General features: G+C 57.2%; 47 protein-coding genes, 4 tRNA genes, 3 pseudogenes and 1 riboswitch (1 of these 55 running past the window's edge). Of the genes and pseudogenes, 33 read left to right on the top strand and 21 right to left on the bottom strand.

The window, feature by feature from the left end; genetic code table 11:
* On the top strand, positions 1-892 hold the 3' portion of the coding sequence (locus QYH43_RS20785; protein ID WP_095152037.1) for an MBL fold metallo-hydrolase. The gene continues 167 nt to the left of window position 1, outside the view; the window shows 892 of its 1,059 coding nt (coding positions 168-1,059); its start codon lies off the left edge, out of view; the stop codon is at positions 890-892.
* 46 nt (positions 893-938) lie between these two features.
* Here QYH43_RS20785 and QYH43_RS20780 read toward each other — a convergent pair whose 3' ends face one another.
* On the bottom strand, positions 939-1,256 hold the full coding sequence (locus QYH43_RS20780) for a hypothetical protein (protein WP_095152038.1): 318 nt from the start codon (positions 1,254-1,256) through the stop codon (positions 939-941).
* Between the two features lie 120 nt (positions 1,257-1,376).
* Positions 1,377-2,339 carry a hypothetical protein gene (locus QYH43_RS20775; RefSeq protein WP_301157985.1) on the bottom strand — a complete coding sequence of 321 codons (963 nt, stop codon included), beginning with the start codon at positions 2,337-2,339 and terminating at the stop codon, positions 1,377-1,379.
* A gap of 126 nt (positions 2,340-2,465) precedes the next feature.
* Between QYH43_RS20775 and QYH43_RS20770 the strand changes: the two genes are divergently transcribed.
* From QYH43_RS20770 to QYH43_RS20760, 3 genes are all read left to right on the top strand, one after another.
* On the top strand, positions 2,466-4,244 hold the full coding sequence (locus QYH43_RS20770) for a SulP family inorganic anion transporter (RefSeq protein ID WP_095152040.1): 1,779 nt from the start codon (positions 2,466-2,468) through the stop codon (positions 4,242-4,244).
* A gap of 137 nt (positions 4,245-4,381) precedes the next feature.
* On the top strand, positions 4,382-4,627 hold the full coding sequence (locus QYH43_RS20765) for a type II toxin-antitoxin system Phd/YefM family antitoxin (protein ID WP_095058868.1): 246 nt from the start codon (positions 4,382-4,384) through the stop codon (positions 4,625-4,627).
* An 11-nt stretch (positions 4,628-4,638) separates the two neighbouring features.
* A complete protein-coding gene (locus tag QYH43_RS20760; RefSeq protein WP_256580349.1) occupies positions 4,639-5,010 on the top strand; it encodes a type II toxin-antitoxin system VapC family toxin in 372 nt (123 codons plus the stop codon).
* A 117-nt stretch (positions 5,011-5,127) separates the two neighbouring features.
* On the opposite strand, the pseudogene QYH43_RS20755 reads toward QYH43_RS20760, so the two are convergent.
* From QYH43_RS20755 to QYH43_RS20735, 5 genes and pseudogenes are all read right to left on the bottom strand, one after another.
* Positions 5,128-5,400, bottom strand: a pseudogene (locus tag QYH43_RS20755) (HNH endonuclease); the annotation flags it as partial.
* 279 nt (positions 5,401-5,679) lie between these two features.
* Entirely contained in the window at positions 5,680-6,927 is a 1,248-nt protein-coding gene (locus tag QYH43_RS20750; protein ID WP_095152042.1) for a ribonucleotide-diphosphate reductase subunit beta, read from the bottom strand.
* A 526-nt stretch (positions 6,928-7,453) separates the two neighbouring features.
* Entirely contained in the window at positions 7,454-7,729 is a 276-nt protein-coding gene (locus QYH43_RS20745; RefSeq protein ID WP_056725862.1) for a hypothetical protein, read from the bottom strand.
* Between the two features lie 190 nt (positions 7,730-7,919).
* On the bottom strand, positions 7,920-8,183 hold the full coding sequence (locus QYH43_RS20740) for a DUF2790 domain-containing protein (protein ID WP_053156077.1): 264 nt from the start codon (positions 8,181-8,183) through the stop codon (positions 7,920-7,922).
* Between the two features lie 233 nt (positions 8,184-8,416).
* Positions 8,417-8,494 (bottom strand): annotated as a pseudogene (locus QYH43_RS20735) (outer membrane lipoprotein carrier protein LolA); the annotation flags it as partial.
* A gap of 164 nt (positions 8,495-8,658) precedes the next feature.
* Here QYH43_RS20735 and acs point away from each other — a divergent pair.
* The 7 genes from acs (at position 8,659) to argR (ending at position 16,664) form a co-directional block, all read left to right on the top strand.
* Positions 8,659-10,614 (top strand): acetate--CoA ligase, encoded by a 1,956-nt coding sequence (acs, locus tag QYH43_RS20730; RefSeq protein ID WP_095058859.1) that lies wholly within the window; start codon positions 8,659-8,661, stop codon positions 10,612-10,614.
* A gap of 639 nt (positions 10,615-11,253) precedes the next feature.
* Positions 11,254-12,027: an ABC transporter substrate-binding protein gene (locus QYH43_RS20725; protein ID WP_095058858.1), complete on the top strand. Its 774-nt coding sequence runs from the start codon at positions 11,254-11,256 to the stop codon at positions 12,025-12,027.
* Positions 12,028-12,118: 91 nt separating this feature from the next.
* On the top strand, positions 12,119-12,808 hold the full coding sequence (locus QYH43_RS20720) for an ABC transporter permease (protein WP_046819608.1): 690 nt from the start codon (positions 12,119-12,121) through the stop codon (positions 12,806-12,808).
* Positions 12,805-13,503, top strand: a complete 699-nt coding sequence (locus QYH43_RS20715; protein WP_095058857.1) for an ABC transporter permease — start codon at positions 12,805-12,807, stop codon at positions 13,501-13,503. The genes QYH43_RS20720 and QYH43_RS20715 overlap by 4 nt, the downstream gene beginning before the upstream one ends.
* Position 13,504: 1 nt before the next feature.
* Positions 13,505-14,617, top strand: a complete 1,113-nt coding sequence (locus QYH43_RS20710) for a M14 family metallopeptidase (RefSeq protein WP_095152043.1) — start codon at positions 13,505-13,507, stop codon at positions 14,615-14,617.
* Positions 14,618-14,644: 27 nt separating this feature from the next.
* Positions 14,645-15,409, top strand: coding sequence for an ABC transporter ATP-binding protein (locus QYH43_RS20705; RefSeq protein WP_053156092.1), 765 nt, complete (start codon positions 14,645-14,647; stop codon positions 15,407-15,409).
* A 274-nt stretch (positions 15,410-15,683) separates the two neighbouring features.
* On the top strand, positions 15,684-16,664 hold the full coding sequence (gene argR / locus QYH43_RS20700) for a transcriptional regulator ArgR (RefSeq protein WP_301157984.1): 981 nt from the start codon (positions 15,684-15,686) through the stop codon (positions 16,662-16,664).
* Between the two features lie 6 nt (positions 16,665-16,670).
* On the opposite strand, the gene QYH43_RS20695 is transcribed toward argR, so the two are convergent.
* The gene (locus QYH43_RS20695) at positions 16,671-22,031 is read right to left on the bottom strand and encodes a DUF6543 domain-containing protein (protein WP_367316907.1); all 5,361 of its coding nucleotides are present in this window, start codon (positions 22,029-22,031) and stop codon (positions 16,671-16,673) included.
* Here QYH43_RS20695 and QYH43_RS20690 point away from each other — a divergent pair.
* The 7 genes from QYH43_RS20690 (at position 22,005) to astE (ending at position 29,898) form a co-directional block, all read left to right on the top strand.
* On the top strand, positions 22,005-23,225 hold the full coding sequence (locus QYH43_RS20690; RefSeq protein ID WP_095058853.1) for an aspartate aminotransferase family protein: 1,221 nt from the start codon (positions 22,005-22,007) through the stop codon (positions 23,223-23,225). The two genes, QYH43_RS20695 and QYH43_RS20690, sit on opposite strands and share 27 nt — an antisense overlap.
* Positions 23,226-23,447: 222 nt before the next feature.
* Entirely contained in the window at positions 23,448-24,467 is a 1,020-nt protein-coding gene (aruF, locus tag QYH43_RS20685) for an arginine/ornithine succinyltransferase subunit alpha (RefSeq protein WP_095058852.1), read from the top strand.
* 70 nt (positions 24,468-24,537) lie between these two features.
* On the top strand, positions 24,538-25,563 hold the full coding sequence (astA, locus tag QYH43_RS20680) for an arginine N-succinyltransferase (RefSeq protein WP_095058851.1): 1,026 nt from the start codon (positions 24,538-24,540) through the stop codon (positions 25,561-25,563).
* Positions 25,560-27,029, top strand: coding sequence for a succinylglutamate-semialdehyde dehydrogenase (astD, locus tag QYH43_RS20675; protein WP_177450564.1), 1,470 nt, complete (start codon positions 25,560-25,562; stop codon positions 27,027-27,029). Before astA ends, astD begins: the two co-directional genes overlap by 4 nt.
* A 151-nt stretch (positions 27,030-27,180) precedes the next feature.
* Positions 27,181-28,527 (top strand): N-succinylarginine dihydrolase, encoded by a 1,347-nt coding sequence (astB, locus tag QYH43_RS20670; RefSeq protein ID WP_095058849.1) that lies wholly within the window; start codon positions 27,181-27,183, stop codon positions 28,525-28,527.
* Between the two features lie 60 nt (positions 28,528-28,587).
* Positions 28,588-28,875, top strand: coding sequence for a topoisomerase II (locus QYH43_RS20665; protein WP_095152046.1), 288 nt, complete (start codon positions 28,588-28,590; stop codon positions 28,873-28,875).
* A gap of 12 nt (positions 28,876-28,887) precedes the next feature.
* Complete coding sequence (gene astE / locus QYH43_RS20660) at positions 28,888-29,898, top strand: succinylglutamate desuccinylase (protein ID WP_095152047.1); 1,011 nt, start codon at positions 28,888-28,890, stop codon at positions 29,896-29,898.
* 111 nt (positions 29,899-30,009) lie between these two features.
* Here the strand turns inward: astE and QYH43_RS20655 are convergent, their stop codons facing one another.
* Positions 30,010-30,522, bottom strand: a complete 513-nt coding sequence (locus QYH43_RS20655; protein WP_095058846.1) for a 6,7-dimethyl-8-ribityllumazine synthase — start codon at positions 30,520-30,522, stop codon at positions 30,010-30,012.
* A 101-nt stretch (positions 30,523-30,623) separates the two neighbouring features.
* A riboswitch (FMN riboswitch) is annotated at positions 30,624-30,794 on the bottom strand.
* A 197-nt stretch (positions 30,795-30,991) separates the two neighbouring features.
* On the opposite strand from QYH43_RS20655, the gene ltaE reads away from it, so the two are divergent.
* From ltaE to QYH43_RS20620, 7 genes are all read left to right on the top strand, one after another.
* Positions 30,992-31,996 carry a low-specificity L-threonine aldolase gene (gene ltaE, locus QYH43_RS20650; protein ID WP_095058845.1) on the top strand — a complete coding sequence of 335 codons (1,005 nt, stop codon included), beginning with the start codon at positions 30,992-30,994 and terminating at the stop codon, positions 31,994-31,996.
* 146 nt (positions 31,997-32,142) lie between these two features.
* The gene (alaS, locus tag QYH43_RS20645; RefSeq protein WP_095058844.1) at positions 32,143-34,761 is read left to right on the top strand and encodes an alanine--tRNA ligase; all 2,619 of its coding nucleotides are present in this window, start codon (positions 32,143-32,145) and stop codon (positions 34,759-34,761) included.
* A gap of 91 nt (positions 34,762-34,852) precedes the next feature.
* On the top strand, positions 34,853-36,094 hold the full coding sequence (locus QYH43_RS20640) for an aspartate kinase (protein ID WP_095058939.1): 1,242 nt from the start codon (positions 34,853-34,855) through the stop codon (positions 36,092-36,094).
* A gap of 186 nt (positions 36,095-36,280) precedes the next feature.
* The gene (csrA, locus tag QYH43_RS20635) at positions 36,281-36,469 is read left to right on the top strand and encodes a carbon storage regulator CsrA (protein ID WP_002554426.1); all 189 of its coding nucleotides are present in this window, start codon (positions 36,281-36,283) and stop codon (positions 36,467-36,469) included.
* A gap of 62 nt (positions 36,470-36,531) precedes the next feature.
* Positions 36,532-36,622: transfer RNA gene (locus tag QYH43_RS20630), tRNA-Ser, on the top strand.
* A 107-nt stretch (positions 36,623-36,729) separates the two neighbouring features.
* Positions 36,730-36,806 (top strand) — tRNA-Arg (locus QYH43_RS20625).
* Positions 36,807-36,878: 72 nt separating this feature from the next.
* Positions 36,879-36,955, top strand: a tRNA-Arg gene (locus QYH43_RS20620).
* 19 nt (positions 36,956-36,974) lie between these two features.
* Here QYH43_RS20620 and QYH43_RS20615 read toward each other — a convergent pair.
* Positions 36,975-37,493: a cell envelope protein SmpA gene (locus QYH43_RS20615; protein ID WP_095152048.1), complete on the bottom strand. Its 519-nt coding sequence runs from the start codon at positions 37,491-37,493 to the stop codon at positions 36,975-36,977.
* A gap of 320 nt (positions 37,494-37,813) precedes the next feature.
* Between QYH43_RS20615 and mgtE the strand changes: the two genes are divergently transcribed.
* Positions 37,814-39,256: a magnesium transporter gene (gene mgtE, locus QYH43_RS20610; protein WP_095152049.1), complete on the top strand. Its 1,443-nt coding sequence runs from the start codon at positions 37,814-37,816 to the stop codon at positions 39,254-39,256.
* A gap of 100 nt (positions 39,257-39,356) precedes the next feature.
* Here the strand turns inward: mgtE and QYH43_RS20605 are convergent, their stop codons facing one another.
* The gene (locus tag QYH43_RS20605) at positions 39,357-39,683 is read right to left on the bottom strand and encodes an Arc family DNA-binding protein (RefSeq protein ID WP_007992792.1); all 327 of its coding nucleotides are present in this window, start codon (positions 39,681-39,683) and stop codon (positions 39,357-39,359) included.
* A gap of 111 nt (positions 39,684-39,794) precedes the next feature.
* Here QYH43_RS20605 and QYH43_RS20600 point away from each other — a divergent pair, with 111 nt between their 5' ends.
* Positions 39,795-40,004: a hypothetical protein gene (locus QYH43_RS20600; RefSeq protein WP_095058841.1), complete on the top strand. Its 210-nt coding sequence runs from the start codon at positions 39,795-39,797 to the stop codon at positions 40,002-40,004.
* A 77-nt stretch (positions 40,005-40,081) separates the two neighbouring features.
* On the opposite strand, the gene QYH43_RS20595 is transcribed toward QYH43_RS20600, so the two are convergent.
* Both QYH43_RS20595 and QYH43_RS20590 read right to left on the bottom strand, forming a co-directional pair.
* The gene (locus QYH43_RS20595) at positions 40,082-40,261 is read right to left on the bottom strand and encodes a PA3371 family protein (RefSeq protein ID WP_095058840.1); all 180 of its coding nucleotides are present in this window, start codon (positions 40,259-40,261) and stop codon (positions 40,082-40,084) included.
* A gap of 24 nt (positions 40,262-40,285) precedes the next feature.
* Positions 40,286-40,519, bottom strand: coding sequence for a hypothetical protein (locus tag QYH43_RS20590; protein WP_095152050.1), 234 nt, complete (start codon positions 40,517-40,519; stop codon positions 40,286-40,288).
* 290 nt (positions 40,520-40,809) lie between these two features.
* Here QYH43_RS20590 and QYH43_RS20585 point away from each other — a divergent pair.
* Positions 40,810-40,886: transfer RNA gene (locus QYH43_RS20585), tRNA-Arg, on the top strand.
* A gap of 295 nt (positions 40,887-41,181) precedes the next feature.
* Here the strand turns inward: QYH43_RS20585 and QYH43_RS20580 are convergent.
* The 5 genes from QYH43_RS20580 to QYH43_RS20560 all read right to left on the bottom strand — a co-directional run bounded on the left by QYH43_RS20580 (position 41,182) and on the right by QYH43_RS20560 (position 46,919).
* Entirely contained in the window at positions 41,182-42,429 is a 1,248-nt protein-coding gene (locus tag QYH43_RS20580; protein WP_095058838.1) for an aspartate aminotransferase family protein, read from the bottom strand.
* 102 nt (positions 42,430-42,531) lie between these two features.
* Positions 42,532-43,356 carry an ABC transporter permease gene (locus tag QYH43_RS20575; protein ID WP_095058837.1) on the bottom strand — a complete coding sequence of 275 codons (825 nt, stop codon included), beginning with the start codon at positions 43,354-43,356 and terminating at the stop codon, positions 42,532-42,534.
* Positions 43,357-43,361: 5 nt separating this feature from the next.
* Positions 43,362-44,609: an ABC transporter permease gene (locus QYH43_RS20570; RefSeq protein ID WP_301157983.1), complete on the bottom strand. Its 1,248-nt coding sequence runs from the start codon at positions 44,607-44,609 to the stop codon at positions 43,362-43,364.
* Between the two features lie 10 nt (positions 44,610-44,619).
* Positions 44,620-45,699 (bottom strand): ABC transporter ATP-binding protein, encoded by a 1,080-nt coding sequence (locus QYH43_RS20565; RefSeq protein ID WP_301157982.1) that lies wholly within the window; start codon positions 45,697-45,699, stop codon positions 44,620-44,622.
* Positions 45,700-45,863: 164 nt separating this feature from the next.
* Positions 45,864-46,919, bottom strand: coding sequence for an ABC transporter substrate-binding protein (locus tag QYH43_RS20560; RefSeq protein ID WP_095058834.1), 1,056 nt, complete (start codon positions 46,917-46,919; stop codon positions 45,864-45,866).
* A gap of 387 nt (positions 46,920-47,306) precedes the next feature.
* Between QYH43_RS20560 and QYH43_RS20555 the strand changes: the two genes are divergently transcribed.
* Positions 47,307-47,942, top strand: coding sequence for a cupin domain-containing protein (locus QYH43_RS20555; protein WP_095058833.1), 636 nt, complete (start codon positions 47,307-47,309; stop codon positions 47,940-47,942).
* Between the two features lie 353 nt (positions 47,943-48,295).
* On the opposite strand, the gene QYH43_RS20550 is transcribed toward QYH43_RS20555, so the two are convergent.
* Complete coding sequence (locus QYH43_RS20550) at positions 48,296-49,057, bottom strand: carbon-nitrogen hydrolase family protein (protein ID WP_301157981.1); 762 nt, start codon at positions 49,055-49,057, stop codon at positions 48,296-48,298.
* A gap of 770 nt (positions 49,058-49,827) precedes the next feature.
* Between QYH43_RS20550 and QYH43_RS20545 the strand changes: the two genes are divergently transcribed.
* Genes QYH43_RS20545 through QYH43_RS20535 form a run of 3 tightly spaced genes read left to right on the top strand, consistent with a single transcriptional unit; the run spans position 49,828 to position 53,684 of the window.
* The gene (locus tag QYH43_RS20545) at positions 49,828-51,261 is read left to right on the top strand and encodes an aldehyde dehydrogenase family protein (protein ID WP_301157980.1); all 1,434 of its coding nucleotides are present in this window, start codon (positions 49,828-49,830) and stop codon (positions 51,259-51,261) included.
* Between the two features lie 4 nt (positions 51,262-51,265).
* On the top strand, positions 51,266-52,096 hold the full coding sequence (locus QYH43_RS20540; protein WP_095058831.1) for a shikimate dehydrogenase: 831 nt from the start codon (positions 51,266-51,268) through the stop codon (positions 52,094-52,096).
* Positions 52,083-53,684, top strand: coding sequence for a GMC family oxidoreductase (locus tag QYH43_RS20535; RefSeq protein ID WP_301157979.1), 1,602 nt, complete (start codon positions 52,083-52,085; stop codon positions 53,682-53,684). Before QYH43_RS20540 ends, QYH43_RS20535 begins: the two co-directional genes overlap by 14 nt.
* 291 nt (positions 53,685-53,975) lie before the next feature.
* Here the strand turns inward: QYH43_RS20535 and QYH43_RS20530 are convergent, their stop codons facing one another.
* Positions 53,976-54,878: a LysR family transcriptional regulator gene (locus tag QYH43_RS20530; protein ID WP_095058829.1), complete on the bottom strand. Its 903-nt coding sequence runs from the start codon at positions 54,876-54,878 to the stop codon at positions 53,976-53,978.
* Positions 54,879-54,981: 103 nt separating this feature from the next.
* A pseudogene (locus tag QYH43_RS20525) lies at positions 54,982-55,368 on the bottom strand (2,4'-dihydroxyacetophenone dioxygenase family protein); the annotation flags it as partial.
* A 200-nt stretch (positions 55,369-55,568) separates the two neighbouring features.
* On the opposite strand from QYH43_RS20525, the gene QYH43_RS20520 reads away from it, so the two are divergent.
* On the top strand, positions 55,569-57,671 hold a 2,103-nt coding region (locus tag QYH43_RS20520), incomplete at its 3' end, for a DUF5801 repeats-in-toxin domain-containing protein (RefSeq protein WP_301157978.1).

Raw genomic sequence — 57,671 nt, 5'->3', positions numbered from 1 at the left:
CGCGCCGGTGCCGGTACAACCCCTGACTCAAGCGGCACTGATCGCTGCGCCAAACCACAGCGTCTACCGACTCGGCCATTCCACGGTATTGCTCAAGCTGCGCGACAAGTTCTGGATCACCGACCCGGTCTTCGCTGAGCGCGCCTCACCGATTCAATGGGCCGGCCCCAAGCGTTTCCACCAGCCGCCCATCAGCCTGGAAGACTTACCACCGATCGAAGCGGTGATCCTGTCCCACGACCACTACGATCACCTGGATCATGCGGCCGTGTTGAAACTGGCGGACAAGACCCAACACTTCCTGACACCGCTGGGCGTGGGCGACACCTTGATCAAATGGGGCATCGACGCCAGCAAAGTCCGTCAATTCGATTGGTGGCAAGGCACAGAAATCGATGGCATCCAATTCATCGCCACGCCGTCACAACACTTTTCCGGCCGTGGCCTGTTCGATGGCAACAGCACCCTCTGGGCGTCGTGGGTAATGATCGACGACGACACGCGTATTTTCTTCAGCGGCGACAGCGGCTACTTCGATGGCTTCAAACGCATCGGTGAACAGTACGGCCCGTTCGACCTGACCCTGATGGAAACCGGCGCCTACAACGTCGACTGGCCGCACGTGCACATGCAACCCGAACAAACCCTGCAAGCCCACCTCGACCTCAAGGGCCGCTGGCTGTTTCCGATCCACAACGGCACGTTCGACCTGTCGACCCACGCCTGGTACGAACCCTTCGACCGCATCCTGGCTTTGGCCTGGGAACGCAACGTATCAATCACCACACCGCAGATGGGCGAGGCGTTCAACCTGATGCATCCAAAGCGTGGTGAGGCTTGGTGGTTAGCGATGGAAGAGGAGAGTGAACGGGTGGTGGTGCAGAACACGTGAGGTACTGCATCGGGCCGCTTGCTGTTTAGCGGCCCGCGCAACGCGCTCATTCCACCATCGCAAAATCCGCCCGCCCAACCGGGTTCGGCGTAGACCCTCTCACATTCATCCCGCGCCCCGGTGCAAACCCCGGGAAGAACACCAACCCCTCCGATTCAAACCGATAGGCCAGCGTCAACCGCGTGACATCCAGCACGTCCTGACGCGCCTCGAAACGCTCAATCGCATCCGCCGAAACCCCGGACTCCCGCGACAACGTTTCCACGCTCCAGCCCAGCATCGCTCGGGCCTGGGCGCAGTGGGCCGGGGTGAATTGGAAGAGGGCGATACGTTCCAGGGTGATTTTCATCGCTTGAGAGGCCATGGTGTTCTCCGGGCTCGAGAGTGTTGATTCAAAATATACTGTGTTTTTGTACAGTTGTTTTGAGCCCGAATCAAATGCAATTTTTGATTTGTCTTTTCAGCCAGACAAACGGCACGGCGCTTATTTGTCCGCCAACCCCTGCGCCTCCCGCACGATAAAGTGATCCAGATTCTCGATATTGGCGCTGAACACCCCGAACGTCTGCTCGGGGTTTTTCTTGCTCGGCACCTGCTTCAACTCCGGTGTTACCCCATAGAAAAAGCAATACAACGCCTGCCCGCTCTCGATCGCGTGCTTGATCTCCTCGAGGAACGCCTTGCGCTTGCGGTAGGTGTCGATCAGCTTCTTGCTCAGGTAAACATTGACCGAATAGGGCTTCTTCTCGAACCAGACCTTCTTCTCGAAATCGATGCGAAAGCTTTGGGTGTAGTCCTTGATCTGCTTGATCTTGCCCCAGTAAATCAGGCCCTTGTTGTCTTGCAGATACTCGATTTTCTTGAAGAACGAGGCATAGGGCGCTGTGTGCTCACCAATCTTCAGCGGCATGCGCTTGAGCAGTTCCTTGTCTTCGAAATTCGACACGAAGCATTCCACCGGGTGGGCGAAGACGCTGGTCTTGTCGGGGGCTGAGTCGCGGCTTGGCTGATCGGCGTTGCTGATCGCCGAAGGAACCACTGGCTTATCCCGTTGAGCTTCTGCACCTTCCACCGGACTGGACGGCTTACGTACATATTCACGCCGAGTCAGTAACAATTCCGACGGGAAATGTTCCTCGCGACTGTCATCCGTTTCCGCCTCCACACCCGACGCCGGCGCCTTCAGGCTGACATAAGGACAGCCCTCGACATGCCGCGTACTCGGCAGGTTCTTGAAGTGTGGCGTGCGCACGTAATTCACATTCTTGGCGTTGAACGTCCCCAACGTATTCGCCGCATCGAAGGCTGAGCGACAGGTATCATTGGGGCACTGGAAGTGTTCCTTGGCCGAGTCGAACGCCACCGTTTCGTCAAAATTCAGATCACGTACGTCATAGATCGACAGCTTGTCGTTGAGGCTGAGGCAGTAGGCGAGGTCGAGTTTCATGGTGGGGTTCTTTGTCCTTTAAGTGATCAGATATATGGCGCGCTCCGGGCAATAGCTACACTCAGGTCATTTCGCCGCCGCTGTGCACGGTTGCGGCATCACACACTGATTATTAAGGGCGAAACCATGAGCCAGACAGATGATTCGCCTCCACTCCCGGAACCGGGCCGGATAGCCCGCAGGGATGAACAGACCGGTTGGCGCCGTTGGCTGCCGGGGCTGATCATGCTGCGCGAATACCAATTGAGTTGGTTGCGTTACGACATCGTGGCCGGTCTGGTGCTGACCACGATGCTGGTGCCCGTCGGCATCGCCTATGCGGTAGCCTCGGGCGTGCCCGGCATTTATGGCCTGTACGCGACCATCGTTCCGCTGCTGGCCTACGCCTTGTTCGGCCCCAGCCGCATTCTGGTGATGGGGCCGGATTCCTCCCTCGTTGCGGTCATCCTGGCGGTCATCATTCCACTCTCCGGGGGCGACCCGCAGCGCGCCGTTGCCTTGGCGGGCATGATGGCGCTGGTCTCGGGAGCGGTGTGCATCCTGGCCGGTCTGGCGCGTCTGGGATTCATCACCGAGCTGCTCTCCAAACCGATCCGCTATGGCTACATGAACGGCATCGCGCTGACCGTATTGATCAGCCAAATGCCGAAAATGTTCGGTTTCTCGATTGAGTCCGACGGCCCATTGAGAAACATCTGGGCCATCGTGACAGCGGTGATGGACGGAAAAACCAACTGGACCACCTTTATTGTGGGCGCGCTCACCCTCGCGGTCATCCTGCTACTCAAACGCTGGCCGCGACTACCGGGCATCCTGATCGCCGTCGTTGGCGCCACCATCGCCGTGGGCGTCCTCGACCTGGCGACGCGCGCCGGTGTGTCGGTTCTCGGCTCACTTCCGCAAGGCTTGCCCGGGTTCGCCATCCCCTGGATCACCCGCGCCGACATCGTCCCGGTGTTGATCGGCGGTTGCGCCGTCGCCCTCGTCTCGTTCGCCGACACCAGCGTGCTCTCCCGCGTTTATGCGGCGCGGACCCGCACCTACGTCAACCCGAATCAGGAAATGGTGGGCCTCGGCGTCGCGAACCTCGCCGCCGGTTTGTTCCAGGGCTTCCCCATCAGCAGCAGCTCGTCCCGAACCCCCGTGGCCGAAGCCGCTGGCGCCAAAACCCAACTGACCGGCGTGGTCGGCGCACTGGCGGTTGCCTTGCTGTTGGTGGTCGCCCCGGACCTGCTGCAACATCTACCGTCCAGCGCACTGGCCGCCGTGGTGATCGCCTCGGCCATCGGCCTGATCGAGATCAGCGACCTGCGCCGGATCTACCGCATTCAGCGCTGGGAATGCTGGCTGTCGATCGTCTGCACCGTCGGCGTGGCCGTGTTCGGCGCCATCGAAGGCATCGGCCTGGCCATCGTGATCGCGATCATCGAATTCCTCTGGGACGCCTGGCGCCCGTACTCCGCCGTACTGGGCCGCGCCGATGGCGTAAAGGGCTACCACGACATCAAACGCTACCCCGACGCCCGCCGAATCCCCGGCCTGGTCCTGTTCCGCTGGGACGCCCCACTGTTTTTCGCCAACGCCGAACAATTCAACGACCGAGTCCTGGACGCCGTCGCCGCATCCCCCACACCCGTACGCTGGCTGGTAGTCGCCGCCGAACCGGTCACCAGCGTCGACGTCACCTCCGCCGACATGCTGGCTGAGCTGGACGACACGTTGCATGCGGCGGGTATTGAGTTGTGTATTGCCGAAATGAAAGACCCGGTGAAGGACAAGCTGAAGCGGTTCGGGTTGTTTGCACGGTTGGGGGAGACGGCGTTTTTTCCTACGATTGGGACGGCGGTGGATAGTTATGTGGCGAATTATGGGGTGGGTTATGAGGAGGGGGAGGAGGGGCGTTGAGGGATGGTTGTCTGGAGACCTACGAAATCACTTGTACCACTTTTGAAAGGCCATTTTTGACAGACGGTCATCTCGTTACCTTGCCTATCGAAAATCGCCAGCTTAGGCTAGCTTAGCTAATCTTTTGGAGGTGTCCTATGAATGAAGTGGTGCAGGTAAATATGCACGAGGCCAAGTCCCAGCTTTCGCAACTCGCCGAACGTGTATGGCGTGGTGACAAAGTGGTAATTGCCAAGGCAGGTAAACCTTATCTGGATCTTCTTCCTCATGTCGAAACGCCTCGGGCGCGCAAGCCTGGGCGTTTGAAAGGGAAAATCCGGATGTCAGCTGATTTCGACAAAACCCCTGAGGACATCATTGATGGATTCGAGGGCAGCCTATGAGGCGCTTGCTGTTGGATACCCATGCGTTTCTTTGGTGGTTGTCCGATGACCCAGCACTGGGTGCAGAAGCTCGACAGATTATGAGTGAGCCGCGTAATCAGGTACTGGTAAGCGCCGCTTCGATCTGGGAGATATCGATCAAACAGGCTAAAGGAATGCTGGAGGCTCCAGCGGATCTTGAAGTGCTCGTTGAGGACGAAGGTTTTACCAAACTGCCGATTTCGCTGTTTCATGGACAGCAGGCGGGCAAGTTACCAGAGATTCATCGCGACCCGTTTGATCGGATGTTGATTGCCCAAGCCCAGGCGGAAGGGCTGGAGCTGGTCACAGCGGACGGGATTATTCCGCAGTATGGGGTTCGGGTGGTTTCGGCAAAGTTGTGAGGGCACTGAGGTTTTTCAAACCCACCGCTACCCCCTGTAGGAGCGAGCCTGCTAGCGATGGCGCCAGCCTTGGCTCCAACGATCTCAACGAACGGAGTTACGCCTAGCAACAGACTGCTATTTCTCACGTTCCAGCCGTTTCACCTTCTCATACAAAAACACGGTGAACGCATCTTTATCACCCGAATGATGACAGCGACGATGACAGTTCGGGCACAGCGCAACGGCATTGCTCGTCCGATCAGAACCTTTATGCGCCAAATGCTTAACGTGGTGAACCTCAAGAAACGGCGAGCCGTCCTTTTCAAACGGTGCGGGCTGATCACAGCCTTCACAGATGCCTTTGGCATTCTGTCGAATCCAGGCTCTGACTTCAGGGTCGCGGATGTAAGTGATGCTGCAAACGGTGTCCTGTCTTTCATGGGGCTCGTTCACTGAGTAATTGGCTAGCTTTCTACGTTGGGCGTTTCTTAGGCACCTGCAGTAGAGCTTAGGGCCGTTTGGAATGGCTCTCAATACAGAACGTGCTGAAATACATGTAGGAGATTTAGTTACTACTGAAATGGCGAGTAAGAGCTTTCCTACTCCACAAAAAAGCCCCGATCAGATCGGGGCTTTTCGGTTTTCGATTCGTCGACTCAAGTCGTCAAATCTCGGCATGCTCGGGAATCAATCCCAGCTAAGCGCACCACCAGTCTGATACTCAATCACTCGCGTCTCAAAGAAATTCTTCTCTTTCTTCAAGTCCATGATCTCACTCATCCAAGGGAACGGGTTAGTCGTCCCAGGATACTCTTCTTTAAGACCAATCTGCGACAAACGCCGGTTAGCGATGAACTTGAGGTAGTCCTCCATCATCGCCGCGTTCATGCCCAGCACGCCGCGAGGCATGGTGTCGCGGGCGTATTCGATTTCCAGTTGAGTGCCCTGCAGGATCATCTGCGAAGCTTCTTCCTTCATTTCGGCATCCCACAGGTGTGGGTTTTCGATTTTGATCTGGTTGATCACGTCGATGCCGAAGTTCAGGTGCATGGATTCGTCGCGCAGGATGTATTGGAACTGCTCGGCGACGCCGGTCATTTTGTTGCGGCGGCCCATGGAGAGGATCTGGGTGAAGCCGCAGTAGAAGAAGATGCCTTCCAGAACGCAGTAGTAGGCGATCAGGTTGCGCAGCAGTTCTTTGTCGGTTTCGACGGTGCCGGTTTCGAACTTCGGATCGGAGATCGAGCGGGTGTATTTCAGGCCCCAGGTGGCTTTTTTCGCGACCGATGGGATCTCGTGGTACATGTTGAAGATTTCGCCTTCATCCATGGCCAACGATTCGATGCAGTACTGGTAGGCGTGGGTGTGGATCGCCTCTTCGAAGGCCTGGCGCAGGATGTACTGGCGGCATTCCGGGTTGGTGATCAGGCGGTACACGGCCAGGACCAGGTTGTTGGCAACCAGGGAGTCGGCGGTGGAGAAGAAGCCGAGGTTGCGCATCACGATGCGGCGCTCGTCGTCGGTCAGGCCTTCCGGGTTTTTCCAGAGGGCGATGTCGGCGGTCATGTTGACTTCTTGCGGCATCCAGTGGTTTGCGCAACCGTCCAGGTACTTCTGCCAGGCCCAGTCGTACTTGAAGGGCACGAGTTGGTTGAGGTCGGCGCGGCAGTTGATCATGCGCTTTTCGTCAACGGCGACACGGGCGGAGGCGCCTTCGAGTTCGGCCAGACCTTCGGCGACGTCGAGGGAATCCAGTGCAGCTTTGGCGCGGGCAACGGCGGCGGAGTCAGACGCGGTTACGGCGCGGGCTTCCAGGGCGGCGGCACCGCCGGCGCTGTCGAGACGGTCCATGTTGGCTTCGGTGGCGTGGCCAGCGTTAGTGCCCTTGATTGCTACTTCCGTGTCTTCTTTGTCGAATTCGTCCCAGCTCAGCATGACGTGTCGTCTCCTGCGTGAGGGCCAGTGTGCCCGTGTGAAAATGGATGGTTGGTTTTTCACACGGCCGTACTGGCCGCGTTGGATCTAAAGGAATCGTTTTTTGCGGCAGCTATACGCAGGCATCAAACAGAATTTTGTACGGGGTTCCGAGAGCCTCTGATGGGCGCAGCAAGCGTTGATCGCTTGTGCGGGGCTTCAGACTGGCTATTCATCCCTGTAAGGGGATATTGCAGGCCCGTTTAAGGCCGCATTATAGGGAAGTTTTGCCGGCTGTGGTGCGGCGAAATGGCTCACAAAACGGTTGACGAGGACGGTTTTTCGATCGGAGTGAGGGTTTACAGGGCTTTGCACGAGGTTGGTGGGGGAAGATTTTTTTTCTTAATTTTTTGCCGCGGATAATTTTTGTTCAAGAAATAACCAAAAAAGGCATTTTTCACTACATCTTGTGTTTCGGTGGGGTTTTCTCAGGCTCCAGACACAACTAAGCCCGACCGAAGTCGGGCTGTGAAGTCACGCCGGCGGATCAGCTCAGGCGAGCGGCACCGACGTGATCAGCGCCATCGGCGGCGAGGCGGGCGGCGCCGGTGTGGTCAGAGCCGTCGGAGGCGAGTTTGCCTGCACCGACGTGATCAGCACCATCGGCAGCGAGGCGGGCGGCGCCGGTATGGTCAGAACCGTCGGAAGCGACAGCCGCTTCAGTGGTGTAAGCAGCCGAGCCGGTGCGGTCGTATCCATCGGCAGCGAAGGTGTTGGCAGCCAGGACGGAGAGGGTCAGGGCGAGGATCAGTTGGGTTTTCATGGTCGTTGCTCCAGTTTCGTAAGCGTTGTTTGTGTTGGGTTGCAGTTGATACTACGCCGACTAATTCGATTAAAAAGCGCAAATAAATGCTTAAAGCAATCGATAAAATCGATCGTTAAGGTTCGACACTGCATCTGTCTGATCGCGGCAGGTGGGTCGAACCTTTTGGAGGGAGGGGTGAAGCGGGAGATCAGCCGTTGGAGCAACCGTTGCCCATCATGCTGTAACGCAGGATATGCCGTTGGCCTTGGGAGTCTTCGTATTCCATTTTCATCGGGACCACTTCACACACATTTGGCGCTTCGCTCATGGAGATCACTTTGGCGATATCCAGGTGGGTGGAGTAGGTGTATTCCTCTATGGCCGGTTGTTGCTGCGCGACATCAGTCGGGACCTCGTTGGCCATGGCGGTTGCGCACAGACTGCTGAGGGCCAGAACTAATAAAGCTTTCATTTCGGATTTACCTTTTGGAGGTCGAAAGGGAGCACGCAATCTTTTTGGGATTGCGTGTGGAGCTTCGGTATCAGGGGTTTTGATTAACTGCCTTCGTGGGGGCTGCAACTGGGTTAATCAGGTTGCCTTGTTGGCGAGGTGGATTTTAGGTGGGCGCGACTCGTCCATATAGCCGTGGTTTTGATAAACACTTTTGACAGATCCTGTAACAATCCCTGAATAGCCTCTTCTTTTGTAGGAGCGAGCTTGCTCGCGATGAGCCAGAGAGCACCGTGGGGTTTCAGATTGGGCGCGTTATCGTTGACGACCATCGCGAGCAGGCTCGCTCCTGCAGGTACCGCGGTGTTAGAGGGTTTGAGGGCTTATCAGGGCAATTTGTAGGGACTTGTTACTACCATCGTCGAATGGTTCTATAGGGCCGGCCCGGCTACAACTGGGGCCATACAAAAACAACTATTCCACCGAGGTAAGAAAGATGAGTGCGGCTTCCCTGTATCCCGTTCGTCCCGAGGTTCTGGCTAACACGCTGACCGACGAGGCGACCTACAAGGCGATGTACCAGCAGTCGGTCGTCAACCCCGACGGCTTCTGGCGCGAGCAAGCCAAGCGCCTCGACTGGATCAAGCCTTTCACCACGGTGAAACAGACGTCTTTCGACGATCACCATGTCGACATCAAATGGTTCGCCGACGGCACGCTGAACGTTTCTTACAACTGCCTCGACCGTCATCTGGCCGAGCGCGGCGATCAAGTGGCAATCATCTGGGAGGGCGATGACCCTGCCGAAAGCCGCAACATCACCTACCGCGAACTGCACGAACAAGTGTGCAAATTCGCCAACGCCCTGCGTGGTCAGGACGTGCACCGCGGCGACGTGGTGACTATCTATATGCCGATGATCCCCGAAGCCGTGGTCGCCATGCTGGCCTGTACCCGGATCGGCGCGATTCACTCGGTGGTGTTCGGTGGGTTCTCGCCGGAAGCCCTGGCCGGTCGCATCATCGACTGCAAATCCAAAGTGGTGATCACCGCTGACGAAGGCATTCGTGCTGGCAAGAAGATCCCGCTCAAGGCCAACGTCGACGACGCGCTGACCAACCCGGAAACCAGCAGCATCCAGAAAGTCATTGTGTGCCAGCGCACCGGTGGCGAGATCAAGTGGAACCAGCATCGCGATATCTGGTTTGAAGACCTGATGAAAGTGGCGGGCACCGTGTGTGCGCCGAAAGAGATGGGCGCCGAAGAAGCGCTGTTCATCCTTTATACCTCGGGCTCGACCGGCAAGCCGAAGGGCGTGCAGCACACCACTGGCGGCTACTTGCTGTACGCCGCCATGACCCACGAGCGCGTGTTCGACTACCGTCCGGGTGAGGTCTACTGGTGCACCGCCGACGTCGGCTGGGTCACCGGCCACAGTTACATCGTCTACGGCCCGCTGGCCAACGGCGCGACCACGTTGCTGTTCGAAGGCGTGCCGAACTATCCGGACATCACCCGGGTGGCGAAGATCGTCGACAAGCACAAGGTCAACATCCTCTACACCGCACCGACCGCGATCCGCGCAATGATGGCTTCGGGCCAAGCCGCTGTGGAAGGCGCCGATGGCAGCAGCCTGCGTCTGTTGGGTTCGGTCGGCGAGCCGATCAACCCGGAAGCGTGGGATTGGTACTACAAGAATGTCGGCAAGTCCCGTTGCCCGATCGTCGATACCTGGTGGCAGACCGAAACCGGCGGCAACATGATGAGCCCGCTGCCGGGCGCTCATGCGCTCAAGCCGGGTTCTGCGGCGCGTCCGTTCTTCGGCGTGGTGCCGGCCCTGGTGGACAATCTGGGCAACATCATCGAGGGCGAGGCCGAGGGCAACCTGGTGATTCTCGATTCGTGGCCAGGCCAGGCGCGGACGCTGTTTGGCGACCACGACCGCTTCGTTGATACCTACTTCAAGACTTTCCGTGGCATGTACTTCACCGGTGACGGCGCCCGTCGCGATGCCGATGGTTACTACTGGATCACCGGTCGCGTGGACGACGTGCTCAACGTGTCCGGCCACCGCATGGGCACCGCCGAGATCGAAAGCGCGATGGTCGCCCACCCGAAAGTCGCCGAAGCGGCTGTGGTCGGTGTGCCGCACGACATCAAGGGGCAGGGCATTTATGTCTACGTCACCCTCAAGAATGGCGAAGAGCCGAACGAGCAACTGCGCCTGGAACTGAAAAACTGGGTGCGCAAAGAGATCGGTCCGATTGCTTCGCCGGATGTGATCCAGTGGGCGCCGGGGCTGCCGAAGACGCGTTCGGGCAAGATCATGCGCCGGATTCTGCGCAAGATCGCGACGGCTGAGTACGATGGGTTGGGCGACATTTCCACCCTGGCCGATCCGAGCGTGGTGCAGCATTTGATTGATACGCACAAGACGATGAATGTGGCGTAAGCGCTGATTCTGAGTCACTGAAAGCCCCGTCAGGTGTTGAGCCTGGCGGGGCTTTTTGTTTTTGAAGATCAAAAGATCGCAGCCTTCGGCAGCTCCTACATGAGTCGCGTTCCACTGTAGGAGCTGCCGAAGGCTGCGATCTTTGGAATTTCAACCAATAATTATCGGCTTCCTCTGAAGGAGGTTTCCTACTGTTACCTGAGATCTTTCAGGTTACTGAATGTGTAACCGCATCGCGCCAAGACGGGGCATTGGGAAACGCTGGGGCTCAAATCCGGGCCAAAAATACACCTCAAAAAAATAAGCCATTACACTGCGCTTGCCGGATTAGAAGGGTTTGCCAATAATAGGCCCGCAATTTGCTACATAGATCGGTTCAATGTCTTTTGCTCTTGCATGATTTTGCAGGGCTGTCAACGCGCTCAAACGGCTTTCTCGGTGCTTCTGTAATTAGTTGTCGCATTGAAGAAATATCGGCTTACGGCCTGTCGTTAGAATGCCGATCACTCGCTCGTCGTTGCCCGTGTTGAATTTCAACGCTCGCTTCCTAGGACGCAGCAACGCTTTCCGGTTCACTCATTCGCATATTGGGCTCCTGCTCACTCTGCCGTTTTAGCCCTTTACCGATGGAGTCCCAAGATGAAGAAACTCGTGCTGCTTGGCGCCCTGGCACTGTCCGTGCTGTCCCTGCCAACCTTTGCCGATGAAAAGCCTCTGAAAATCGGTATCGAAGCGGCTTACCCTCCGTTCGCGTCCAAAGCGCCGGACGGCAGCATCGTCGGTTTCGACTACGACATCGGCAACGCGCTGTGTGAAGAGATGAAGGTCAAGTGCGTATGGGTCGAGCAAGAGTTCGACGGTCTGATCCCGGCACTCAAAGTGCGCAAGATCGACGCGGTCCTGTCGTCCATGTCGATCACTGAAGATCGCAAGAAGTCCGTGGACTTCACCAACAAGTACTACAACACCCCGGCGCGTCTGGTCATGAAGGCCGGCACCCAGGTCAGCGATGGCCTGACCGAGCTCAAGGGCAAGAACATCGGCGTGCAGCGCGGTTCGATCCACGAGCGTTTCGCCCGCGAAGTCCTGGCCCCGCTGGGTGCCGAGATCAAGCCATACGGTTCGCAGAACGAAATTTACCTCGACGTGGCTGCCGGCCGTCTCGACGGCACCGTGGCAGACGCTACGCTTTTGGATGACGGCTTCCTGAAGACCGACGCCGGTAAAGGCTTCGCGTTCGTCGGCCCGGCATTCACCGACGTCAAATACTTCGGCGACGGCGTAGGTATCGCAGTTCGCAAGGGTGACGCGCTGAAAGACAAGATCAACACCGCGATCGCGGCCATTCGCGAGAACGGCAAATACAAGCAAATCCAGGACAAGTACTTCGCCTTCGATATCTACGGCAAGTAACACGTCCAAGCGACAAGTCCGAAATGGCGCAAGCAACAGGATCTCTGAGGTTTGCGCCATTTTTTCATCCCAACTTTCGAGGACCTGAATCATGTTGAAAGGCTACGGGGCTGTCATCCTCGATGGCGCTTGGCTGACGCTTCAGCTCGCCTTGTCGTCCATGGTCCTGGCCATTGTTCTGGGCCTGATCGGCGTGGCACTGCGTCTTTCGCCAGTGCGTTGGCTGGCGTGGCTGGGCGATCTGTACTCCACGGTGATCCGCGGTATTCCCGACCTGGTGCTGATCCTGCTGATTTTCTACGGTGGTCAGGACCTGCTCAACCGTGTCGCACCGCTGCTCGGTTTCGACGAGTACATCGACCTGAATCCATTGGCCGCCGGTATCGGCACCCTGGGTTTCATCTTCGGTGCGTACCTGTCGGAAACCTTCCGTGGCGCGTTCATGGCGATCCCCAAAGGTCAGGCTGAGGCGGGCATGGCGTACGGCATGAGCAGTTTTCAGGTGTTCTTCCGGGTGTTGGTGCCGCAGATGATTCGTCTGGCGATTCCGGGCTTCACCAACAACTGGCTGGTACTGACCAAGGCCACCGCGCTGATTTCGGTGGTGGGCCTGCAAGACATGATGTTCAAGGCCAAGCAGGCGGCGGATGCTACCCGCGAACCTTTCACCTTCTTCCTCGCAGTGGCGGCGATGTACCTGGTGATCACCAGCGTCTCGTTGTTGGCATTGCGTCACCTTGAGAAGCGCTACTCGGTAGGCGTAAGGGCGGCTGATCTATGATCTTCGACTACAACGTCATTTGGGAGTCGTTGCCGCTGTACCTCGGCGGTCTGCTGACTACCCTCAAATTGCTCGGGCTGTCGTTGTTTTTCGGCCTGCTGTGCGCGTTGCCCCTGGGCTTGATGCGCGTTTCGAAAAACGCCGTCGTCAACATTTCGGCCTGGCTCTACACCTACGTGATTCGCGGCACGCCGATGCTGGTGCAGTTGTTCCTGATTTACTACGGTCTGGCGCAATTCGAAGCGGTGCGTGAAAGCTTCCTCTGGCCGTGGCTGTCCAGCGCCACGTTCTGTGCGTGTCTGGCGTTCGCGATCAATACCAGCGCCTACACCGCCGAGATCATCGCCGGCAGCCTGCGGGCCACGCCGAATGGCGAGATTGAAGCGGCGAAAGCCATGGGCATGTCGCGCTTCAAATTGTACAAGCGCATTTTGCTGCCGTCGGCCCTGCGCCGGGCGCTGCCGCAGTACAGCAACGAAGTGATCATGATGCTGCAGACCACCAGTCTGGCGTCCATCGTGACCCTGATCGACATCACCGGCGCGGCGCGTACGGTCAACGCGCAATACTACTTGCCGTTCGAGGCGTACATCACCGCGGGCGTTTTCTACCTGTGCCTGACCTTTATTCTGGTGAAGCTGTTCAAGCTGGCCGAGCGTCGTTGGCTGGGCTACCTGGCTCCGCGGAAGCACTGATATGGAACGCATCGATCATGCTTTGCCGTGGAGCCACCTGGGCAGCGAGCGCCAGATTTCGGTGTTCCGTTTCGGCAGTGGTGAGCGCAAGGCTTACATCCAGGCCAGCCTCCACGCCGATGAACTGCCGGGCATGCGCACGGCGTTCGAGCTGAAAAAGCGCCTGACCGAACTTGAAGCCCAAGGCTTGCTCAACGGTGTGATCGAACTGGTGCCGGTGGCGAACCCGCTGGGCCTCAGTCAATTGCTTCAGGGTAATCATCAAGGGCGTTTCGAGGCGGGCAGCGGTAAGAACTTCAACCGTGATTTCGTCGAGCTGAGCGGGCCGATTGCCGCGCAGCTTGATGGACATCTGGGCGATGACCCGCACGCCAATGTTCGATTGATCCGCCAGGCCATGAGCGATCATCTGGCCGCGTTGCCACCGGCGAGCAGCCAGTTGCAGGGCATGCAGCGCGTGCTGCTCAGTCACGCCTGCACCGCTGATGTCGTGCTGGATCTGCATTGCGACGCCGAGGCGGCGCTGCACATGTATGCCTTGCCGCAGCATTGGCCGCAGTGGCGCTCGCTGGCCGCGCACCTGAACGTGCGGGTCGGTTTGCTGGCGGAAGATTCTGGCGGCAGTTCGTTTGACGAAGCCTGTTCGCTGCCGTGGTTGCGTCTGTCGCGTCTGTTCCCCGATGCACAGATTCCACTGGCGTGCCTGGCGACTACCATTGAATTAGGCGGTCAGGCCGATACCGGTCGTGCCGAGGCCCAAGCGTACGCCGAGGGCATTCTGGCGTTCCTTGCCGAGCAAGGCCTGATCAGCGGCGAATGGCCAAAACCTGCGCAAGACCCTTGCGAAGGCCTGCCGTTCGAGGGCACTGAATTGCTGTTCGCGCCGCACCCCGGTGTGGTGAGTTTCCTGCGTAAACCCGGCGAATGGGTTGAGGCGGGTGACGAGATTTTTGAAGTGATCGATCCGCTGGCGGATCGGGTCAGCACGGTGTGTGCTGGTACGTCCGGGGTGCTGTTTGCCATTGAACGGCTGCGTTATGCCCAACCCGGTTTCTGGCTGGCCAAGGTGGCGGGGCGCGAAGCGCTGCGTCACGGGCGCTTGCTCAACGACTGACTGACTGTTTTTGTGAGAACCGACCGCATGTACAAACTTGAAGTCCAAGACCTGCATAAACGCTACGGCAGTCACGAAGTGCTCAAGGGCGTGTCCCTGAAAGCGGCGGCCGGCGATGTGATCAGCATCATCGGCTCCAGTGGCTCTGGCAAAAGTACTTTCCTGCGCTGCATCAACCTGCTGGAGCAGCCGCACGCGGGCAAGATCCTGCTCAACAACGAAGAGTTGAAGCTGGTGGCGAACAAGGACGGCGCGCTGAAGGCTGCCGACCCGAAACAGCTGCAACGCATGCGCTCGCGCCTGTCGATGGTGTTCCAGCATTTCAACCTGTGGTCGCACATGACCGCGCTGGAAAACATCATGGAAGCGCCGGTTCACGTGCTCGGCATATCGAAAGCTGAGGCGCGTGAGAAAGCCGAGCACTACCTGAACAAGGTCGGTGTGGCCCATCGCAAAGACGCGTACCCGGGCCATATGTCCGGTGGCGAACAACAGCGTGTGGCGATTGCCCGTGCGCTGGCGATGGAACCTGAAGTGATGCTGTTCGACGAACCGACCTCGGCCCTCGATCCGGAGCTGGTCGGCGACGTGCTGAAAGTCATGCAGGCCCTGGCTCAGGAAGGCCGGACCATGGTCGTGGTGACCCACGAAATGGGCTTCGCCCGTGAAGTGTCGAACCAATTGGTGTTCCTGCACAAAGGTATTGTCGAAGAAAGCGGCAACCCGCGTGAAGTGCTGGTGAACCCGCAGTCCGAGCGTTTGCAGCAATTCCTGTCCGGCAGCTTGAAATAATCAAGACTGCCGTTGTGCACCGGGATCGTGCATGCTTCGCAACTTAGAGGCCGGCCCCAATCCCCTGTAGGCGCTGTCGCTGGCTGCGATCTTTTGATCTTGATTGTTCAAATCAAAAGATCGCAGCCTCGTTTCACTCGACAGCTCCTACAGGGGGGGGGGCGAGCAGGTCAGGTCCCAGGTTTGATCGTTGCTGGTTTTAAGATTTGCGTTCATTTAGGGGCTAGCATTGGCCCATGCCTTCATCACTGTTTTTCGCTTCGGATAGCCCACAATGACTGCCCATCGAATTGGTTTCCTGATTTGGCCCAGCACTAAAGCACTGACGCTTGCGCTGGCTGAGGAGGCCTTGCGTGTTGCTCAGCGTGTGCATCCGGACGTGGTCTACGAACTGACGTTCTTGCAGGCCGAACCGTCGACCGAAGGCGCCTGGCAATTACCTGGTGAGGCGTGGACCGGCAAGCTCGAAAACTTCCAGAAACTGTTCCTGCTCGCCGACGAGCCACCGACGGCCATTACGCCGGCACTCAGCAGTGCGCTCAAGCAACTGGTGCGCGCCGGTTGCGTGACCGGTGGTCTGTCGGCCGGTGTGTATCCGTTGGCTCAGCTTGGTTTGCTCGACGGCTATCGCGCTGCCGTGCACTGGCGCTGGCAGGACGATTTCGCCGAGCGCTTCCCGAAAGTCATCGCCACCAGCCATCTGTTCGACTGGGACCGCGATCGCCTGACCGCGTGCGGCGGCATGTCGGTACTCGACTTGCTGCTGGCCGTGCTGGCCCGTGATCACGGCGCCGAGCTGGCCGGAGCCGTGTCCGAAGAGCTGGTGGTCGAGCGTATTCGTGAAGGCGGCGAGCGCCAGCGCATTCCACTGCAAAACCGCCTCGGTTCCAGCCACCCAAAACTCACCCAAGCGGTGTTGTTGATGGAAGCCAACATCGAAGAGCCGCTGACCACCGACGAAATCGCCCAGCACGTGTGCGTGTCCCGTCGGCAGCTGGAGCGCATTTTCAAGCAATACCTCAACCGCGTGCCGAGCCAGTACTACCTGGAACTGCGCCTGAACAAGGCCCGGCAGATGTTGATGCAAACCAGCAAGTCGATCATCCAGATCGGCCTGTCGTGTGGCTTCTCCTCGGGGCCGCATTTCTCCAGCGCTTACCGCAACTTCTTCGGCGCCACGCCGCGGGAAGATCGCAATCAGCGACGCAGCAGCAGCCCGTTCGAATTGTCGTCGGTGCCTTCCGAACGCGGTTAAGTTCGATCAGTCTTCGATGGCTGAGTCCTCGGAATCGGAAGCCTGCAGTTCTGCTCGCTCGATCACCTGTTGCAGCCCAAAGTCGACGGTGGTCCGATCAAAGTAGGCGAGCAGAATTTGCAGGCTTTCTTCGGATACCGGATTTCCTCTCAGAATGATGCTTTCCCCGATCTCCATGGGGAGTTCCAATAAGTCGTGGGGGATGTGGGTGATCGCATTTGCGCTTAAGTCCGCCAAATCCAACTGCCTGAGCTGCAACAAACCTGCGGGTAATTCGGTGATGCCTGTGTTGCTCAACATGAGTGTCGCTATGTTTGGCATCTGACTGAGGTCGGGCGATTGTCCCAGCGGGTTATTGCTCAGATTCAAGTAATCGAGTTTCTCCATTTGGGCCAGTTGAAGGGCGGATTGCGGCGTGAGTGTGACGTTGCAATGCTCAAGCGCCAGAACCGACAGGTCCTCCATTCTAAACACCGCGTCAGGAATGCTGCCCAGTCGGAAGTCATGGATGGCCAGGCTTTTCAGGCGAGGGAAACTCTCGATGAAACGCCCGGCGCCTGAAGTCAGGCCGCCGTTGCTCTGTAGATGTAAAAGGCTCACATGGCTGAAGTCGGCGTTCAGGGTTGGCAGATCGCCGGTGATGGTCATCGATAGCACCAGTTCATAACCGGGTTGAAGATCCTCATCGTATTCATACGGAACGGTGGTCCGCCGCCAGCAACGTTCCACGAGATTCTTGAATTCATCCCGGGTCCATTGTTCCAGCGTCAGTTGCTGATCAGTGAATGGAGCACCGGTCATTGGGTGGATCGGTGGGATGTCAGCCGTCCAGGTTGCAAGATTATTGGTCAGGCTTTCGAGCTCGTTTTCCAGGCGCGTCAATTCTGCTTTGCCTTCAATCAGGGTGCCGGGCAAGCGATAGATGAATTGGCTGGCTTGCTCTTGATCGAGCAGGGGATAGAGTCGTTGCGCTCGTTGGATATCCGCTTGCTCGGCATAGATGCCGAGGTCGTGATTCGTGCTGGCGTAATGTTGTTTTATGCGCTCGCGATCAGCTTGGTTAATCGGGTTTTCTCCCAAATCGATTCCCGCCTGAACGTCCTCCGGCAAGAGGAACAAATCCCTTGGCAGCTCTCGTATCTGGTTGCCATTGAGCAAGGTGGTTCGCAGCTTCGGTCGGGACCACAACCCGCTCGGGAACGCTGAGATACCTGTTTCAGACAGATCTATATAGTTCAGGTCCGGCATATTGCCGAGATCAGGGATTAGGCCGAGCGGGTTTTTGTACAGATCCAGGATCTTGAGCTTTTGAAATGACGACAGTGTTGTGTGGCTTTCGGGCGTCAGGGTGATACCGCAATCGCTGAGGATCAACTCGTCGATGTCGGTACACCGGGCGATGGCCTCCGGGAAACTGTCGAGCCTGAAATCGCGCAGCGCCAAGCGTCGCAATCCGGGAAAGTGGCTCAGAAAATCATTCATGCCGCTGGAGGCAGGATGCCCCTCGAATGCGAGTCGACTCACATTGGAAAATGAGTGATTCAACTGTGGAAGGTGCCCTGCAATGGGCGACGAATACAGCTCCATGGGTGTTTGGTCAGCAATCGAAAAAGTCATTTCTCGGCGCCAGCAGTTCTGTAACTCGCCCGCCAGATTTATCCGGTTGCGTCGTTGAATCGCTAATTGTTCGGGGCTGTATCGGCGTAAGGTCTGCGGCGCAAACCGCGGTACGTCGGCGATCCAGCTTTGCAGGTCTTCGAACAATTGTGTGTGTTCGGCATACAACCGGGTCAGTTCTGCGCGCGGCCCGTTGGGGTGCCGCTGCAATTGCTCGACAAAACGTTCCAATTGCTCCGGCGACAGATGCGGAAATAGCGCATGGGTTCGGACCTGAAGGGTCGATGCGGCGGGTGGGGTGCGAAGGTAACCGTCCGTTCCGCCCAGCAGGCGCATGACGGCCGGATCGTAAGCAGGCTTTGAGGTCGGGTTTTGTACCAGTATGGAACGCAGGTCCTGGCGGTGGATGGCATGCTGGCGTATCGATTGATGCAGCTTTGTCTGGTCGCTGATTTGCAGGTTCATGCCGCGACGTTCACTGTCTGGCAGGGCCTGCAGCAAGCAACGATAAAAAGAACCTGTGCCGCCGAGCTCAAGGCCCGTTTGGTCGAAGGCTTGAAACGATCCCTCTTCATCCAGCACAAGGACTTTCTGTTCCGGGGCCTCGGCACCTCCGATGCTGTCGAACACAGGACCTTCGTGGGAATACTGGCGAATCTCCACGCGCACGCGTCCGGACCAGCCGGGCAGGCTTTCCAGCGTATGCAGGGCAAGGCGGTGGGTGTCAGGGTTTTCGGCGGTGGATATCAGATCAAGGCCTTCGTAGGCGCGTGAAATCCGCACTTGTAGCCGAGCTTCTTGCGTCAGGTCTGCAAGACGTTGGGAGAGCGTGCCGCGTTGCAGTTGTTGCAGCTCCTTTTCGCTGGTGGTGTCGAGTATGGCTTCAGCCAAGACCTTCGGCAGTCCCGGTTCAGCATCGATAATGGTTTGTGCCAGTGGACGATTGGCGCGTTCGAGTTGGCGGTAGCGTTCGCCGAACAGTGTGGTTCTTTTGCGCTCGGCAATACCCGCCAATGTTTGGCGCAGTTTGCGTGCGCGACTGTCCATGCTTGAAGGTGGCTCGCCGAAGGCTTCCCCCAATATCGCTTTGATTTCCCCTTCATCGAGTGTCAGCAGCAACGTCTTGATTACGTCTCCGTCGTGTCCAGTGATATCAATGGTCACGGCTTGACCCTTGGCGTCGGGCTGGCTCCAGAGGACCTGCCCATCGCCATCAATCAATTGCAGCACTTTGTGATCTGGCCAGCCGCGAGTTTCGTATAGCAGTTCGAACTGCGTAACGGGGTCGGCCTTGAGATAGTCGTGTGCATGCTCGCTGCCGATGCGCTCGATGAACGTTTGAATGTCCTGTTCTATCTTGAAGCGCTTGAGGGTGTCGGACAGCAACGGTGGAAGTTGCTCGTTATGGACGTGCATTTTGCGCAGCACATTTTCGTGACAGCCGCTGACGGTGAGCATGCGTTCGCGCTCGCTTGGGGAAAACTCCTCCATCTGCGGACCGATGCGTTGGAGCAGCGTGGCTTGATCCCAGCTCAACGGTTGATCCAGTTCGGTCTGCCAGGCGCCCTCGTCATTGTGTTTTAACGCAGGCTTGTAAGCGTCGGCTCGCGAAGGATGGTCAATTCGATACTGGCCTGTCCGCGCGTCTTTGCTGACCGCGTAGCGATTGTTTTCCAGTGCCAGCAGGGTTTTGCCTTCATGCGGGTAAAGTCCGAGCGCATCCGGTTTGAGGTCCTTGGGCAGTACGACGGGGTGTTCGTAGGGTCTCAGATCGGGCTGCCAGTAGCGGGTTGGCCCACGAGGCGTTTTCACTGCATTCAAGCGGTCGATGAATTGCACAATCTCCTTGGGCAAAATTGCCCGAAACTCACTCGCCGCGATCACTCCACCCACTGCAAAGCCGCCCAGTAGCAGGGCGGATTCAACCACACCCATGAGGTGCTCCAAAGCTTCGGTTGCCTTGCCTTCGGCCCAGTCGATCACGCCTTCGAAGGTTTCGTCGAGTAACTGGTAAGCCATGTAGGCGAGCATCAACTCGCCGAGGAACGGCACGAAGGGCAGGGCGATAAAAGCCGCAATGTTCAGCAGCGTCGATGCTATTTCGGCGAAGGAATCCCACAGCGCCCAACGGGCTCGCTGATCGACCGTCGCGGTGGGGACTGCAATCACTCGCGCATCATTCAGGATCTTGTTCAGTTTGCTCTGATAGAGATGGGGCAGCAGTTCGCCCTTGATCGGCATGCAGGCGATGCGTAGTTCGGGGCGCTGGTTGGGTGATTCTCGCCATGTCGGTCTTGAATCTCCCGGTTGAATCGGTTGCCAGGTAATGGGCGCGAGCTGGTTGTTCAATTGAGCGAAAAAGTGACCGCGATCCTCATGGTCGATAAATCGACTGAAAAACTGCTGATAGTCAGGTTTTCGCAAGCGCCGCCCCAGCTCCTCGGCGAATGCTGCCGACGAGGCGTACTCTTTTATCGGGTGCTCGGGGTCGTCGGGAATGTAGGCGACCACCCTGACCGCTTCCCGCGCCGCTTCCAGGTCCGGGGCGAACAGCACGATGCCGGTCAGGCGGGCGTTCATGATCGTCAGGTCGTGATAGCCCCACGGCTGACCGCGCAAGCGTAGATAGGGCAGGTTGTCGAGCAGGCCGAGGATCAGGCGATGGACGTCGGCGCTCAGCAGTTTTTGCATCTGCGCCATTTGCAAGGCAGCGGTCATTGCCGCTTTCTGACTTTCACTGACGTTGGTTCGAAGGGTCGCTGCAACCAGCGGATTGCTGATCCCCAGATTATCGTGCAGATAGGATTTGTAGCGCTCGCCGATGTCCAGTTCCCGGCACAGACCGGTGAACGCGGTAATGGGCATTTTTTCCAGGATGTTCGGCAGGACATTGAATAGCCCGTCGGCAGAAGGCGTTGTGATGTAGGTTGAGGCGGGCTCGAAGGCGTCGGTTTCGGTTTCCGAACTTTCGAAGTTATGCAGCGCCGCGTCCAGCAATGACACGCTCCACGTACGTGCAGCCCCGGACTTCAGCCGCAGCCAGGGAATATGGGCTGGAATGTAAAGGCGTAGAAAGGTGTTGCGAACGTCCAGGTCCAGCCCGAAACGTGTCTTGAGTTCAGCCTTGAGCAATGGTGCTGCGAAGTCAGCGGGATTTTTCAACTGCGCCAGGACCTGATCGACTCGATTCTGGCTGACGGTGTGGCGAGCGATCAGTTTGCCCAGTTCTGCGTGATGATGCGCCGGCGCGTCTTTGAGCGTCGCGGGCATGATCGGTTTGATGTTACCCAGCGCTTCACGCCGTTGGGCGGACGAATGGCGGAGCCAGGCCGGAATGCCGTCGATCAGTGGCTGATAATGGATGTCCGGCCGCAAAGCATCGGATGCAACTATGTCGGTAGGTTCGGTGTTCATGGCGAAGGGTGTTCGTCGGCTATTGAAAGCCCTAGAAAAACCCGGCAAGGAGGGCGACGTGCGGTACATAGTTACCGCACTCGGCAATTCGGCATGCGATACAACTGAGCAAGCCTGCCGCAAACGTCCTCCGCCAGTTAAACTGCGCCTTTGCGACCCTATATGTCGCATTGCCGTAAACCCGGGAAAATCCGGGGTTTGCGCTATAAGAAGTTGTCGCTTGGCGGCAAGGCCGGGCTGAAAACTGTCCTTACAATCCTCACCAAGCTCGCCAGTTTCAGGCGAGTGTTTTCTCTTCAGGAGACTCCGATGTCCGTTGAGCACGCTGCGGTACAACGCGCCGATTTCGATCAGGTAATGGTTCCCAACTATGCGCCTGCCGCATTCATTCCTGTGCGTGGCGCCGGTTCCCGCGTTTGGGACCAGTCTGGCCGCGAGCTGATCGACTTCGCCGGCGGGATTGCCGTCAACGTATTGGGCCACGCGCACCCGGCGCTGGTCGGTGCCTTGACCGAGCAGGCGAACAAGCTGTGGCACGTGTCCAACGTGTTCACCAATGAGCCGGCCCTGCGCCTGGCCCATAAGCTGATCGACGCCACGTTTGCCGACCGCGCCTTCTTCTGCAACTCCGGCGCCGAAGCTAACGAGGCCGCCTTCAAGCTGGCCCGTCGTGTCGCGTTCGACCGTTTCGGCAGCGAGAAGTACGAGATCATCGCCGCGCTCAACAGCTTCCACGGCCGCACCCTGTTCACCGTGAACGTCGGTGGCCAGTCGAAGTACTCCGACGGCTTCGGTCCGAAAATCACCGGTATCACCCACGTGCCGTACAACGATCTGGCCGCGCTGAAAGCCGCCATTTCCGACAAGACGTGCGCTGTGGTGCTGGAACCGATCCAGGGCGAAAGCGGTGTGATCCCGGCTGAACTCGAATACCTGCAAGGCGCTCGCGAGCTCTGCACCGCGAACAACGCGCTGCTGGTCTTCGACGAAGTGCAAACCGGCATGGGCCGTACCGGTCATCTGTTCGCCTACCAGCATTACGGGGTGATCCCGGACATCCTGACCAGCGCCAAGAGCCTGGGCGGAGGTTTCCCGATCGCGGCGATGCTGACCACCGAAGACCTGGCCAAGCACCTGGTCGTCGGCACCCACGGCACCACTTACGGCGGCAACCCGCTGGCGTGTGCTGTCGCCGAAGCCGTGATCGATGTGATCAACACCCCTGAAGTGCTGGCCGGCGTCAACGCCAAGCACGACAAGTTCAAGGCGCGCCTTGAGCAGATCGGCGAGAAGTACGGCCTGTTCACCAAGGTTCGCGGTATGGGCCTGCTGATCGGTTGCGTGCTGAGCGATGCCTGGAAAGGCAAGGCCAAGGACATCTTCAACGCCGCTGAGCAAGAAGGCCTGATGGTTCTGCAAGCCGGCCCGGACGTGGTGCGTTTCGCCCCGAGCCTGGTGGTGGAAGATGCCGATATCGACGCCGGTCTGGACCGCTTCGAGCGTGCTGCTGCAAAACTGACACAAGCCTGATAGACCCTTCGACGCCTGAGCTTTCAGGTGTCGAACCCAATTTTGATGCCGGATCCGCTCTGACTCACCACACCTGTAGGAGCCGGCTTGCTGGCGATGAGGCCCTCAAGCCTTGCGGCGATCAACCTGCCGCCATCGCCAGCAAGCCGGCTCCTACAAAGGGTGTTTCAAGTTGAATCCGGTGTTTTTTCCTATAAGAGTTTTACGATAAGGAGTGACACCATGCTGGTGATGCGCCCCGCGCAAATGGCTGATCTGGGCGAGGTACAGCGTCTGGCTGCGGACAGCCCGATTGGTGTCACTTCCTTGCCGGATGACGTTGAACGCCTGAGCGACAAGATCGCCGCGAGCGAAGCTTCGTTCGCCGCCGAAGTGAGCTTCAACGGTGAAGAGAGCTATTTCTTCGTTCTTGAAGACTCGACCACCGGCAAACTGGTGGGCTGCTCGGCCATCGTGGCCTCGGCCGGTTATTCCGAGCCGTTCTACAGTTTCCGCAACGAAACCTTCGTGCACGCCTCCCGCGAGCTGAAGATTCACAACAAGATCCACGTGCTCTCGCAGTGCCATGACCTGACCGGCAACAGCTTGCTGACCAGTTTCTACGTGCAGCGCGAGCTGGTGGGTTCGCCTTGGGCTGAACTGAATTCCCGTGGCCGCTTGCTGTTCGTCGCCAGCCATCCGGAACGCTTCGCTGATTCCGTGGTGACCGAGATCGTCGGTTACAGCGATGAAAACGGCGACTCGCCATTCTGGGATGCCATCGGCCGCAACTTCTTCGACCTCAACTACGCTGAGGCCGAGCGCCTGTGCGGGCTCAAGAGCCGTACGTTCCTCGCCGAACTGATGCCGCATTACCCGATCTACGTGCCGTTGCTGCCGGACTCCGCGCAAGAAGCGATGGGCCAGGTGCATCCGCGTGCGCAGATCACCTTCGACATCCTGATGCGCGAAGGCTTCGAGACCGATCATTACATTGACATCTTCGACGGCGGCCCGACCTTGCACGCCCGCGTCTCGGGGATCCGTTCGATCGCCCAGAGCCGCGTGGTGCCGGTGAAAATCGGCGAGCCGGTCAAAGGCGTCGGTCGTCAATACCTGGTGGCCAATGCCCAGTTGCAGGATTACCGCGCGGTCATGCTCGAACTCGACTACGCGCCGGGCAAACCCGTGACCCTGGATCTGGAAACAGCCGAAGCCCTGGGCGTCGGTGAAGGTGCAAGCGTGCGCCTGGTAGCGGTTTAACGTCGCAATTGATGCCTAGTAAGCAGCGAAGTTTCACGGGTGGCGCAAGCGGCCCGTTTGAGGAGATAGCATGATCGTTCGTCCCGTACGCAGCAGCGATTTACCCGCTCTGATCGACCTGGCCCGCAGCACCGGCACCGGCCTGACCACCTTGCCGGCCAACGAAGAACGTCTGGCCCATCGGGTCGGCTGGGCTGAGAAGACCTTTCGCGGCGAAGCCGGGCGGGGCGATGCGGACTACCTGTTCGTGCTCGAAGACGACGACGGTCGCGTGGTCGGTATTTCCGCCATTGCCGGTGCTGTCGGCCTGCGTGAGCCGTGGTACAACTTCCGCGTCGGTCTGACCGTCAGTGCCTCGCAAGAGCTGAACATCTATCGCGAAATCCCGACGCTGTTCCTGGCCAACGACCTGACTGGCAACTCCGAGCTTTGCTCGTTGTTCCTGCACGCCGATTACCGTACCGGTCTCAACGGTCGCATGCTGTCCAAGGCGCGGATGCTCTTCATCGCCGAGTTCCCGCAGCTGTTCGGTAACAAGATCATTGCCGAAATGCGCGGTGTCTCCGACGAAGCCGGGCGTTCGCCGTTCTGGGAAAGCCTGGGTCGGCACTTCTTCAAAATGGAATTCAGCCAGGCTGACTACCTGACCGGTGTAGGCAACAAGGCCTTCATCGCCGAGCTGATGCCGAAATTCCCGCTGTACACCTGCTTCCTGTCGCCGGATGCGCGCAACGTGATCGGTCAGGTACACCCGGACACCGAACCGGCGCTGGCCATGCTCAAAAGCGAAGGCTTCAGCTATCAGGGTTACGTCGACATCTTCGACGCCGGTCCGGCCATCGAGTGTGAAACCGGCAAGATCCGCGCCGTGCGCGACAGTCAGGCACTGGTGCTGGCCGTTGGCACTCCGGGCGACGACGCAACGCCATTCATCATTCATAACCGTAAACGCGATGACTGCCGCATCACTGCTGCACCGGCACGTCTGGCCGCCGGTACGCTGGTGGTCGACCCGCTGACCGCCAAACGTCTTCAACTCAACGCTGGCGACCAAGTGCGCGCCGTCGCGTTGTCCGCTGCCCGGGAGTCGAAATAATGAAGTCGCTATACGTTGCAGGTGAATGGCTGGCCGGTCAGGGCGAAGCCTTTGAATCGCTGAACCCGGTGACCCAGCAAGTGCTGTGGTCCGGGACCGGTGCCACCACTGATCAGGTTGAGTCGGCGGTGCAAGCTGCACGTCAGGCGTTCCCGGGTTGGGCTCGTCGGACCCTGGAAGAACGTATTTCGATTCTGGAAGCCTTTGCCGCTGCGCTGAAGAGCCATGCTGACGAACTGGCGCATACCATCGGCGAAGAAACCGGCAAACCCCTGTGGGAAGCCGCGACCGAAGTCACCAGCATGGTCAACAAGATTGCGATCTCGGTGCAGAGCTACCGCGAACGTACCGGCGAGAAGAGCGGCCCGCTGGGCGACGCCACCGCCGTACTGCGCCACAAACCTCACGGTGTGGTGGCGGTGTTCGGCCCTTACAACTTCCCGGGTCACCTGCCGAACGGCCACATCGTGCCGGCGCTGCTGGCCGGTAATAGCGTGCTGTTCAAGCCAAGCGAACTGACGCCGAAAGTCGCCGAGCTGACGGTCAAGTGCTGGATCGAGGCGGGGCTGCCGGCCGGTGTGTTGAACCTGCTGCAAGGCGCTCGCGAAACCGGTATCGCCCTTGCGGCGAACCCGGGCATCGACGGTCTGTTCTTCACCGGTTCCAGCCGCACCGGCAATCACCTGCATCAGCAATTCGCCGGTCGTCCGGACAAGATCCTTGCGCTGGAAATGGGCGGCAACAACCCGCTGGTGGTCGATCAAGTCGCTGATCTTGATGCCGCGGTTTACACCATCATTCAATCGGCGTTCATTTCGGCCGGTCAGCGCTGCACTTGCGCCCGTCGCTTGTTGGTGCCGCAAGGTGCGTGGGGCGACTCGTTGCTGGCGCGTCTGGTGGCCGTCAGCTCGACGATTGAAGTCGGTGCTTTCGATCAGCAACCGGCGCCGTTCATGGGCTCGGTGGTTTCCCTTGGCGCTGCGAAAGCGTTGATGGATGCGCAAGAACATCTGCTGGCCAATGGCGCTGTGGCGCTGTTGGATATGACGCAGCCTCAGGCTCAATCGGCCTTGCTGACCCCCGGCATTCTGGACGTGACGGCCGTGGCCAATCGTCCTGACGAAGAACTCTTCGGCCCGTTGCTGCAAGTGATCCGCTACGCTGATTTTGAAGCGGCTATCGCTGAAGCCAATGACACCGCTTACGGTCTCGCGGCCGGTCTGCTGTCGGATTCCGAGGCGCGTTACCAGCAGTTCTGGCTTGAGAGTCGCGCGGGTATCGTCAACTGGAACAAGCAACTGACGGGCGCCGCGAGCAGCGCGCCATTCGGCGGTGTGGGCGCCTCGGGTAACCATCGCGCCAGCGCTTACTACGCGGCGGATTACTGCGCGTACCCGGTGGCCTCGCTGGAAACACCGAGCCTGGTGATGCCTGCCACCTTGACGCCTGGCGTGAAGATGGCGTGATGCCCATCGCTGGCAAGCCAGCTCCCACAGGTTCGGCTGAGTTCGCAAGACTCAATCACTGTGGGAGCCAGCCTGCTGGCGATGGCCGCGCTGCGGTCTCAAAAATTGGTTACTGAAGCCTATAACAACAGATTCTCGTGGAGCCTCGCTGATGAAATCCTATGAAGTCAATTTTGACGGTCTAGTGGGGCCGACCCATAACTACGGCGGTCTGTCCTACGGCAACGTCGCGTCCCAGAGCAACAGTCAGCAGTCTTCCAACCCGAAGGAAGCCGCGCTACAAGGCCTGGCGAAGATGAAAGCGCTGATGGAAATGGGTTTCCAGCAAGGCGTGCTGGCACCGCAAGAGCGCCCGGACGTGGCAGCCCTGCGTCGTCTGGGCTTCAGCGGCACCGACGCTCAAGTGATCGAGCGCGCCGCCAAGGAAGCGATGCCGCTGCTGGTCGCCAGTTGCTCGGCGTCGAGCATGTGGGTGGCCAACGCTGCCACCGTCAGCCCGAGCGCCGACACCGCGGATGGCCGCGTGCATTTCACCGCCGCCAACCTCAACTGCAAATACCACCGCAGCATTGAACACCCGACCACCAGCCGTGTGCTGGGCGCGATGTTCGCTGACCAGCAACACTTCGCCCACCACGCCGCGTTGCCGGCCGTGGCGCAGTTCGGCGATGAAGGCGCGGCCAACCACACGCGTTTCTGCCGTGAGTACGGCGAAGCCGGTGTCGAGTTCTTCGTGTTCGGTCGCAGCGCGTTCGACACCCGCTACCCGGCACCGCAGAAATACCCGGCGCGCCAGACTCTCGAAGCGTCCCAGGCGGTCGCCCGTCTGCACGGCTTGAGCGATGACGGCGTGGTCTACGCCCAGCAGAATCCGTCAGTGATCGACCAGGGCGTTTTCCACAATGACGTGATCGCCGTGGGCAATGGCGAAGTGCTGTTCTATCACGAGGACGCGTTCCTCGAGACCGAGAAGATGCTCGCTGAGTTGCAGAGCAAACTCGCCAAGGTCGGTGGGAAATTTCAGTCGGTGTGTGTGCCGCGTTCCGCGGTCTCCGTGGAGGACGCGGTTCGCTCCTACCTGTTCAATAGCCAGCTTCTGTCGCGCCCTGACGGCTCCATGCTGTTGATCGTGCCGGAAGAGTGCCGTGGTAACGAACGTGTCTGGAACTACCTGCAAGGTTTGACCAGCTCCGGCGGCCTGATCCGCGAAGTGAAGGTTTTCGATCTCAAGCAGAGCATGCAGAACGGCGGTGGCCCGGCTTGCCTGCGACTACGCGTCGCGCTCAACGAAACCGAACTGGCGGCGGTCAACCCAGGGGTTATCATGACCGCACCGTTGTACGGCTCACTGACCGAATGGGTCGACAAGCACTACCGCGACCGCATGACCGAAAACGATCTGGCGGACCCGCAGTTGCTGCTTGAGTGCCGGACGGCACTGGATGAACTGACGCAAATCCTTAAACTGGGCGCGGTTTATCCATTCCAGATCAATTGATCGACGGTGCGCTGTCCAAGAAGACGGCGCACCGCTTCATCTCAAATGAGAGCGTAAAACATGAGCGATTCCCTGCAGCTGATCCTTGAAGACACCGACGGCACGCAACTGGAAACTACCTGCACCCGCGTCGCGGTCCTGTGGCAAGGCAAAGAGCTGTGGATCCAGCAGGACGGCCGCGGCCAACTGTTGATCGGCGTGGACGTCGAAGAAGGTGACGCCGAGTACGCCAACCTGCTGTTGCGCCCATTGGCGACTAATCTGGTAAGTCTGCAACTGGAGATGGAACCGGCTGACCTCGACGACGAGGATCACGTCCACGGTCCGGACTGCAACCACGACCACTAAGGAAACCGCTCTATGCTCGCCCTCGGCAAACTGCTTGAACTGACCCTCGCCGGCCGTGAACCGGCGGAGAAGACTCAACTGACTGTCGAAGGCGTGCGCATGCGCTGGTTGAGCGAAGGTGCGCTGGAAGTCCGGCCACCTGAAGCTCGCGACAATGGCCTGGACCTGCTGCTCTCGGCCGGTATCCACGGCAACGAAACAGCGCCGATCGAGCTGCTCGATCGCCTGTTGCATGACATCGCTCGCGGTGACCTGAAACCGCGCGCCCGTATTCTGTTCCTGTTCGGCAACCCCGAAGCGATTCGCAAAGGCGAGCGTTTCGTCGAGCAGGACGTCAATCGGCTGTTCAACGGCCGTCACGAACAAAGCAGCGGTTCCGAAGCCCTGCGTGCTTGTGAGCTGGAGCGGCTGGCCGCGAGTTTCTTCAGCCTGCCGGATCGTCAGCGTCTGCATTACGACCTGCACACCGCGATTCGCGGTTCGAAAATCGAACAGTTCGCCTTGTACCCGTGGAAGGAAGGCCGCCAGCACTCGCGCCAGGAACTGGCTCGTTTGCGTGCTGCGGGCATGGAGGCGGTGCTGCTGCAGAACAAGCCGTCCATCGTGTTCAGTTCGTACACCTACGACAAACTCGGCGCCGAGGCCTTCACCCTGGAGCTGGGCAAGGCGCGGCCGTTCGGGCAGAACGACGGGGTCAATGTGTCCCTGCTGGAAACCCGACTCAAGCAGATCATCGAAGGCACCGAGCCGGAAATGACCGATGCGGCGCTGGACGGTTTGCAGTTGTATAGCGTGGCACGGGAAATCATCAAGCACAGCGACAGCTTCCGCCTGAACCTGCCAGTGGACATCGAGAATTTTTCGGAGCTGGAAGTGGGTTATCTGTTGGCGGAAGACATCGCCAATACCCGCTGGATCATCGAGGAGGAGGGCGCCCGGATCATCTTCCCGAACCCCAAGGTGAAGAACGGCCTGCGCGCCGGCATCCTGGTCGTGCCGACCACCGACGAAAACCTGGCCTGACACAACCCCTGTAGGAGCCGGCTTGCTGGCGATTGCGTACTGCCAGTTAACGAACTGTTGACTGACCCACCGCTATCGCCAGCAAGCCGGCTCCTACAGGTTTTGCGGTGTTTAGACCGCTAGTGCACGCGGCTCCGAGCGGCGCAGGGCACGGATTTTGTGCAGCGTATCGGCACACGTCTTCGCCGCTTCCTGGCCTTTGTGCACGAAGTGATCGAAGAAGAACTTGTGATGCAGTTCTTCGCCCGCATGGAAGTGGTGCGGGGTCAGGGACACTGAGAACACCGGCACTTCAGTTTCCAGCTGAACCTGCATCAGGCCGCTGACCACCGACTGGGCGACGAAGTCGTGACGGTAGATGCCGCCGTCCACCACCAGGGCTGCCGCGACGATGCCGGAATAACGACCGGTCTTGGCCAGCAGCTTGGCGTGCAGGGGCATTTCAAAGGCACCGCCGACTTCAAAGAAATCGATGTCGGATTCCTGATAACCCTGGGCAATCATTTCAGCGAGGAAGCCTTTACGGCTTTGATCGACTATATCCTTGTGCCAGCAGGCCTGGATGAACGCTACGCGCTCGCCATGATGGTGTTTGCTTTTGCTGTCGATTGCGGTGGGTTGCATGTTCTGACTCCTGTTTGTGTGAAAAACAGGGCGTTATGAATCGAAGGGGATTTAAGGGTGCGCGCCTGCACGAATGCCTGCGGACGGCCCTTTGGTGCCAATCCCGTTCTCTCTTCATCCGGACTATGACCGTCGGCCCCGGGATCACACCGGGTCTGCTGACCTTGTCGCCAGTCACCGCCGAAGCCGTGCTGCCACCAAGCGCTCGCGGGCTATGCGCATTGCGCGCAATTACCGCCGGTGGGGAGTTGCACCCCGCCCTGAGAACGTTTTTGCCGCCTTAAAAGTGTGGCGGCGCAGCGTTTTTACCACATATTTCCTGCGTTCGCATCGTTGCTTTTGGATGATTGTTATCGAGTATTTCGTTGTATTAGCGGGCATTATCCGGGCTCAAGGGTTGAATATTCATCGCCATGCCCGCAGTAAATCTTCCGAAAGGGATTTCCCCCTGCTTACCGAGGCCAGATTCATGAGCGTTATCGATCTTCGCAGCGACACCGTCACCCAACCCTCCGCCGCAATGCTCGACGCGATGGCCAAAGCCGCCACGGGTGACGATGTGTATGGCGAAGACCCGACGGTCAATCACCTGGAAGCCGAACTGGCCAAGCGCCTGGGCTTTGCCGCCGCGCTGTTCGTGCCGACCGGCACCATGAGCAACTTGCTGGGGCTGATGGCTCATTGCGAGCGCGGTGATGAGTACATCGTCGGTCAACAGGCTCACACCTATAAATATGAAGGTGGCGGGGCGGCGGTGCTCGGTTCGATCCAGCCGCAACCACTGGACGTGCAGGCGGACGGTTCGCTTGACCTGGCGCAGGTTGCCGCCGCGATCAAACCGGATGACTTCCACTTCGCTCGCACGCGTTTGCTGGCGCTGGAAAACACCATGCAGGGCAAGGTCCTGCCGCTGGAGTACCTGGCGCGGGCGCGCAGCTTTACCCGCGAACATGGCCTGCAGCTGCATCTGGACGGCGCTCGGTTGTACAACGCAGCGGTCAAGCTGGGTGTCGATGCCCGGGAAATCACCCAGTATTTCGATTCGGTCTCGGTGTGCCTGTCCAAAGGCCTGGGCGCGCCGATCGGTTCGGTGCTGTGCGGTTCCGAGGCGTTGATCGGCAAGGCACGCCGTTTGCGCAAGATGGTCGGTGGCGGCATGCGTCAGGCCGGGATTCTGGCGGCGGCAGGCTTGTATGCACTGGATCACAACGTCCAGCGCCTGGCCGACGACCACGCCAATGCACAGTTGTTGGCCGAAGGCCTGCGCGCAGCGGGTTTTGAGGTCGAGCCGGTGCAGACCAACATGGTTTACGTGGCGATGGGTGATAAAGCCGAGGCGATCAAGGCATTTGCCGCCGAACGTGGTATCAAGCTCAGCGCTGCCGCTCGTCTGCGCATGGTCACGCACATGGACGTCAGCCGCGGGCAAATCGAGCAGGTCGTCGCGACATTCGTCGACTTTTCTCGCAAGTGATAGGGTTAGCGGTCCATTTGACCGTTTCTATCGTATAAACACGCTGTACCGCGCGCGCAGGGCCGATATAATGCGGCCCTTTGCCGTCGTTTCGTCTGTTGACGTTTCGAACAGGCCTTTGGCCGCAGCCTCCGTGGAAGAACCTAATGAAAAGCGCAGAAATCCGTGAAGCCTTCCTTCGCTTCTTCGAAGAGCAAGGCCACACCCGTGTAGCCTCCAGCTCTTTGATTCCGGGCAACGACCCAACCCTGCTGTTCACTAACGCGGGGATGAACCAGTTCAAGGACTGCTTCCTGGGCCAGGAAAAGCGCGCATACACCCGCGCCACCAGCAGCCAGAAGTGCGTACGCGCCGGCGGCAAGAACAGCGACCTGGAAAACGTCGGTTATACCGCTCGTCACCACACTTTTTTCGAAATGCTGGGTAACTTCAGCTTCGGTGATTACTTCAAGCGTGATGCCATCACCTACGCCTGGACCTTCCTGACCGGCGTGCTGATGCTGCCGAAGGAAAAGCTCTGGGTGACCGTCTATGCCTCCGATGACGAGGCATACGACATCTGGACCCAGGACATCGGCGTCCCGGCCGAGCGCATGATCCGCATCGGCGACAACAAGGGCGCGCCTTACGCTTCCGACAACTTCTGGACCATGGGCGATACCGGCCCGTGCGGCCCATGCACCGAAATTTTCTACGATCACGGCGACCACATCTGGGGCGGCCCACCGGGCTCGCCGGAAGAAGACGGCGACCGCTACATCGAGATCTGGAACAACGTGTTCATGCAGTTCAACCGCACCGCCGATGGCGTGTTGCATCCGTTGCCAGCACCGTCGGTCGACACCGGCATGGGCCTGGAGCGGATCAGTGCGGTGATGCAGCACGTCAATTCCAACTACGAAATCGACCTGTTCAAGAACCTGCTGAGCGCGTCGGCCGAAGCGATCGGCTGCGAAAATGGCGATCAGTCTTCGCTGAAAGTGGTTTCCGACCACATCCGTTCGTGCGGTTTCCTGATCGCCGACGGCGTGCTGCCATCCAACGAAGGCCGTGGTTACGTGCTGCGCCGGATCATCCGTCGCGCCTGCCGTCACGGTAACAAGCTGGGCGCCACCGGTAGCTTCTTCTACAAGATCGTCGCGGCGCTGGTCGCCGAGATGGGCGAAGCCTTCCCGGAACTGAAAACGCAGCAGAGCAACATCGAGCGCGTCCTCAAGGGCGAAGAAGAGCAGTTCTCCAAGACGCTGGAGCACGGCCTGAAGATTCTCGAGCAGGATCTGCTGGAACTCAAAGGCACCGTTGTGCCGGGCGACGTAGTGTTCAAGCTGTATGACACTTACGGTTTCCCGATGGACCTGACCGCCGACATCGCCCGTGAGCGCGAGCTGACCATCGACGAAGCCGGTTTCGAGCGCGAGATGGAAGCCCAGCGCGTGCGTGCACGTTCGGCCAGTTCGTTCGGCCTGGACTACAACACCCTGGTCAAGGTTGACGTGGCGACCGAGTTCACCGGTTACACCGACACCCGTGGTTCGGCAAAAATCGTTGCCCTGTACAAAAACGGCCAGTCGGTCGACGTATTGAGCGAAGGCGACGAGGGCGTGATCGTTCTCGACAAGACCCCGTTCTACGCCGAATCCGGTGGCCAGGTGGGCGACTGCGGTTACCTGCAGGCCGGCAATGCCCGTTTCGACGTACGCGACACCACCAAGACCGGCGGCGCGTTCCTGCACCACGGCGTGCTGGCGTCGGGCAGCCTGATCGTTGGCGCGCCGGTTGAGACCCACGTCGAGGCTGACGTGCGTCATGCCACTTCGCTGAACCACTCGGCCACGCACTTGCTGCACGCGGCATTGCGCAAAGTGTTGGGCGATCACGTGCAGCAGAAAGGTTCGTTGGTCGACAGTCAGCGCCTGCGCTTCGACTTCAGCCACTTCGAAGCGATCAAGCCTGAGCAGATCAAAGCGCTGGAAGACATCGTCAACGCCGAGATTCGCAAGAACTCCGCCGTTGAAACCGAAGAAACCGATATCGAAACCGCCAAGCAAAAGGGCGCCATGGCGCTGTTCGGCGAGAAGTACGGCGACAACGTGCGCGTGCTGAGCATGGGCGGCGATTTCTCCGTCGAGCTGTGCGGCGGCATCCACGCCAACCGTACCGGCGACATCGGCCTGCTGAAAATCATCAGCGAAGGCGGTGTGGCGTCGGGCGTGCGTCGTATCGAAGCCGTCACCGGCGCAGCCGCGCTGGCGTACTTGAACGCGGCGGAAGAACAACTCAAGGAAGCGGCCAGCCTGGTCAAGGGCAGCCGTGACAACCTGATCGACAAGCTGTCGGCTGTGCTGGAGCGCAACCGTCTGCTGGAGAAGCAACTCGAGCAGTTGCAAGCCAAGGCAGCCAGTGCGGCGGGCGACGATCTGTCGGCGCAGGCACAGGACGTCAAAGGCGTGAAAGTGCTGGCCGTGCGTCTGGACGGTCAGGATGGCAAGGCGCTGCTGGCGCTGGTCGATCAACTGAAAAACAAACTCGGCCGCGCAGTGATCCTGCTCGGCAGTGTCCATGAGGAAAAGGTCGTTCTGGTTGCAGGCGTAACCAAAGACCTGACTGGCCAACTCAAAGCCGGTGATTTGATGAAGCAAGCCGCTGCGGCAGTGGGCGGGAAGGGCGGTGGTCGTCCAGACATGGCGCAAGGCGGCGGTACCGACGCTGGCGCACTGGACGCGGCACTGGCCCTGACCGTTCCGTTTGTAGAGCAGGGTTTATAAGGCAACGCCTCCGGTCCGCAGTCTAGTGGCGGGCCGGAACGCTGTTTGAGTGATTATTTGGGCGCCCTTCATGGGCAGAGGCGGCTTTGAAATGGCTTTGATCGTACAGAAATTTGGAGGCACCTCGGTCGGTACTGTCGAGAGAATCGAGCAGGTCGCCGACAAGGTTAAGAAATTCCGCGAGGCCGGCGATGACCTGGTGGTTGTGCTGTCTGCAATGAGCGGCGAAACCAACCGTCTGATCGATCTGGCCAAGCAAATCAGTGGCGAAGATCAACCGGTTCCCCGTGAACTGGACGTGATCGTTTCCACCGGTGAGCAGGTGACGATTGCCCTGTTGGCCATGGCGCTGATTAAGCGTGGCGTGCCAGCGGTGTCCTACACCGGCAACCAGGTGCGGATTCTGACGGACAGCGCGCACAATAAAGCGCGTATCTTGCAGATCGACGACCAGAAGATTCGTGGTGACCTGAAGGCCGGTCGCGTGGTGGTTGTCGCCGGTTTCCAGGGCGTCGACGAGCACGGCAACATCACCACCCTCGGTCGTGGCGGTTCCGACACCACCGGCGTGGCGTTGGCGGCAGCCCTGAAGGCTGACGAATGCCAGATCTACACCGACGTCGATGGTGTCTACACCACCGACCCGCGTGTGGTCTCCGTGGCGCAGCGCCTGGACAAGATCACCTTCGAAGAGATGCTGGAAATGGCCAGCCTCGGTTCCAAGGTGTTGCAGATCCGTGCGGTCGAATTCGCCGGCAAGTACAACGTTCCGCTGCGCGTTCTGCACAGCTTCAAAGAGGGTCCGGGCACCCTCATTACTATTGATGAAGAGGAAACCATGGAACAGCCGATCATTTCCGGTATCGCTTTCAACCGCGATGAAGCCAAGCTGACCATCCGTGGCGTGCCAGACATCCCGGGCGTTGCCTTCAAGATTCTCGGCCCGATCAGTGCCGCGAACATCGAAGTCGACATGATCGTGCAGAACGTTGCGCACGATAACACCACCGACTTCACCTTCACCGTGCACCGCAACGACTACCAGGCTGCGCAAGCGGTGCTGGAAAAGACCGCTGCCGAGCTGGGTGCCCGTGAAGTGGTTGGCGACACCAAGATCGCCAAGGTCTCGATCGTGGGTGTTGGCATGCGTTCGCACGCAGGCGTCGCCAGCCGCATGTTCGAATCCCTGGCCAAGGAAAGCATCAACATCCAGATGATCTCGACTTCGGAAATCAAAGTCTCCGTAGTGATCGAAGAGAAGTACCTGGAACTGGCTGTGCGCGCGCTGCACACGGCTTTCGAACTGGACGCACCGGCCCGACAGGGCGAGTGATGCGTTTGCCAAAGGGCGCGGTCTGACCGCGCCTTTTGTTTTTTTGAATGGCGAGACCCGAGCCTGTTCTTTTGCTCGCGCTGGTCAATACTCAGGCATGTAGGGCTGTGACCGCTCCGGTTGTGGGTCGAGTGCCTTTTTTTTGCAGACTGTTGTCCCTGAAATGAATTGCGTGAGGAGAAAGGTATGCTGATTCTGACTCGTCGGTGTGCAGAAAGCCTGATTATCGGTGATGGCGAAATCACCGTGACTGTGCTCGGCGTCAAAGGAAATCAAGTGCGCATCGGTGTCAACGCCCCCAAAGAGGTGGCGGTTCACCGGGAAGAAATTTACCTGCGTATCAAGAAAGAGAAGGACGAAGAACCAAGCCATTAATTTTTATCGTTTTTTATGTTTGCAAACGGGGAAGAAGCTGGTTAATATACGCCCCGTGTTGCGGAGAGCTGGCCGAGTGGCCGAAGGCGCTCCCCTGCTAAGGGAGTACACCTCACAAGGGTGTCGGGGGTTCGAATCCCCCGTTCTCCGCCATTATTTGCGTAGTACGTTGTAATCTGGCTTCTTCGGTAAGTTGTTGAAATTACTAGAAAAAGTGTTTGACATAGAGATTAGACGGCCTATAATGCGCGGCAACAAATGCACTCGTAGCTCAGCTGGATAGAGTACTCGGCTACGAACCGAGCGGTCACAGGTTCGAATCCTGTCGAGTGCACCATTTAAGAGTTATTTGCAGTAATGTAGGTAACTCAGCTTCAGCCAGTTGTGATCTGGTCTAAAAACACAAAATGCACTCGTAGCTCAGCTGGATAGAGTACTCGGCTACGAACCGAGCGGTCACAGGTTCGAATCCTGTCGAGTGCACCATACAACAGAAAGCCCGCATTTAATGCGGGCTTTTTGCCGTCTGGGATTTGGCTTTTCCTTTCGTGCATCCCTTCTCGTCGAATTCAATGTGTGCGCTGCGACCTCGCTGGGTGTCGTAACGGTAACGCGTGGCTGAGTTTCGAATGCTGATCTTGTCTGGCTTGCCGAGGGTGCTTTCGACGTCTTGTTGGCTCATGCCGGCGATCACACGCTGATTGATGATCGCTTCGCGACGCTCCCTGGCATTGAGCAGGTTTCCACACTTGTCTTCCTGCTGACCGACCACGACCGGTTCTCTCCTTGTGGATTTCATACTGGATGTGTCGCGCGTTTCGGATTCCGGCATGAGTGCCGTGATGCTGCCTGGTGTAAACGTGCGGATATCCTGTAGCGAAAGCTGTTCTCCATTCGCGCAACTCAGCGTCGTGAAGGTAATGCGTCCGTCGACGGCTTCGCAGCGGTTCACGGTCGTAGCGAGCGCCAGGGGTGGCGGGCAGAGCAGGGCGAGCAGTAAAAAGCACGACACATTCGATCGCATCAATTGTCCTCCATGACGGTTGGCCTGAAGGTTAGCCGGAACAATTTCCGAGGGCGGTGTGTTTTCTTTTCAGGATGCGTCGTCGCAATTTCATGGGTCAGGACACTGCTCAAGTTTGTTTCGCAAGCGCTTGTTTCAGCCGCGATTTTTTAACGTTTTAAACCGTCAGGCGGTGTATCATTGCGCCCGTCAGCCCCGCCGGGGCTTTTGGATTACCTCCATGGACTTACCCAGTAGTTACTCAGTACCCCGTTTTTCCAATCATGAATTGACTGATTGATCCTTCCGGCGCGCCCCGCTGCTGGGAGTGGAGTTCGCCTATGTCTGAAGTTGAAGTAAAGAAAACGCAGGAAAGCTTGCAGGACCGCCTGGCTCAGGTGGTTGAATTGCTGCAGCGCCAGCGAGTTGTCGAAGACCTGACTCACCGCCAGGAAGGCCCGCATCATGACCGGGTCGAGAACCTGGTTCACCGGCAGAACCTCGTCGAGTTGCAACGCAAGCTCGATGATCTGCACTCCGCCGACGTTGCCTACATCCTAGAAGCCTTGCCGGTGGACGATCGTCTGACGCTCTGGCAGCTGGTCAAGGCCGATCGTGACGGCGACATCCTGCTTGAAGTATCCGATTCGGTTCGTGAAACCCTGATCGCCGACATGGACGATCACGAGCTCCTGGCTGCGGCCAAGGACATGGACGCCGACGAACTCGCTGACCTGGCCTCCGAGCTGCCGCGAGACGTCGTCCACGAGCTGATGGAGACCCTCGACCAGCAACAACGCGAGCGTGTGCGTTCGGCGCTGTCCTACGACGAGGAGCAGGTCGGCGCACTGATGGACTTCGAGATGGTGACGATCCGCGAGGATGTCAGCCTTGAAGTGGTCTTGCGTTACCTTCGTCGTCTCAAGGAGCTGCCGAGTCATACCGACAAACTGTTTGTGGTCGATTACGACGGCGTCCTCAAGGGCGTGTTGCCGATCAAGCGTTTGTTGGTCAACGACCCGGACAAACAGGTTTCCGAAGTGATGGCCAGCGATCCGGTGAGTTTTCACCCGGACGAAGACGCCTACGACGCCGCCCAGGCCTTCGAGCGTTATGACTTGATCTCCGCGCCGGTGGTCGACAAGAACGGCAAGCTGATCGGCCGTCTGACCATCGACGAGATGGTCGACCTCATTCGTGAAGAGAGTGAAAACGAAGTTCTCAACATGGCGGGTCTGCGCGAAGAAGAAGATATCTTCGCATCGGTCTGGAAATCCCTGCGTAACCGTTGGGCCTGGCTGGCGATCAACCTGATTACCGCGTTTGTGGCGTCCCGGGTGATCGGTCTGTTCGAGGGTTCGATCGAGAAGCTCGTGGCGCTCGCGGCATTGATGCCCATCGTGGCGGGCATTGGTGGTAACTCGGGCAACCAGACCATCACCATGATTGTGCGGGCCATGGCGCTGGACCAGGTCAGCACCGGCAATACCTCACGGCTGATGCGCAAGGAGCTGGCGGTTGCCTTGATCAATGGCGTGATCTGGGGTGGTGTGATCGGTGTCGTCGCGTTTCTGCTGTACGGCAGCTGGTCGCTTGGCGTGGTGATGACCGCTGCAATGATCCTTAACCTGTTGCTGGCGGCATTGATGGGTGTCTTGATCCCGATGACGCTGGCGCGGCTTGGGCGAGACCCTGCGATGGGTGCCAGCGTGATGATTACCGCGATGACCGACAGCGGTGGTTTTTTCATCTTCCTGGGGCTGGCGACCATTTTCCTGCTCTGAGTCAACGTTCACTGAAACCCGCCGCCCGGCGGGTTTTTTGTGCCCGGATTTCAGGCAAAAAAAAGCCAGCGATCAGGCTGGCTTGGGCTTTCGGAGCGTATCAGGACGCGTCGGAGGCCATTTCTGCGTCATGAGCGATCAGCGAAACAAGAGCGTTCTGCTGACGGTGAGAAAGTTGGCGGAAGCGTTGCAGCAACTCGCGTTCGTGCAACGAAAGCTCCGGGCTGTCCAGGCGCATGCTCAGCTCTTCGCCCAGTGCGCCTTCCTGAATAAGACTCTGTTCAAGGCGTGCAATGATTTCGGAGTTCATGCTGCGATGATGATTGCGAGCCACCTCGGCAATGCGTTCACGCATTCCGTCTGGCAGACGTACGACGAACTTGTCAGCCGTACGGCTGGAATAAATTGCCTGTTTCAATGGGCGCATATATTTAACCGGTTTAGTTCAGGGGAGCGGTTTTCGGGATCGGCCGCAGGATGTCTGGTAGGACAAGCGCTCTGGCCAAATGTTCAACCTGAATTGATGGAGGCGCGCATCATGCCTCAAATGAGCCGGATCCTTGGCGTCAATTCTGTGACAAATATTGAACTGGATAAAGGCGTTCTGCCAGCACCAATTATCAGAAATGCGGACTGGTTTGAAAACTTCGACACGCCCGATTCGCTGATTGCACTCACTGACCGACAAACGGTGCCTGAAGGAATGAACATGCGAATTCGATCAACGTTCCTTGCTTATACAGAATAGTGGCAAATGGCCGATTTACTAGGGGCGTTGTCTCTACAGGGCAAGTTCAGGATGGATGCCTGTCCCTTCCACCAGCGTTAACGCAGTACCGGGTCAAACTTGATCTTGCGTCCGACGATCAGTGCCAGCACGAATAGCGCGGTGAATATTCCGCAGGCAATCAACGGCAGGGTGAAGGACATGTCCTGGCTCATCGACAAATGAAGAATGCCGCTCAGTAAGGCGAGGATAAAAAATCCTGCGGCTGATTTGGACATGCTGTGCTCCTCAAGGGGGGACATTCAAAAGACCAGGCGTTCGGAAGAGGGTGCCGGCAACACGATGTTTTCCTGGCTAACGTCCTGGCCGACAAATCCGTGCTGATCGTTGATCACTGCCAGTTGCGGCGACTTTTGCAGCTGAAGGTAATACGGCATGCGCTCGGCCACCTGTGGCTCACTGTCCTGGGTGAAAAAATGACCACCCAGCAAGATTGTCAGCGCGATCGCATTCAAGATTAAAAGGGCGCGGTTCATGACGCTGGCCTCGATTGTTCTGTGAGAACAGCTGAAGCAGCTCGCATGCCAGAGTCTATCTGTTATTAATTTCTTAAAAAACAATGGATTAAGTTATTTTTGCCAAGTGTCGATCTTGCATTTTGCAATGATGGCTTTTTGCGCTGATGCAATTTGCACGGTAAACAACTCGCCCCCCCAAAGTGGCGCCTGCCTACACTTAAAAAGCCAACGGACGACATGACAAAAGCAGGCCTGCCCGTTAACATGCACGCCGTCTATCGCAACGCTTCGCACCGCGGTCGACCTGTGTCTCAGTAGCTCAATTGGATAGAGCATCCCCCTCCTAAGGGGAAGGTTGGCAGTTCGAACCTGCCCTGGGACACCATATTTTCCGGGCTCTTCAGCTGGAGTTGAATTCCTCCAGCTAAACCCATGGGTGCAGCAGCGGACCTATAGGTGCTGCGTCTGTGACCCTTCCTTCATCCTCCTCGTAAACATTGCCTACACTCGAGATTGCCGAGAATGACCTCGGGCTCGATTGGGAGTGTTTCGACATTGACTATCAGCATCGCGATCGCCATATACGACGCTGTTGCCAGGGTCGCGATGCCGAACGTCGTACACAAATAGTTGCCACTTATCAGGTGGGGAAAAGGAGGTCTGAAGACCTCCTTTCTGGATCAAGCGTTCGCGAATTCAGCGCTTAACTTGGCAGCAGCTTTCTCAAAGGCAACTTTCATTTCTTCGATCACGAAGCTGTTGTGCTCAAAGGAAATGTAAATACGGCCGTACGGAGACGGCATCATCAACACTCCTGCTTCGCGCAGCGCCAGGTGCAGGGCCATGGTGAAGGCAGGGTTCGCTTTCTCGACTGCCTGCTCGTACGTCACCGGGGGCGTCATTCCCAACCAAACACCAAACACATTCCCGTAGCCGCTGGTTGAAATGATCACGCCATGCAATCTGAAAATGGCCTCAATCGCAACGCGTAGATCGTTGCCGCATTGGATGAGACTCTCGTAGTCGCTGTTATCCAGTTGAGTCAGGGTGTTCGTCATGGCTGCGCATGCCAGCGGATTACCGCTGAATGTGCCCCCGCGAAGGACACGTCCTTCTTCAAAGCCTGCCAAGATGTGAGGCTTGCCGACGATCGCAGAAACTGGAACGCCGTTACCAATCGCTTTGCCGACGCTCGCGATATCAGGGCTCAAACCTTCACGCAGCCCTGCCAGGCCGGCATACAGCCGGAAACCCATCAGAACCTCGTCACAAATCACCAGTGCACCGTGTTTATGAGCAATGTCCTGCACATGTTTGAGGTAACCAGGCAATGGCATGATGCATCCAGCGTTGGCCAGCATCGGCTCAAGGATGACCGCCGCGATGTCATTGTCTTCTTCGAATAGTCGCTCTACATCTGCGAAATCGTTGTAGCGGATCAGCGTAGTACGTTCGGTAAACGGACGCTTTCCATCCTGGAAGCTCGCTTCCCTGGAGGTGACGTTGCCGTAGCTGACATCATCGAACCATCCATCGAAACCGGCAGCCATCTTGGCAATTTTTCCGCGGCTGGTATAAGCCCGAGCTGCACGGCAGGCGAGGTGTACAGCTTCGCTACCGGAGTTAGTGAAGATCACCTTTGAGAGCTCGCCGGTATGTTTGGCCAGTTCAGTTGCGGCTCCATGCTCACGGACATGAGCCCAAGATGGCGCGGCACTGTCGCCTAATGCCTCAGTAACTGCAGCATTTACCGAGTCATTCGAGTGGCCAAGCAATACCGCACCAAAGCCCAGCGCGGTATCGATGTATCTGCGACCTTTGTCATCCCAAAGGTACGCGCCTTTACCTTTGCTAATGAACAGTTTTTCACCATTCAGGTCAGGCAGGATACGAGCAGCACTGGAAACATCACCAACTAAATTAGGCATAAAAACCTCTGAATTTTGACAGTAGTTAGCCGTCCCGGGTATTGGGCCCGAGAGGGTTTTTACGTAGCTTTTAACGAGCCTGAATAGGCTGCGTGTGCCTTCTTATTCTTGTTTTATCTTCATTTTTTCGTTGCGACGGCGGAGTAATTCCAGTGTCAGCAACATCAGTACGGACAGGATGACCATGATGGTGGCGACAGCCGCGATGTTTGGACTGATGTTCTCTCTGATACCCGAGAACATCTGAAGCGGAAGTGTTCTTTGCGACGGGCTGGCCAGGAAAAGAGTGACCACCACCTCATCGAAAGACGTGGCAAACGCGAACAGTCCTCCCGAGATCACTCCTGGGGCAATCAAAGGCAACACGACCTTAAAGAAGACCGTGAGCGGTGGGGCACCAAGACTGGCAGCTGCTCTGCTCAGATTGGTGTTGAAACCCTGCAAAGTCGCATTAACCGTGATAACTACGAAAGGGACACCCAGCATCGCGTGCGCCAGTACCAATCCAATGTAGCTATTGAGCAACTGCAGTTTGGCGAAGAAGAAGTACAGACCTACTGCGACAATGATCAGAGGCACGATCATTGGCGAAATGAGAAAGGCCATAACCACGTTTTTGAAGGGGAAGTTACCCCGACACAAGCCAACGGATGCCATCGTCCCGAACACCATCGCCAGCAAGGTGGCGCCTGGAGCGATGATGAAACTGTTCTTGAATGCTTGGCGCCATTCTTGAGACGTCATCAGCTCTTCATACCAACGGAAGGAGAAGCCATCCATTGGGTATGTGAGAAAAGATGACGAATTGAAAGATAAAGGAATGATCACCAGTATCGGAACGATCAAAAACAGCAGTACAAGGATTGAGGTAGAGACCAATCCAAACCTGGCCAGTTTCTCTGCAGAGGAAGCGTAAGGCTGCAACATGTCGATTACCTCGCCTGGGTTGGGTTGGTGAGCTTTCCGTACACCATATAGAGCAGCAGGGTTGCGATCAGCAGCAGGCTACCTAGCGCCGATGCCATGCCCCAGTTGACGGTTTTGTTGGTGTAGAACGCGACGAAGTAACTGACCATTTGATCCGCTGCACCCCCTACCAACGCTGGCGTCACGTAGTAACCAATTGCCAGAATGAAGGTGAGCAAACCACCGGCTGCTAGACCCGCGAAGGTCTGGGGGACATACACTCGCCAGAAGGCAACGAAAGGATGTGCCCCAAGAGAAATGGCGGCGCGTACATAGTTCGAAGGAATGCTTTTCATCACGCTGTAGAGCGGCAAAATCATGAACGGCAGAAGGACATGTGTCATCGCGATGATTACGCCAGTCCTGTTGAAAACAAGCTGGACAGGTGCGTCCACAATCCCAAGGAACATGAGCGAGCGGTTGATCAGGCCATCTGATTGCAACAGTACGATCCACGCCGCTGTGCGAACAATCAGAGACGTCCAGAAGGGCAGCAAAACGCAGATCATCAACAGGTTGCTTTTACCCTCTGGCAAAGTGGCCAGCCAGTAAGCGACTGGAAAACCGAGTAACAGGCAGAGGATGGTTACAACGCCGCCGATATAGAAGGTGCGTGTGAAAATATCCAAGTAAATCGATTGGTTCGGCTCTGCTTTGACAATGCTACCGGTGGCGGAATCAACACGATGATCGAGGGCCGCAAGCAAGAAATAAGGTGTCAGCTTCGACGATGCTTGCTTCAGGGCCTTCCAATAATTCACGTCTCCCCAAGCACTATCCACAGCGATCAGTGCCTCACGCTTAGACGTTGCGGTGCTGTCCGGCAGCTTGCGCAGCGTCTTAGTGATAACGGTTCGGTAAGCAGGGATTTCGTAACTCAAGCGTTTGGTAAGAGCTCCGATCTGACCGCTCTCTTTTGCGCTAGCCAGGTCTTTTACCAAAGCATCGTAAGTGCCCTCGCTCGGCAGCGAGGTACCGTCCCAGGATCCGAGCGCCTCTGTTGTTGCAGGCATGGCGCTATGCACGTCGGGGTTGTCCACGCTTCGAGTAAGCATGGTGCCGATTGGGAAGGCAAAGCACACGAGTACGAACAGAAACAGCGGCGCAATGAGCGCTAGCGATTTCAGTTTGTATGAGCGTTCGGCTTTTCTAAGCTTGGCTCTAAGATCTAGCGCTTCGGCCTTGCCTGAAAGAATTGCTACTGAATGACTCATGATCTGCGACTCAGTGTGTGGTCACGTCCAGGGCACGTATGTGCTCTGGCGCCCAAGAAATGGAAATCGAGCTACCTACAGTCCAGCTGCTATCCATTTGCGAGGCAGGAAGCTTGATCATGAAGTTCGGTTGCCCTGCAATTTCAGTAATCATTCGAACGTGGTCACCCAGGTAGATGTACTCCTGAATGCGAGCAGTCAATGGCGTACTGCCAGCCGGCCCAACCACAACGCGCTCTGGTCGAATGCAAAGCGCGACCTGATCTCCAGGCTTAGCCCCAACTACCGAAATCGCCCGGATCAAGCTGCCGTCAGCCAGGCGTGCGATAGTGTGACTGTCATCTCTGGAAACAAACGTAGCGATCAGGGTGTTGTTTTCACCGATGAACTGAGCCACGAAACTTTTGGTTGGGGCTTCATAAATTGCCGCAGGACTGTCGATCTGTTGGATCACGCCGTCATTGAAGACAGCGACACGGTCGGACATTGTCAGTGCTTCGCTTTGGTCGTGTGTCACGTAAACAACGGTCAGCCCGAGCTGCTTGTGGAGGTGTTTAATCTCCAGTTGCATGTGTTCGCGCAACTGTTTGTCCAGGGCACCCAGTGGTTCATCCATCAATACAAGTTTGGGTTCAAACACCAGGGCCCGAGCCAGCGCGACTCGTTGTTGTTGGCCACCCGACAGTTGAGCGGGGTAGCGTTTTGCGAAGTCGCTGAGCTTTACCATGTCCAATGCACGGCGGACTTTTTCCCTTCTGTCGACGCTATTCATTTTGCGGACAGAGAGCGGGAATGCGAGGTTTTGCTCGATCGTCATGTGAGGGAACAGTGCGTAATTCTGAAACACCATGCCGATATCGCGCTTGTGGGGTGGCAGGTTGTGCAGCGGCTTGTCCTTCAGAAAAATCTCGCCGTGTGTCGGTGTTTCGAAACCGGCCAACATCATGAGGCTAGTGGTCTTACCAGAGCCGGATGGGCCGAGTAGTGTCACGAATTCGCCTTCTTTGATATCTAGGTTTAGATCCTTAACGACTGGCCGAAAACCATCGTAGGTTTTCTGGATGTTTTTGAAGCTAACCAAGTGATTCATGTGGCAACCCTCATTCGGGAGTAGGCAGAAATAATCTTCGCTACTCGTCCGCCTACTTATTCAAAAAAGGAGAAGCAACCGTTATTTTTTCTAGTCGCAGGGTGGACGCTGGTAGTTGACCTGCCACCTGGCCATAGGTGGCAGGAGCAACCTAGGAGGATCGGTTACTTTTGGGCGATCCAGGCGTTGAAGCGCTCGGTCAGTGGTTCAGTGTTTTCGACCCAGAACTCGACATCCAGAGGCACCGATTGAGCAAGGTTTTCTGGGGTCGTTGGCAGGTCAGATTTCATTTCTGCCGGTACAAGTTCGTTGGCGTTTTTGTTGGTCAGGCCGTAAGCGATGAACTTAGGCAGCTTTGCCTGGTTTTCAGCTTTGCTGGCATAGCCAATGAAGTCCATGGCGGCGGCTTTGTTCTCGCTGCCTTTAAGAACAGTCCACGAGTCGATGGCCGAAACGCTGCCATTCCACAGGAACTTGAAGTGCTTGCCCTCATTACGGTTGAAGCCGGTGATTCGGCCGTTGTAGGCAGAGCTCATGACAACGTCACCAGCAGAAAGCATTTGCAGCGGTTGTGCGCCGGCTTCCCACCAGACAATGCTCGATTTGATCTCGTTGAGTTTATTGAAGGCTCGGTCGATACCTTCTGGAGTACGCAGCACGTTGTAGACTTCGGCTGGTTTTACACCATCTGCAATCAATGCAAATTCAAGTGAATATTTTGGCCCCTTACGCAGACCACGTTTCCCAGGGAATTTCTTGGTGTCGAAGAAGTCGGCCCAAGAAGTTGGAGTGGCCTTCAGTTTGTCGCCGTCCCAGGCCAAGCCAGTGTTCCAAACAATGGCGCCCACCCCGCATTCGTTGACGGCTTCGGGGATGAAATCGGATTTGTTTCCGACCTTTGCCCAATCAATTTTTTCGTAGAGGCCGGAGTCGCATCCCAGAGCCAGATCCTCGGCTTCGACTTCAACGACGTCCCAATTCGGTGTTCCTGCTTTTACTTTTGCGTCGAGCACACCAACGCCGCCGTCCCAACTTTGGTCGAGGACGTTCTTTCCGATTTGTTTTCCAAATGGCGCGAAAAAAATCTCACGTTGTGCATCCTGAAAGTTTCCTCCCCAGGAAACAATCGTGAGGTCACGGGCGTTGGCAGCTTGTGATGAAGCTGCAATCCCAACGAGGGCAAATCCAAGTGCTGCTACAGCGTGGCATGGCTTGTGCATTTTGAAACCTCGACGCAGATTGTTGTGTTGTTGTGGTAAAAATTTTTACCACTCAAAAATAATCTAGGCAAGTTTTATTTTTTAGCTCCGAAAAAATCTCCAATCGCCCGGATAAACGGTAAGCGATTGTTTTTTAATGCTTAAAATTTAGGATTTTGAGCGTTAGGTGACTAGATATTGGTGGTTTTTGTTACCTGGCTAAAAGTTTTCGTCATGGACGAGCGATCTTGAAATCGTGTTACTTTGCTTCCCTTGAGGTGCATTGCGTGGTGCGAAACAACTCAAATTGGTGTGTATGATTCGTGTTGGCTTCAAAGAGAGTGGGCAGTTCAAGTCATCGAACTGAAGTTTGGCCCCCTCGGGTGCCGTTTATCTGAGGATTTAACCGTGATAGAAATACCGGCGATTAGTCGAAGCCCCCATGCCCCCGAAGATCCGTCTGAAGACCCTTCAGAAATTCAGGAGACTGCTTCGGTGGGGGCGAGACTGAAAGCATTGCGACAAAGTCGCGGGCTTTCAATTCGAGGGTTGGCTGAGCAGGCCGGAGTTCCTCATGCCACGCTTTCGATTATCGAGCGAGACAAATCCAGCCCGTCCGTAAGTATTTTGAAACGCTTGCTACGCCCCCTGAATGTCACCCTTAGTGTGTTTTTTTCAGATTCGGCAGTTGTAGATCGGGCAGTTTTCTACAAAGCCGATGAATTGGTGGAGCTTGCTGATGGCAAGAAACTCTCTTATCGACAGGTGGGGGCGAACCTGGCGAACAGCTCCATGATGATCCTGCACGAGCGGTACGAGCCAGGAGCTGACACTGGACAAGAGGGTGAGGAGCTTTATTCCCACGAGGCCGAGGAGGGCGGAATCATCATCGAGGGCAAGCTTGAAATGACCGTTGGGGATGAGGTGCGAATCCTTTCGGTGGGTGATGCCTACTACTTCGACAGCAGACTCCCGCATCGCATGCGCAATCCTTTTGACGAAGTTTGTGTCGTGGTGAGCGCGGTTTCTCCCCCAACGTTCTGACCGATCTACTTCCTTGAGTTATCGGGTGTTTGGCTGCACGCGCGCCAATTGGCTGTGCGTGTAGACACAGGCTTGATTCCATAAGCATCCGCCCTGTGTTCTTGCTCCGCTCGGAGCTTTCGACTCGATAAACTCTTGCTCGGATGCCGGGTTCTCGCTGAAAACGATCTTCATTGTAACCGTCCGGCCAAGTCATCTACCCAGCCCCGCAAGGCCCAGGTCATTCAAGAGTGTGCACAGCCCGGCGCTTCGATTGCCAGCGTCGCGCTCGGCCATAGCCTCAACGCAAACCTCGTCCACAAATGGATTCGGGTGCAAGCGCAGAAAAGCCCGGCGCTCCCACCTCACCGAATTTAGGAAGTAACGAAGACTGGAGTTTCGAAACCTTGCCACCCATGAAGCTGTTTCGAGACGATCAGCAACCGGTTCCCCACGCCGTCCGTGGACGCAACGCATCGACCCTGCTCATTCCAAAACGCGCTCTGCCCAGCAGCAGCCCACCCTCCGGTCGGGCCGCCATGATTCGCCATGAGCACGGCCATTCCATGACGCTTTGAGCAGTTCTGCAATAGCGAACTATCACGTGAGTAACCGGTTTCACCGATGAGCACACTAGCGGCATACAACTGCGCGCCTTGTTTTGCAGCGTGTGATGAATGTTCCGGGTGACTGAAATCAGCACACACCGATAGGGCTATGGGTAAGTCGGCGATAAGCATCAAATCGCCCCCATTACCCGCACTAAAGAATTGCTCTTCGCCAGGGTGTAAATGCTGCTTGGTATAGACACCAATCGAGCCATCTTGGTGGAGTATGAAAGCTGCAATTAGCGGTTTGTCATAACCGGGTAGGCGCAACGGTAAACCCACTACCGTGGTCATGGAGGCTTCCCGCGCAAGGTGTCGCAAGGGGGAGAGAAGTGGGCTATCTATATCCTGCGCCAGGGCTTTAGCCAAGGTTGGTTCATATCCTGTGAGCGATAACTCGGGAAAGAGTAATAGCCCCACCCCCTGCTCGCGAGCGTGCTGCATGAAATCCATGTGCAGCGTCAGGTTGGCACTGATATCGCCAGCACGAATGGCGCATTGGGCAGCTGCAAAAATTGGTGCCGGCATGAGCGTCTCCCAAAAGAGCACAATCCTAACGTGGCCCCGATTCGCACGCCACAGCGTGTTCCCTGGGGTAAAGCGCATGGCACATATACTTTTCCACAGTAAGGCGTGTTGGCCAGACGGTTACTCTTCATTACCGACCTCTCTCGGTGAGCTGTTCGCGCATAAAAAGCCGCTGCCAGTAAAGGTATCGATCTGGCAGCTGATGAGGGTGAGACGGTGATAGCCGTCAGTTAAGCGAAGGCGCGAATTATCAGCGCATGATCAGCATGGAAATGATGGGCAAATTTCGGCGCACGCATTCGAGTCGTCGCTAGATTATCAATGATCGTGCGTGCCTGAGTTTGTCGTTTAAATCTGAGTAAGAATTGTGAACTTGATTTAAGTAGTTGTATCTCCAGTTTCTTTTAGAGCGAGCTCTCACGTTCGTTGTATGAATGAGATGGCTGCATCCTTTCGTTCTTGTTCTTCATACTGGGTGTGAACTGCAGGCACAGCTACGCCGTAGACAGTAATGGAGCCCGGGGGGTATGGTTTTGTTCAGTGCTTCAGATGCTTGCAAGGTCATTATCACGGTAGCCCGAGTAATCTATGAAAGCTCACTAGCTCGACTGTAATTCATTGACGTCATTTTATTAGAGTCAAACGTGTTTTGTTTTATTGCGAGGCGTGGCTGGCTCAGCTTGTTACGTGCTTGTTGATTGCTCTGCACTGACGAAAGTTATATTTACCCTTCAGTTCACCTACATAAATATTAGTGTCTGGGAGAGTGCATGAATAAGAATTTTATTGCCGGAGAGTGGCTCGAAGGCGCCGATATCAACCTGAATATCAATCCTTCCGATACTAATGATGTGGTCGGTGAGTACGCGCGCGCTGATGCTTCTCAAGCGGCGATGGCTGTTGATGCGGCTTTCGAGGCGGCTCCGAACTGGGCTCGATCTACCGCCGAGGTGCGAAGTGACGCGCTCGACCACATAGGCACTGAGATTTTGGCTCGTCGTGAAGAGTTGGGCCGGTTGCTCGCGCGCGAGGAAGGGAAAACCCTGCCTGAGGGTATTGGTGAAGTGGTTCGCGCCGGCAGGGTGTTTAAGTTTTTTGCGGGCGAAGCATTACGCCTTTCGGGCGAACGCCTGGCATCCATTCGCCCTGGGGTTGAGACCGATGTACGGCGCGAGCCAGAGGGCGTGGTCGGTATCATCACTCCCTGGAACTTCCCTATCGCAATCCCAGCCTGGAAGATCGCCCCTGCATTGGCGTTCGGTAACGCAGTCGTTTTCAAACCAGCTGATCTGGTGCCTGGCAGTGCGTGGGCACTGGCGGAAATTATTGTTCGCGCGGGTGCGCTTCCCTCCGGAGTGTTCAATCTGGTCATGGGGCCCGGCTCGAAAGTGGGCGATGTCTTTGCGAAGTCTAAAAAAGTACGGGCTTTGACGTTCACGGGTTCCACTGGCACAGGCCGCAGTATTGGCATGACCTGCATGGAGCGCGGTGCCAAAGTCCAGCTGGAAATGGGCGGCAAAAACCCGCTCATTATTTTGGATGATGCAGATCTCAATCAGGCAGTTGAAGTAGCGGTCTCCGGCTCCTTCTTTTCTACAGGCCAGCGATGCACCGCCTCCAGTCGATTGATTGTCCAGGATGGCATACACGATCAATTTGTTGAGGCCGTGATCAAGCGACTCTCTTCACTCAAGGTTGACCACGCATTGTCTGAAGGCTGTGACATGGGCCCTGTCGTGTCACAGGCGCAGCTCAAGCAAGACTGCGATTACATCAAGAGCGCCCAGGAAGAGGGTGGGAAGCTCGCTTACGGCGGCGAACTGCTGACAAGGGGCACACCAGGTTTCTACATTTCTCCGGCGCTGATCACTGAAACCACTAACCAGATGCGTATCAACCGGGAGGAAGTTTTCGGCCCGGTGGCGAGTGTCATCCGCGTTAAGGATTACGAGGAGGCAGTCACGCTGGCTAACGACACCGAATTCGGTTTGTCATCTGGGATTTGCACCACTTCTCTCAAGCACAGCTCGGACTTTAAGCAACGGTCTACCGCCGGCATGGTGATGGTCAACGTCCCAACAGCAGGAGTGGATTACAACGCACCTTTCGGCGGTCGCAAAAACTCAAGCTATGGGCCTCGCGAGCAAGGTGGGTACGCAAAGGAATTTTATACCTCCGTCAAAACCACCTACACATTGGCCTGAACTCATGGAAAACAAAAACAAGATCACTGGCACCACACGGGTATACGCGATCATCGCTGACCCAATCCATCATGTGCAGACACCCGGTGCGATGAACCGCCTGTTCACTGAGCGCGGTGATGATCGGGTAATGGTGCCATTTCATGTCAGCACAGATGGTCTCCACGGCGTTGTTGCAGGACTGCGCGGAATACAAAGCCTGGATGGATTCATCGTTACGGTGCCGCACAAATCCGCAATCGTTGAGCTATGCGATTCTGTGTCAGATGCTGCGCGACTCGTAGGTGCGGTCAACGTAGTGAGACGCAACGAAGATGGAAGCCTGCATGGCGACATCCTGGACGGCGCGGGTTTCTTGGCAGGTCTACGTCAACGGGACGTAGAACCGGCCGGCATGTCGGTCTATTTGGCAGGTGCTGGGGGCGCAGCAAAGGCAATCGCGTTCGCTCTCGCCGCTGCAGGCGTCAGAAAAATCACCCTCTTCAATCGCACCACAAGCAAGGCAGAGGAGCTTGTCCAAAGACTCGCCATCGTCTTCCCCGCTGTGGAGCTGTGTGTCGGCTCAGATGATCCATCTGGCCATGATTTGGTAGTAAACAGCACATCCCTTGGGCTCTCTGTGGATGACATTCTGCCCTTGAATGTAGCGTTGCTCACCTCATCGCAAATTGTCGCAGAAATCATTATGAAACCTGCGATCACTCCCCTGTTGGCAGCCGCAACTGAAAAGGGCTGTCGAGTGCTTGATGGAATGCCAATGCTGCTTTGTCAGATTGAGTTGATGGCTGCGGCGATGGCGACTAATAAGAACGAGCAAAATCATGAGTACATTTGATTACGTCATTGTTGGTGGTGGCACGGCTGGCTGTATCCTCGCCAATCGGCTCACTGCTTCCGGAAAATACAAAGTTTTGGTGCTGGAAGCGGGGGGCGAACCGAACGGTTTTTGGATTCCTATTCCTGCTGGCTTCACCAAGCTGCTAGTGGACAAACGTTACAACTGGCGATTTAAGACCCAGGCCGAGGCGAACACGCGCGGAAGGGAAATTTCCGTACCCCGTGGTAAGGGGCTCGGCGGATCTACCCTCATTAACGGGATGATCTATGTGCGTGGGCAGCCAGGGGACTATGACGCTTGGGAGTCAACAGGGGCGAAGCAGTGGAATTTCGCCACGCTCAAGCCCTACTTCAAAAAAATCGAGACTTATGCTCAAGGCGATGACTCGCGTGGTCATGAAGGCCCGATGCATATTCAGCAGGTCACAGAGCGCTATCCCGTGTCGGACGCTTTCCTGGAGGCGAGCATTCAAGATGGACACCGGCACAATAAAGATTACAACGGCGATGATCAGACGGGATTTGGTTACTACCAGGTTGCCCAGCACAAGGGGCGGCGTTGGAGCGTTGTGGACGGCTATCTCAAGCCGGCAAGAGCACGTGCTAACCTGCAAATCGAGACCAATGCACATGTGTTGCGCCTCGAACTTGAAGGCTCACGTTGCACTGGTATCACTTACCGTCAAGGCGGTCGCGAGGTCACTGTCAGTGCCCGACAGGATGTCATTTTGTGTGCCGGAGCCATTCAATCGCCGCAAATCCTGGAGCTGTCGGGAATCGGGCGACCTGATGTGCTCGACAAGGCTGGCATCCCACTCAAGCACCGTCTTGATGGTGTAGGGGAAAATTACATCGATCACTTTGCCACCCGTATGAACTGGCGGCTGAAGAACACGGTGACTCTCAATGAGCTGGCACGCGGATGGAGACTTGGTCTTGCCGTGGCTGAGTACTTCACCAAGCGCACAGGAATTCTGACACTGGGTACCGGCTTGGTTCATGGTTTTGTGAAGACCAAGCCTGAAATGCCTACGCCGGATGTGCAATATTTCATCGTACATGCAAGCTATGCCAATGCCGCCGAGCGAATTTTGGATAAGCACCCAGGCTTCACGATTGGCGTCAGTCAGCTACGTCCTAAGTCTCAGGGCAGCATTCACATCCAATCAAAGGATCCTGGTGTTATGCCTGCGATTCGTCCGAATTTTCTGACTGAGGATGAAGACTGCACGAGTCTGATCCAGGGCATGAAAATCGCGCGAAGAATTATGGAACAGCCGGCGATGAGTGCATTCGTCGATGCAGAAACCAGTCCGGGCTCCCAAACCAAGAGCGATGAAGATTGGCTCGAATTTGCACGAGACAATGGCCAGACGATTTATCACCCCATCGGCACCTGCAGGATGGGCGAGGACGAGGGCGCCGTGGTCGACTCACAGTTGCGAGTCCATGGCCTAAGTGGTCTTCGTGTCGTCGATGCCTCGGTCATTCCATCAATGATCTCCGGCAACATCCAGGGTGCGGTAATGGCTGTTGCTGAGCGTGGGGCCGACTTGATACTTGGCTCCGCGCCAATTCATTGCTGAGAGCGGGCTCGTCGCAGCAATGCTTGAAGTACCACTAAGCATTGCTGTGGTGTTGTGTTGTGTTCCATGGATGTTTAATCCGGGAACGGTAGGGACAGCCAAGCACTGAAGAATCTTTAGCGCAGGCAGATTTTGATAGCGTGTGGCACGAACAGTGCTACCAGCGTTCCGGGGATGTCGCCGGGTAATCGTTAGGTTGCCGATTTACCCCGTGGCTTGGGGCGGTTTAACCGCCTCGCTTTTTCGCGTGAGGCTGCATGGTAGATGGGGCGCGCTGTTTCTGGGCGATGCCTATATGGCCCAAGGTTGCTCAGCAATTTTGGTCTCAAGGAAGTCTCGAAAAACCCTGATCCTGGGACTGAGATGCTTGCGATTTGAGTACACCATGTAGATGGGTTCTTTTTCATCCAGGGCGTACTCCTCAAGCAATGGGATCAGGCGCCCTTTCCTGATATCCGCCCCGATATGGAATTGCGCAAGCTTCACGATACCTGCACCCGATAGTGCCATCTGACGCAGCAGGTCACCCTGGGCAAAAGACGCTTTGGCGCTGACAGGAATCAAGGTTTTTTGGTGGTCGATTTCGAACTCCCAGTTATTCCAGGCGCTTTTGAAACTGAAGTTAAAACAGTCATGGTTCTCAAGGTCTTGTGGGTGATTGGGTCTACCGCAACGCTCGATATACTCCGGCGAGGCGCAGATGACCCAAGCACTTTCACCCACCTTTCTGGCAATCCGTGATGAGTCGGGTAAGACACCGCTGTGGATGGCTATATCAAGACCCTGTTCAAATTGGTCGATGTATTGGGGGCCAACTTGAATGTCGACGCTCAGGGCAGGGTATGTGGCAAGGAACTCTGGTAGCCAGGGCAAAATTTGATGCTTGGCGAAGGTTGTCATCGTATGGATGCGTAGAGTTCCGCTAACGCGCGTAGGGAACGCTTCAGCCAGGGAATCTGCCTCTGCCATGGCGTTGACCACTTCCCGCGCGCTGACCAGGTAAGCTGCACCTTCTTCAGTAAGGGTGAGATTGCGAGTGCCTCGCTGGAATAGGCGAGCCTGCAGCCGATCCTCCAGGCGAGTGATGAGCTTGCTGATGGCAGAGGGAGTCAGTCCGTTTGAGCGCGCCGCTGCAGAAAAATTTCCGTGCTCGGTGGCCCAAATAAAGGCCAACATCTGCGAGTAATTGTCCATTGATCTACCTTGTCGACGGGCTGTTCGAAAATCAGCGTGCCACTTTTCTGGGGCTGAAACAATAAGCGTGCCATAAGCACGCTTATGATTTTCAGATCAATGATCAGCGAATGAATTGCTTGATGTAGTCGTCAGGTAGACCCGGTTCTTTGTAGTGCTTGCGGGCTGCTTCAAGCGTGGTGAAAACGTCTTCGTAGCCGACCGCTACACCTTGTGGATCGACGTAGGTGTATCCGCCTTGGACGTGGAATCAGGTGATCATTTCTTCAACATCTTCCGGCACGAAAAGGGTATGGGTTTCACCGGGAGGCTCATACGCAAAGCAGCCTTCGGATGCGACCCAATCATGCTCCAGGTAATACCAGCGCCCCTTGAGCACGATGGCATGAGCGCCGCCGGTGTGGCGATGGCGGGACAGCACGCCGGCCTGGCGTATGCGGAGCAGGTTGATGTAGTAACCGCCAGTGACGCTCAGCAGCAATGGCTTGAAGGGCACGGCAGGCTAGTCCGGGCAGTCAATTCTGCCTTCTCGCGATGTCAACCTCCCCCTCCCAAGTAGTCTGAATCTCCTACCTCCTCTGGGAGTATCGGCCGATGCGCAATCTCCGGTGCGTGCTCATAGTGGTGTCCTGATAAAACAACAATGGTCCACGGTCGGTCTCGATGAATGGACCCGTTCAGGAGAAAACCATGACTATGCGCAAGAAAACCTCATCGCCTACGAATGACCTGACCAACAACACCGATACCCATCCTTCATCCGCCTACACACCGGTCGTCACCACTGACCAGAAGGACTACGCCCCTGGCAGCACCGCTAGCATCACCGCCAACGGTTTCGCTCCCGGCAGCACCGTGACGTTCGAAGTGGACCACGCTGTCGGTGCCGGCGCGGATAAGGTGTGGGGCACGTCCGACGATGTGCTCGATACCAACACCGGTGATGGGCACGAGCCCTGGTCCGTGACCGACGGCGGTGCCGGCGATCTCGACGGTAAAGTCAACGGCAGTGTTACCACCTCGTGGTACGTGAACCCCGACGACTCGGCCGGCGCGACGTTTCTGCTCACCGCGGCCTCGGCCGGCGCCGATGGTGCGCCCGGTACGGGTGACGACGCTGTAGCGACTACGTCCTTTACGGACAGTGTTTTGGGCGTCGTGCTGACCGGCGAGGACGTTACGCTGGACGAGACGGCCGGGTTGCAGAACGCCACGGCCACTCCAGCCCCAGCGGGAGACGCAGACGACAACGACATTCTGGTGGCGTCCCTGCCCACGAGTTTCGCGACCCGATTGACCGCACTTGGGGCAGGTACCGCAACAGGTGCCGCCTTGAGCGGCTATACCGGGGCCGTGGGCAACACGGGCAGCAATGCATTCACCATCAACGCTTTACCCGGTGGAAGCCTGACTGATGTCAGCTTCGTTGACAGCACTGGCGCCGCACTCGATGGCGATGACAGTGGACTGTTTACCCTCGATGGCACCAGCATCCTTCTCTATACCGATACCGACAACAACATCGTTCTGGGCCGAGCCGGTGGGCCGAACGGCGCGATCGTGTTCGCAGCTTATATAGAAGAAACCGGAACGCCAATTTCGGGCGGCAAGATCTGGACCGTGGAGTACCAACCGCTCCAGCATCCAGACGCGACGAACGCCGATGACTCGGTCAATCTGATGAATAAAGTCTTCATCGGGGCCAGTCAGGACCAGGCGTTCAGTCTGCTCAATGCACCTTCCGGTCAGAACCTCTTCCTGATGTTCACGAAGCTGAACCCGGACACGACAACGGTCAATGGTGTCACGCGGATCACGGATCCCGTCATCATCGCCACCGGCAAGGACCCGGCAAACCAGTCCACCGGCGTCAATATAAACACCGGCGACACGGTCAATACCAGCCAGGCGGGTGGCCCGACCACCTTCGGCACCAACAATCAGATGATTGTGGAACAAGAGGGCATCCGCTTTTCGTTCGTGACGGGTGCCCGGCAGAATGTGACGGTTCCCTTCCTCGATCAAAACGAAGCAGACCTTGAATCCAACATCGACTTTACCGCCGTCTACAATACGAAGTCGGCGAGTTTCGACGTCGTGCAGTTGCAGGGCGGCAAGACTGCTGTCGTAAGAGTCAGTGCCTTCAGCACCGCGGCTGAACCTGGCGTGAATTTCATCGACGGATATGCGGGTGATACGTCGATTGCAATCACCAGCGTTCGCGTCACCAACATTAGCACCGGGGTCGTCGCGGACTCCACCGCACCGTCGAATACTCTGGGCATTGTCTTCAGCTTTGCCGGCGGGGTTGTGACCATCAGCGGCGTCAAAGCCGGTTACGACATTGAATACACCACAACGGCGGATCACAACCGCGTGCTCGTCGAGAACGGCGCGGCCACCAACGCCAAGGGCAATGATCACGCCGATTTTGATATCGGTGGCTTCAGGCTGGTCCAGGCTTCTCTGCAGACCGTCGAAATCGGCTCCAAGATGATTTTCGACGACGACGGGCCAAGCATCAGTACTACCGGTACGGAGCCAGCGCTGACGGTGGATGAGACGGACCTGACAACCGACGTCACCCAGAGCTTTGCCGCCAACTTCGATTCGGCGTTTGGCGCCGATGGGGCGGGCACGTTGACCTATGCGCTGAGCATCGGCGCCGGTGCCACCGGGATGACGGACACGGCCACGGGCCAGGCGGTGGTCCTGTCGCTCAACGGCACGGTGGTGGAAGGCCGCACGGCCACGAGTAATGATCTGGTGTTCACGGTCAGTGTGGCTGCCAAT

Source organism: Pseudomonas sp. C32 (assembly GCF_030417915.1).
Taxonomy (GTDB): Bacteria; Pseudomonadota; Gammaproteobacteria; order Pseudomonadales; family Pseudomonadaceae; genus Aquipseudomonas.
This window is presented reverse-complemented; position numbering and strand designations above follow the sequence as displayed.

What these genes read in the sequence shown, in the direction of transcription:
- QYH43_RS20780 (WP_095152038.1), bottom strand. Translation starts at nt 1,256, where the DNA reads ATGGCCTCTCAAGCGATGAAAATCACCCTGGAACGTATCGCCCTCTTC.
- QYH43_RS20775 (WP_301157985.1), bottom strand. Translation starts at nt 2,339, where the DNA reads ATGAAACTCGACCTCGCCTACTGCCTCAGCCTCAACGACAAGCTGTCG.
- QYH43_RS20770 (WP_095152040.1), top strand. Translation starts at nt 2,466, where the DNA reads ATGAGCCAGACAGATGATTCGCCTCCACTCCCGGAACCGGGCCGGATA.
- QYH43_RS20765 (WP_095058868.1), top strand. Translation starts at nt 4,382, where the DNA reads ATGAATGAAGTGGTGCAGGTAAATATGCACGAGGCCAAGTCCCAGCTT.
- QYH43_RS20750 (WP_095152042.1), bottom strand. Translation starts at nt 6,927, where the DNA reads ATGCTGAGCTGGGACGAATTCGACAAAGAAGACACGGAAGTAGCAATC.
- QYH43_RS20745 (WP_056725862.1), bottom strand. Translation starts at nt 7,729, where the DNA reads ATGAAAACCCAACTGATCCTCGCCCTGACCCTCTCCGTCCTGGCTGCC.
- QYH43_RS20740 (WP_053156077.1), bottom strand. Translation starts at nt 8,183, where the DNA reads ATGAAAGCTTTATTAGTTCTGGCCCTCAGCAGTCTGTGCGCAACCGCC.
- acs (WP_095058859.1), top strand. Translation starts at nt 8,659, where the DNA reads ATGAGTGCGGCTTCCCTGTATCCCGTTCGTCCCGAGGTTCTGGCTAAC.
- QYH43_RS20725 (WP_095058858.1), top strand. Translation starts at nt 11,254, where the DNA reads ATGAAGAAACTCGTGCTGCTTGGCGCCCTGGCACTGTCCGTGCTGTCC.
- QYH43_RS20720 (WP_046819608.1), top strand. Translation starts at nt 12,119, where the DNA reads ATGTTGAAAGGCTACGGGGCTGTCATCCTCGATGGCGCTTGGCTGACG.
- QYH43_RS20715 (WP_095058857.1), top strand. Translation starts at nt 12,805, where the DNA reads ATGATCTTCGACTACAACGTCATTTGGGAGTCGTTGCCGCTGTACCTC.
- QYH43_RS20710 (WP_095152043.1), top strand. Translation starts at nt 13,505, where the DNA reads ATGGAACGCATCGATCATGCTTTGCCGTGGAGCCACCTGGGCAGCGAG.
- QYH43_RS20705 (WP_053156092.1), top strand. Translation starts at nt 14,645, where the DNA reads ATGTACAAACTTGAAGTCCAAGACCTGCATAAACGCTACGGCAGTCAC.
- argR (WP_301157984.1), top strand. Translation starts at nt 15,684, where the DNA reads ATGACTGCCCATCGAATTGGTTTCCTGATTTGGCCCAGCACTAAAGCA.
- QYH43_RS20690 (WP_095058853.1), top strand. Translation starts at nt 22,005, where the DNA reads ATGTCCGTTGAGCACGCTGCGGTACAACGCGCCGATTTCGATCAGGTA.
- aruF (WP_095058852.1), top strand. Translation starts at nt 23,448, where the DNA reads ATGCTGGTGATGCGCCCCGCGCAAATGGCTGATCTGGGCGAGGTACAG.
- astA (WP_095058851.1), top strand. Translation starts at nt 24,538, where the DNA reads ATGATCGTTCGTCCCGTACGCAGCAGCGATTTACCCGCTCTGATCGAC.
- astB (WP_095058849.1), top strand. Translation starts at nt 27,181, where the DNA reads ATGAAATCCTATGAAGTCAATTTTGACGGTCTAGTGGGGCCGACCCAT.
- QYH43_RS20665 (WP_095152046.1), top strand. Translation starts at nt 28,588, where the DNA reads ATGAGCGATTCCCTGCAGCTGATCCTTGAAGACACCGACGGCACGCAA.
- astE (WP_095152047.1), top strand. Translation starts at nt 28,888, where the DNA reads ATGCTCGCCCTCGGCAAACTGCTTGAACTGACCCTCGCCGGCCGTGAA.
- QYH43_RS20655 (WP_095058846.1), bottom strand. Translation starts at nt 30,522, where the DNA reads ATGCAACCCACCGCAATCGACAGCAAAAGCAAACACCATCATGGCGAG.
- ltaE (WP_095058845.1), top strand. Translation starts at nt 30,992, where the DNA reads ATGAGCGTTATCGATCTTCGCAGCGACACCGTCACCCAACCCTCCGCC.
- alaS (WP_095058844.1), top strand. Translation starts at nt 32,143, where the DNA reads ATGAAAAGCGCAGAAATCCGTGAAGCCTTCCTTCGCTTCTTCGAAGAG.
- QYH43_RS20640 (WP_095058939.1), top strand. Translation starts at nt 34,853, where the DNA reads ATGGCTTTGATCGTACAGAAATTTGGAGGCACCTCGGTCGGTACTGTC.
- csrA (WP_002554426.1), top strand. Translation starts at nt 36,281, where the DNA reads ATGCTGATTCTGACTCGTCGGTGTGCAGAAAGCCTGATTATCGGTGAT.
- QYH43_RS20615 (WP_095152048.1), bottom strand. Translation starts at nt 37,493, where the DNA reads ATGCGATCGAATGTGTCGTGCTTTTTACTGCTCGCCCTGCTCTGCCCG.
- mgtE (WP_095152049.1), top strand. Translation starts at nt 37,814, where the DNA reads ATGTCTGAAGTTGAAGTAAAGAAAACGCAGGAAAGCTTGCAGGACCGC.
- QYH43_RS20605 (WP_007992792.1), bottom strand. Translation starts at nt 39,683, where the DNA reads ATGCGCCCATTGAAACAGGCAATTTATTCCAGCCGTACGGCTGACAAG.
- QYH43_RS20600 (WP_095058841.1), top strand. Translation starts at nt 39,795, where the DNA reads ATGCCTCAAATGAGCCGGATCCTTGGCGTCAATTCTGTGACAAATATT.
- QYH43_RS20595 (WP_095058840.1), bottom strand. Translation starts at nt 40,261, where the DNA reads ATGTCCAAATCAGCCGCAGGATTTTTTATCCTCGCCTTACTGAGCGGC.
- QYH43_RS20590 (WP_095152050.1), bottom strand. Translation starts at nt 40,519, where the DNA reads ATGAACCGCGCCCTTTTAATCTTGAATGCGATCGCGCTGACAATCTTG.
- QYH43_RS20580 (WP_095058838.1), bottom strand. Translation starts at nt 42,429, where the DNA reads ATGCCTAATTTAGTTGGTGATGTTTCCAGTGCTGCTCGTATCCTGCCT.
- QYH43_RS20575 (WP_095058837.1), bottom strand. Translation starts at nt 43,356, where the DNA reads ATGTTGCAGCCTTACGCTTCCTCTGCAGAGAAACTGGCCAGGTTTGGA.
- QYH43_RS20570 (WP_301157983.1), bottom strand. Translation starts at nt 44,609, where the DNA reads ATGAGTCATTCAGTAGCAATTCTTTCAGGCAAGGCCGAAGCGCTAGAT.
- QYH43_RS20565 (WP_301157982.1), bottom strand. Translation starts at nt 45,699, where the DNA reads ATGAATCACTTGGTTAGCTTCAAAAACATCCAGAAAACCTACGATGGT.
- QYH43_RS20560 (WP_095058834.1), bottom strand. Translation starts at nt 46,919, where the DNA reads ATGCACAAGCCATGCCACGCTGTAGCAGCACTTGGATTTGCCCTCGTT.
- QYH43_RS20550 (WP_301157981.1), bottom strand. Translation starts at nt 49,057, where the DNA reads ATGCCGGCACCAATTTTTGCAGCTGCCCAATGCGCCATTCGTGCTGGC.
- QYH43_RS20545 (WP_301157980.1), top strand. Translation starts at nt 49,828, where the DNA reads ATGAATAAGAATTTTATTGCCGGAGAGTGGCTCGAAGGCGCCGATATC.
- QYH43_RS20540 (WP_095058831.1), top strand. Translation starts at nt 51,266, where the DNA reads ATGGAAAACAAAAACAAGATCACTGGCACCACACGGGTATACGCGATC.
- QYH43_RS20535 (WP_301157979.1), top strand. Translation starts at nt 52,083, where the DNA reads ATGAGTACATTTGATTACGTCATTGTTGGTGGTGGCACGGCTGGCTGT.
- QYH43_RS20530 (WP_095058829.1), bottom strand. Translation starts at nt 54,878, where the DNA reads ATGGACAATTACTCGCAGATGTTGGCCTTTATTTGGGCCACCGAGCAC.